General features: G+C 70.1%; 52 protein-coding genes and 1 pseudogene (2 of these 53 running past the window's edge). 23 read left to right on the top strand and 30 right to left on the bottom strand.

The genetic code is table 11. From position 1 onward, the window contains the following. The 3 genes in view from ABD743_RS41120 to ABD743_RS41110 are tightly spaced (at most 15 nt apart) and all read left to right on the top strand, a layout consistent with a single transcriptional unit that may run on beyond the window. On the top strand, nucleotides 1-230 hold the final stretch of the coding sequence (locus ABD743_RS41120) for an HpcH/HpaI aldolase/citrate lyase family protein (protein WP_344729636.1). It extends 676 nt beyond the left edge of the window; only the last 230 of its 906 coding nucleotides appear in the window; the start codon falls outside the window, past its left edge; the stop codon is at nucleotides 228-230. Between the two features lie 15 nt (nucleotides 231-245). Next, nucleotides 246-1592 carry an LLM class flavin-dependent oxidoreductase gene (locus tag ABD743_RS41115; protein WP_344729634.1) on the top strand — a complete coding sequence of 449 codons (1347 nt, stop codon included), beginning with the start codon at nucleotides 246-248 and terminating at the stop codon, nucleotides 1590-1592. After that, a complete protein-coding gene (locus ABD743_RS41110; protein ID WP_344729632.1) occupies nucleotides 1589-1990 on the top strand; it encodes an NUDIX hydrolase in 402 nt (133 codons plus the stop codon). The genes ABD743_RS41115 and ABD743_RS41110 overlap by 4 nt, the downstream gene beginning before the upstream one ends. Before the next feature lie 63 nt (nucleotides 1991-2053). Here the strand turns inward: ABD743_RS41110 and ctaD are convergent, their stop codons facing one another. Beyond that, nucleotides 2054-3808 carry an aa3-type cytochrome oxidase subunit I gene (ctaD, locus tag ABD743_RS41105; RefSeq protein ID WP_344729630.1) on the bottom strand — a complete coding sequence of 585 codons (1755 nt, stop codon included), beginning with the start codon at nucleotides 3806-3808 and terminating at the stop codon, nucleotides 2054-2056. 267 nt (nucleotides 3809-4075) lie between these two features. Further along, entirely contained in the window at nucleotides 4076-4801 is a 726-nt protein-coding gene (locus tag ABD743_RS41100; protein ID WP_344729628.1) for a TetR/AcrR family transcriptional regulator C-terminal domain-containing protein, read from the bottom strand. Between the two features lie 194 nt (nucleotides 4802-4995). On the opposite strand from ABD743_RS41100, the gene ABD743_RS41095 reads away from it, so the two are divergent. From ABD743_RS41095 to ABD743_RS41085, 3 genes are all read left to right on the top strand, one after another. Continuing rightward, nucleotides 4996-6330 (top strand): MFS transporter, encoded by a 1335-nt coding sequence (locus ABD743_RS41095; RefSeq protein WP_344729626.1) that lies wholly within the window; start codon nucleotides 4996-4998, stop codon nucleotides 6328-6330. A gap of 306 nt (nucleotides 6331-6636) precedes the next feature. After that, nucleotides 6637-8040: an FAD-binding oxidoreductase gene (locus tag ABD743_RS41090; protein WP_344729624.1), complete on the top strand. Its 1404-nt coding sequence runs from the start codon at nucleotides 6637-6639 to the stop codon at nucleotides 8038-8040. A gap of 86 nt (nucleotides 8041-8126) precedes the next feature. Further along, entirely contained in the window at nucleotides 8127-8642 is a 516-nt protein-coding gene (locus ABD743_RS41085; protein WP_344729622.1) for a lipocalin-like domain-containing protein, read from the top strand. 19 nt (nucleotides 8643-8661) lie between these two features. Here the strand turns inward: ABD743_RS41085 and ABD743_RS41080 are convergent, their stop codons facing one another. From ABD743_RS41080 to ABD743_RS41045, 8 genes are all read right to left on the bottom strand, one after another. Next, complete coding sequence (locus ABD743_RS41080; RefSeq protein ID WP_344729620.1) at nucleotides 8662-9801, bottom strand: enoyl-CoA hydratase/isomerase family protein; 1140 nt, start codon at nucleotides 9799-9801, stop codon at nucleotides 8662-8664. Beyond that, nucleotides 9798-10559 (bottom strand): FadR/GntR family transcriptional regulator, encoded by a 762-nt coding sequence (locus ABD743_RS41075; protein WP_344729619.1) that lies wholly within the window; start codon nucleotides 10557-10559, stop codon nucleotides 9798-9800. The genes ABD743_RS41080 and ABD743_RS41075 overlap by 4 nt, the downstream gene beginning before the upstream one ends. A gap of 198 nt (nucleotides 10560-10757) precedes the next feature. Then, nucleotides 10758-11339, bottom strand: coding sequence for a hypothetical protein (locus ABD743_RS41070; protein WP_344729617.1), 582 nt, complete (start codon nucleotides 11337-11339; stop codon nucleotides 10758-10760). Between the two features lie 14 nt (nucleotides 11340-11353). After that, nucleotides 11354-13042 carry an L-lactate permease gene (locus ABD743_RS41065; RefSeq protein ID WP_344729615.1) on the bottom strand — a complete coding sequence of 563 codons (1689 nt, stop codon included), beginning with the start codon at nucleotides 13040-13042 and terminating at the stop codon, nucleotides 11354-11356. A gap of 48 nt (nucleotides 13043-13090) precedes the next feature. Beyond that, nucleotides 13091-14803 carry a methylmalonyl-CoA mutase family protein gene (locus ABD743_RS41060; RefSeq protein WP_344729613.1) on the bottom strand — a complete coding sequence of 571 codons (1713 nt, stop codon included), beginning with the start codon at nucleotides 14801-14803 and terminating at the stop codon, nucleotides 13091-13093. Between the two features lie 32 nt (nucleotides 14804-14835). After that, nucleotides 14836-15777, bottom strand: coding sequence for a methylmalonyl Co-A mutase-associated GTPase MeaB (meaB, locus tag ABD743_RS41055; RefSeq protein WP_344729611.1), 942 nt, complete (start codon nucleotides 15775-15777; stop codon nucleotides 14836-14838). After that, nucleotides 15774-17195 (bottom strand): phenylacetate--CoA ligase family protein, encoded by a 1422-nt coding sequence (locus ABD743_RS41050; RefSeq protein ID WP_344729776.1) that lies wholly within the window; start codon nucleotides 17193-17195, stop codon nucleotides 15774-15776. Before ABD743_RS41050 ends, meaB begins: the two co-directional genes overlap by 4 nt. Continuing rightward, nucleotides 17195-17641 carry a cobalamin B12-binding domain-containing protein gene (locus ABD743_RS41045; protein ID WP_344729609.1) on the bottom strand — a complete coding sequence of 149 codons (447 nt, stop codon included), beginning with the start codon at nucleotides 17639-17641 and terminating at the stop codon, nucleotides 17195-17197. The genes ABD743_RS41050 and ABD743_RS41045 overlap by 1 nt, the downstream gene beginning before the upstream one ends. Nucleotides 17642-17798: 157 nt before the next feature. Between ABD743_RS41045 and ABD743_RS41040 the strand changes: the two genes are divergently transcribed. Beyond that, nucleotides 17799-18512, top strand: a complete 714-nt coding sequence (locus ABD743_RS41040; RefSeq protein WP_344729607.1) for a FadR/GntR family transcriptional regulator — start codon at nucleotides 17799-17801, stop codon at nucleotides 18510-18512. Nucleotides 18513-18518: 6 nt separating this feature from the next. Here ABD743_RS41040 and ABD743_RS41035 read toward each other — a convergent pair whose 3' ends face one another. Then, nucleotides 18519-18965: a group II truncated hemoglobin gene (locus ABD743_RS41035; RefSeq protein WP_344729605.1), complete on the bottom strand. Its 447-nt coding sequence runs from the start codon at nucleotides 18963-18965 to the stop codon at nucleotides 18519-18521. Between the two features lie 86 nt (nucleotides 18966-19051). Here ABD743_RS41035 and ABD743_RS41030 point away from each other — a divergent pair, with 86 nt between their 5' ends. Then, nucleotides 19052-20251, top strand: a complete 1200-nt coding sequence (locus tag ABD743_RS41030; RefSeq protein ID WP_344729603.1) for an L-talarate/galactarate dehydratase — start codon at nucleotides 19052-19054, stop codon at nucleotides 20249-20251. A 10-nt stretch (nucleotides 20252-20261) separates the two neighbouring features. On the opposite strand, the gene ABD743_RS41025 is transcribed toward ABD743_RS41030, so the two are convergent. Next, nucleotides 20262-21557 (bottom strand): glucarate dehydratase family protein, encoded by a 1296-nt coding sequence (locus ABD743_RS41025; protein WP_344729601.1) that lies wholly within the window; start codon nucleotides 21555-21557, stop codon nucleotides 20262-20264. Between the two features lie 271 nt (nucleotides 21558-21828). On the opposite strand from ABD743_RS41025, the gene kdgD reads away from it, so the two are divergent. Beyond that, nucleotides 21829-22752, top strand: coding sequence for a 5-dehydro-4-deoxyglucarate dehydratase (kdgD, locus tag ABD743_RS41020; protein WP_344729599.1), 924 nt, complete (start codon nucleotides 21829-21831; stop codon nucleotides 22750-22752). Beyond that, the gene (locus ABD743_RS41015) at nucleotides 22749-24080 is read left to right on the top strand and encodes an enolase C-terminal domain-like protein (protein ID WP_344729597.1); all 1332 of its coding nucleotides are present in this window, start codon (nucleotides 22749-22751) and stop codon (nucleotides 24078-24080) included. Before kdgD ends, ABD743_RS41015 begins: the two co-directional genes overlap by 4 nt. Nucleotides 24081-24092: 12 nt before the next feature. Here ABD743_RS41015 and ABD743_RS41010 read toward each other — a convergent pair whose 3' ends face one another. Both ABD743_RS41010 and ABD743_RS41005 read right to left on the bottom strand, forming a co-directional pair. Next, on the bottom strand, nucleotides 24093-26981 hold the full coding sequence (locus ABD743_RS41010) for a helix-turn-helix transcriptional regulator (RefSeq protein ID WP_344729595.1): 2889 nt from the start codon (nucleotides 26979-26981) through the stop codon (nucleotides 24093-24095). A gap of 75 nt (nucleotides 26982-27056) precedes the next feature. Then, the gene (locus ABD743_RS41005; protein WP_344729593.1) at nucleotides 27057-27638 is read right to left on the bottom strand and encodes a hypothetical protein; all 582 of its coding nucleotides are present in this window, start codon (nucleotides 27636-27638) and stop codon (nucleotides 27057-27059) included. 194 nt (nucleotides 27639-27832) lie between these two features. Here ABD743_RS41005 and ABD743_RS41000 point away from each other — a divergent pair, with 194 nt between their 5' ends. The 3 genes and pseudogenes from ABD743_RS41000 to ABD743_RS44670 all read left to right on the top strand — a co-directional run. After that, a complete protein-coding gene (locus tag ABD743_RS41000) occupies nucleotides 27833-28669 on the top strand; it encodes a prolyl oligopeptidase family serine peptidase (protein WP_344729591.1) in 837 nt (278 codons plus the stop codon). Nucleotides 28670-28759: 90 nt separating this feature from the next. Continuing rightward, the gene (locus ABD743_RS40995; RefSeq protein WP_344729589.1) at nucleotides 28760-29158 is read left to right on the top strand and encodes a hypothetical protein; all 399 of its coding nucleotides are present in this window, start codon (nucleotides 28760-28762) and stop codon (nucleotides 29156-29158) included. After that, nucleotides 29134-29514 (top strand): annotated as a pseudogene (locus tag ABD743_RS44670) (DUF222 domain-containing protein); the annotation flags it as partial. The gene ABD743_RS40995 and the pseudogene ABD743_RS44670, both read left to right, overlap by 25 nt. Here the strand turns inward: ABD743_RS44670 and ABD743_RS40990 are convergent. After that, entirely contained in the window at nucleotides 29442-29957 is a 516-nt protein-coding gene (locus ABD743_RS40990) for a hypothetical protein (RefSeq protein WP_344729588.1), read from the bottom strand. The pseudogene ABD743_RS44670 and the gene ABD743_RS40990 overlap by 73 nt on opposite strands. 535 nt (nucleotides 29958-30492) lie before the next feature. Further along, the gene (locus tag ABD743_RS40985; protein WP_344729586.1) at nucleotides 30493-31392 is read right to left on the bottom strand and encodes a hypothetical protein; all 900 of its coding nucleotides are present in this window, start codon (nucleotides 31390-31392) and stop codon (nucleotides 30493-30495) included. Between the two features lie 421 nt (nucleotides 31393-31813). Between ABD743_RS40985 and ABD743_RS40980 the strand changes: the two genes are divergently transcribed. Both ABD743_RS40980 and ABD743_RS40975 read left to right on the top strand, forming a co-directional pair. Then, on the top strand, nucleotides 31814-32947 hold the full coding sequence (locus ABD743_RS40980) for an aminotransferase class I/II-fold pyridoxal phosphate-dependent enzyme (RefSeq protein WP_344729583.1): 1134 nt from the start codon (nucleotides 31814-31816) through the stop codon (nucleotides 32945-32947). A 183-nt stretch (nucleotides 32948-33130) separates the two neighbouring features. After that, on the top strand, nucleotides 33131-33862 hold the full coding sequence (locus ABD743_RS40975) for a M24 family metallopeptidase (RefSeq protein ID WP_344729581.1): 732 nt from the start codon (nucleotides 33131-33133) through the stop codon (nucleotides 33860-33862). Between the two features lie 6 nt (nucleotides 33863-33868). On the opposite strand, the gene ABD743_RS40970 is transcribed toward ABD743_RS40975, so the two are convergent. The 6 genes from ABD743_RS40970 to ABD743_RS40945 all read right to left on the bottom strand — a co-directional run bounded on the left by ABD743_RS40970 (nucleotide 33869) and on the right by ABD743_RS40945 (nucleotide 40374). Further along, complete coding sequence (locus tag ABD743_RS40970; RefSeq protein ID WP_344729579.1) at nucleotides 33869-36070, bottom strand: xanthine dehydrogenase family protein molybdopterin-binding subunit; 2202 nt, start codon at nucleotides 36068-36070, stop codon at nucleotides 33869-33871. Next, nucleotides 36067-37071 (bottom strand): FAD binding domain-containing protein, encoded by a 1005-nt coding sequence (locus ABD743_RS40965; protein ID WP_344729577.1) that lies wholly within the window; start codon nucleotides 37069-37071, stop codon nucleotides 36067-36069. The genes ABD743_RS40970 and ABD743_RS40965 overlap by 4 nt, the downstream gene beginning before the upstream one ends. Nucleotide 37072: 1 nt before the next feature. Continuing rightward, the gene (locus ABD743_RS40960; protein WP_344729575.1) at nucleotides 37073-37579 is read right to left on the bottom strand and encodes a (2Fe-2S)-binding protein; all 507 of its coding nucleotides are present in this window, start codon (nucleotides 37577-37579) and stop codon (nucleotides 37073-37075) included. Nucleotides 37580-37875: 296 nt separating this feature from the next. Continuing rightward, complete coding sequence (locus tag ABD743_RS40955; protein ID WP_344729573.1) at nucleotides 37876-38616, bottom strand: class I SAM-dependent methyltransferase; 741 nt, start codon at nucleotides 38614-38616, stop codon at nucleotides 37876-37878. A gap of 74 nt (nucleotides 38617-38690) precedes the next feature. Beyond that, a complete protein-coding gene (locus tag ABD743_RS40950) occupies nucleotides 38691-39593 on the bottom strand; it encodes an NAD(P)H-binding protein (RefSeq protein ID WP_344729571.1) in 903 nt (300 codons plus the stop codon). A 61-nt stretch (nucleotides 39594-39654) separates the two neighbouring features. Next, nucleotides 39655-40374 carry an SDR family oxidoreductase gene (locus ABD743_RS40945; RefSeq protein WP_344729569.1) on the bottom strand — a complete coding sequence of 240 codons (720 nt, stop codon included), beginning with the start codon at nucleotides 40372-40374 and terminating at the stop codon, nucleotides 39655-39657. A 133-nt stretch (nucleotides 40375-40507) separates the two neighbouring features. On the opposite strand from ABD743_RS40945, the gene ABD743_RS40940 reads away from it, so the two are divergent. Further along, nucleotides 40508-41389 carry a LysR family transcriptional regulator gene (locus ABD743_RS40940; RefSeq protein ID WP_344729567.1) on the top strand — a complete coding sequence of 294 codons (882 nt, stop codon included), beginning with the start codon at nucleotides 40508-40510 and terminating at the stop codon, nucleotides 41387-41389. Here the strand turns inward: ABD743_RS40940 and ABD743_RS40935 are convergent. Next, nucleotides 41340-42338, bottom strand: a complete 999-nt coding sequence (locus ABD743_RS40935) for a LysR family transcriptional regulator (protein WP_344729566.1) — start codon at nucleotides 42336-42338, stop codon at nucleotides 41340-41342. The two genes, ABD743_RS40940 and ABD743_RS40935, sit on opposite strands and share 50 nt — an antisense overlap. A gap of 70 nt (nucleotides 42339-42408) precedes the next feature. On the opposite strand from ABD743_RS40935, the gene ABD743_RS40930 reads away from it, so the two are divergent. From ABD743_RS40930 to ABD743_RS40915, 4 genes are all read left to right on the top strand, one after another. After that, complete coding sequence (locus tag ABD743_RS40930) at nucleotides 42409-43296, top strand: SDR family NAD(P)-dependent oxidoreductase (RefSeq protein WP_344729564.1); 888 nt, start codon at nucleotides 42409-42411, stop codon at nucleotides 43294-43296. 83 nt (nucleotides 43297-43379) lie between these two features. Next, nucleotides 43380-43700 carry a hypothetical protein gene (locus ABD743_RS40925; protein WP_344729562.1) on the top strand — a complete coding sequence of 107 codons (321 nt, stop codon included), beginning with the start codon at nucleotides 43380-43382 and terminating at the stop codon, nucleotides 43698-43700. 344 nt (nucleotides 43701-44044) lie between these two features. Further along, the gene (locus tag ABD743_RS40920; RefSeq protein ID WP_344729560.1) at nucleotides 44045-44215 is read left to right on the top strand and encodes a hypothetical protein; all 171 of its coding nucleotides are present in this window, start codon (nucleotides 44045-44047) and stop codon (nucleotides 44213-44215) included. Continuing rightward, a complete protein-coding gene (locus ABD743_RS40915) occupies nucleotides 44212-46461 on the top strand; it encodes a heavy metal translocating P-type ATPase (RefSeq protein WP_379659035.1) in 2250 nt (749 codons plus the stop codon). The genes ABD743_RS40920 and ABD743_RS40915 overlap by 4 nt, the downstream gene beginning before the upstream one ends. 85 nt (nucleotides 46462-46546) lie before the next feature. Here the strand turns inward: ABD743_RS40915 and mmsB are convergent, their stop codons facing one another. From mmsB to ABD743_RS40890, 5 genes are all read right to left on the bottom strand, one after another. Then, the gene (mmsB, locus tag ABD743_RS40910) at nucleotides 46547-47812 is read right to left on the bottom strand and encodes a multiple monosaccharide ABC transporter permease (protein ID WP_344729558.1); all 1266 of its coding nucleotides are present in this window, start codon (nucleotides 47810-47812) and stop codon (nucleotides 46547-46549) included. 9 nt (nucleotides 47813-47821) lie between these two features. Continuing rightward, complete coding sequence (gene mmsA, locus ABD743_RS40905) at nucleotides 47822-49351, bottom strand: multiple monosaccharide ABC transporter ATP-binding protein (protein ID WP_344729556.1); 1530 nt, start codon at nucleotides 49349-49351, stop codon at nucleotides 47822-47824. Between the two features lie 5 nt (nucleotides 49352-49356). Beyond that, on the bottom strand, nucleotides 49357-50487 hold the full coding sequence (gene chvE / locus ABD743_RS40900; RefSeq protein WP_344729554.1) for a multiple monosaccharide ABC transporter substrate-binding protein: 1131 nt from the start codon (nucleotides 50485-50487) through the stop codon (nucleotides 49357-49359). Between the two features lie 471 nt (nucleotides 50488-50958). Continuing rightward, nucleotides 50959-51291 carry a branched-chain amino acid transporter permease gene (locus tag ABD743_RS40895; protein ID WP_344729552.1) on the bottom strand — a complete coding sequence of 111 codons (333 nt, stop codon included), beginning with the start codon at nucleotides 51289-51291 and terminating at the stop codon, nucleotides 50959-50961. After that, entirely contained in the window at nucleotides 51284-52027 is a 744-nt protein-coding gene (locus tag ABD743_RS40890) for an AzlC family ABC transporter permease (protein WP_344729550.1), read from the bottom strand. The genes ABD743_RS40895 and ABD743_RS40890 overlap by 8 nt, the downstream gene beginning before the upstream one ends. An 11-nt stretch (nucleotides 52028-52038) precedes the next feature. On the opposite strand from ABD743_RS40890, the gene ABD743_RS40885 reads away from it, so the two are divergent. After that, complete coding sequence (locus ABD743_RS40885; RefSeq protein ID WP_344729548.1) at nucleotides 52039-52545, top strand: Lrp/AsnC family transcriptional regulator; 507 nt, start codon at nucleotides 52039-52041, stop codon at nucleotides 52543-52545. 70 nt (nucleotides 52546-52615) lie between these two features. On the opposite strand, the gene ABD743_RS40880 is transcribed toward ABD743_RS40885, so the two are convergent. Beyond that, nucleotides 52616-53446 (bottom strand): siderophore-interacting protein, encoded by an 831-nt coding sequence (locus ABD743_RS40880; RefSeq protein WP_344729547.1) that lies wholly within the window; start codon nucleotides 53444-53446, stop codon nucleotides 52616-52618. A gap of 307 nt (nucleotides 53447-53753) precedes the next feature. On the opposite strand from ABD743_RS40880, the gene ABD743_RS40875 reads away from it, so the two are divergent. Continuing rightward, nucleotides 53754-54587: an LLM class F420-dependent oxidoreductase gene (locus ABD743_RS40875; protein WP_344729546.1), complete on the top strand. Its 834-nt coding sequence runs from the start codon at nucleotides 53754-53756 to the stop codon at nucleotides 54585-54587. 125 nt (nucleotides 54588-54712) lie between these two features. Here the strand turns inward: ABD743_RS40875 and ABD743_RS40870 are convergent, their stop codons facing one another. Then, nucleotides 54713-56125: a pyridoxal phosphate-dependent decarboxylase family protein gene (locus ABD743_RS40870; protein WP_344729544.1), complete on the bottom strand. Its 1413-nt coding sequence runs from the start codon at nucleotides 56123-56125 to the stop codon at nucleotides 54713-54715. Nucleotides 56126-56455: 330 nt separating this feature from the next. Between ABD743_RS40870 and ABD743_RS40865 the strand changes: the two genes are divergently transcribed. Next, nucleotides 56456-56676, top strand: partial view of a phytoene desaturase family protein gene (locus ABD743_RS40865; protein ID WP_344729542.1) — the start only. The gene runs 1426 nt beyond the window's last position; 221 of the gene's 1647 nt are visible here — the first part of the coding sequence; it begins with the start codon at nucleotides 56456-56458; the stop codon falls past the right edge of the window.

The raw sequence follows: 56676 nt of genomic DNA, 5'->3' as shown, positions 1-56676 counted from the left end.
TGGGATACGTCGGCAAGTGGGCCATCCACCCCAGCCAGGTCGAGCCGGCGAACGCAGCCTTCGCACCCACCCGTGACGAGATCGCACACGCCCGGACGGTCGTGGCGGCCTACCGCGAGGCGGAGGCGACCGGCCGCGGCGCCACCGGGCTCGACGGGATGCTCGTCGACGCCGCCCACCTGCGTCTGGCCGACAACATCACCCGCCGGGCCGAACTGCTCGGACTCTGACCAGGAAGGGCACACATGTCGTCAGCACCTCGACAACGCCGGATGACCCTGGTCGGCTTCATGCAGGCCGGCAACGTGACCGTCTACTCCGGGTCCTGGCGGTACCCGTCCGCGGACCTGTCCTTCCTCGACCTCGGGTATTACCAGAAGATCGCGCGCACCCTCGAGGAGGGGAAGTTCGATCTCGTGTTCTTCGACGACCGGCTCGCCATGCCCGGCGTCTACGGCGACTCGGTCGCCGAGGCGGTGCGCTACGGCGCCCGGCCGATCAAGCTCGACCTGACGGCGATCCTCGGCGGGATCATCGGTGCCACCGACCGGATCGGGATCGGGGCCACCTACTCCACCACCTACTACGACCCGTTCCATGTGGCCCGCACGTTCGCCACCCTCGACCACCTGTCCCGCGGCCGGGCGGCCTGGAACGTCGTCACGTCGGTCAACGACTCCGAGGCACAGAACTTCGGACTGGAGCAGCACCTCGGCCACGACGAGCGCTACGACCGCGCCCAGGAGTTCATCGAGACCGTGGTCGCCCTCTGGGAGTCCTGGGATGACGACGCCCTGGTCATGGACCGGGAGACGGGGATCTTCGCCGATCCCGACAAGGTTCACGAGATCAACCACCGCGGGAAGTGGTTCAACGCCCGCGGGCCGCTCACCGTGCCGCGCACCCCACAGGGCAGGCCCGCGATCCTGCAGGCCGGCCAGTCCGGTCGCGGCCGGGAGTTCGCCGCCCAGTGGGCAGACCTGATCTTCACCGGCGACCCCGGCCTCGCGGTCGCCCAGCAGCACTACCGCGACCAGCGCGACCGCATCGCCGCGGCAGGCCGCTCGCCCGACGACGTGAAGTTCCTGCCCATGGCCTACACCGTGATCGGTGAGACCGAGGCGATCGCCGCGGAGAAGGAACGGCTGTTCCTCGAGAGCTACGTGCATCCGATGGCATCGCTGACGCTGCTCTCCGAGGTGCTGAACTACGACTTCTCCCAGCACGATCTGGACGACGTCGTCACCGAGGAGATGATCAACGCTGCCTCCGGCATCCGGGGCCTGGCCGACGGCGTCCGCCAGCACCTGGGCCGTGCCGACGTCACGGTGCGCGACCTGGCCGCGCATCGCGCCACCCTGCTCCAAGGTCCCCGTTTCGTCGGCACCGCCGAACAGGTCGCCGACCAGATGGAGGAGTGGTTCCTCGGCGGGGCGTGCGACGGGTTCGTCGTCGCGGCCACCCACCTGCCAGGGGCGTTCGAGGACGTCGTGCGGATGGTGGTGCCGATCCTGCAGCGCCGGGGCCTGTTCCGCACCGAGTACGAGGGCGTGACGCTGCGCGATCACCTCGGGCTCGCCCGGCCCTCATGACACCCACGGCGTTTCCCGTGTCCGTGAAAGGTGTCGTGGTCCGGGCGAACCGGGTGCTGCTCCTGAGGAACGAGCGTGACGAGTGGGAGCTGCCGGGCGGCCGGATCGAGATCGGCGAGACGCCTGAGGAGTGCGTAGCACGCGAGATCCGCGAGGAGACCGGCTGGACGGTCAACATCGGGCCGATCCTCGACAGCTGGATGTACCACATCGGGGTCGCCCCTCGGCACGTCTTCATCGTGACCTACGGCTGCCGGCCCGACACCGACGCCGAGCCCGTGCTGTCCGGCGAACACCGAGAGCTCGGGCTGTTCGGTCTCGACGAGACGGCGCAGTTGCGCATGCCCGCCGGATATCGCCGCTCGATCGCTTCCTGGTTCGTGCGACTGGGCACCTGAACGAACTCAGCCACGGTGCCGACGCAGGCGGCGTCGGCACCGTGGCTCAGTGGGACCGATGTCCTACCTGGAGCGCGGATCCGCGTCGGGCTGCGTCTCCCCCGCCGTGCCCTGCGCCGCCACCTCGTACGGCGACGCCCGGTGCCCGACGTGTGCCTCGTTGCGGAAGCGTTCCACCAGGTGCGGGTAGTGGAGCTCGAACGCCGGACGCTCCGAACGGATCCGCGGCAGCTCGGTGAAGTTGTGCCGCGGCGGCGGGCAGCTCGTGGCCCACTCCAGCGAGTTGCCGAAGCCCCATGGGTCATCGGAGGTGACCACGCGGCCGTAGCGGTAGCTGCGGAAGACGTTCCAGATGAACGGAAGCGTCGAGGCACCCAGCACGAACGCACCGATCGACGAGATCGAGTTCAGGATCGTGAAGCCGTCGGTCGGGAGGTAGTCGGCGTATCGGCGCGGCATGCCTTCGTTACCCAGCCAGTGCTGCACCAGGAACGTCAGGTGGAAACCGATGAACGTGAGCCAGAAATGGACCTTGCCCCAGGTCTCGTCCATCATCCGGCCGGTCATCTTCGGGAACCAGAAGTAGATGCCGGCGTAGGTGGCGAACACGATCGTGCCGAACAGCACGTAGTGGAAGTGCGCCACCACGAAGTAGGTGTCCGAGACGTGGAAGTCCAGCGGCGGGGAGGCCAGCAGGATGCCCGTGAGGCCGCCGAACAGGAACGTCGCCAGGAAGCCCAGCGCGAACAGCATGGGCGGCTCGAACGTGATGTGGCCCTTCCACAGCGTGCCGATCCAGTTCACGAACTTGACGCCCGTGGGCACCGCGATCAGGAACGTGGTGAACGAGAAGAAGGCCAGCATCACGGCCCCGGTGGCGTACATGTGGTGCGCCCAGACCGCCACCGACAGCGCGGCGATGCCGAGCGTGGCGTAGATCAGGCCCTTGTAACCGAAGACCGGCTTGCGGGCGAACACCGGGAAGACCTCGGACACGATGCCGAAGAACGGCAGCGCCACGATGTAGACCTCGGGGTGGCCGAAGAACCAGAACAGGTGCTGCCACAGGATGACGCCGCCGTTGTCGGGGTCGAACACGTGGCCGCCCAGGTGGCGGTCGACCAGCAGGCCGAACAGCGCGGCGGTGAGCAGCGGGAACGCGATGATGATCAGGATGGCCGTCACCAGGATGTTCCAGGTGAAGATCGGCATCCGGAACATCGTCATGCCCGGCGCGCGCATGCACACGATCGTCGTGACGAAGTTGACGCCACCGAGGATCGTGCCCAGACCGGACAGCGCAAGACCCACGATCCACAGGTCGGCACCCGCGCCGGGCGAGAACGTCACGTCGGACAGCGGCGTGTAGGCGAACCAGCCGAAGTCGGCGGCCCCACCCGGCGTCAGGAAGCCGCTGATGACGGTGAGCCCGCCGAACAGGAAGAGCCAGTACGAGAAGGCGTTGAGCCGCGGGAACGCGACGTCCGGCGCCCCGATCTGCAGCGGCACGATGTAGTTGGCGAAGCCGAACAGGATCGGCGTCGCGTACAGCAGCAACATGATCGTGCCGTGCATGGTGAACAGCTGGTTGTACTGCTCGTTCGACAGGAACTGCAGCCCCGGTACGGCCAGCTCACCCCGGATCAGCAGCGCCATCGCGCCGCCGGCCAGGAAGAACCCGAACGACGTCACCAGGTAGAGGATGGCGATGTCCTTGGGGTCCGTGGTCCGCAGCATCTTGAGCAGCACGGACCCCTTGGGGGTGCGTCTCGCCGGGTACGGGTGTGCTGCGATCGGCTTCGGTGCGACCGCGGTCAACGTGCGACCTCCTGCGCGAGGGCTGGTGTCTGCACTGGCATTGCCTCCTGCACTGGACCTCCGCTGCACTGCCCGGCGATCGGGACATATCGGGTGATCGCAGCTTAGCTCTACCAGACGTAGAGAACCCAGCCGGGTCGGGCACGGAACACCCATCCCTCGCCGAGGCCGCAATACAACCATCCCGCCCGGGGAGGACCGGAGGGTGGTCATCCCCGACCGTGGCCACGAGCCCCGGGCGGGCGGCGCCTGCTGGGGCGAGCGGACCTACCGGCGTGCCGGGTCGAGACCGGCGAGCATGGTGTCCAGCCCTCGGGTGAACAGCTCGTCGTCGCTCCACGCTTGGTCACCGAGGTGGCCGGAGGCGACCAGCGTCGGGTAGGTCGCCGGGCTGTCCTCGATGTGCCTGCGCGCCCCGTGACGGGCGTCGGGATCGTCGGTGCGCCGCCAGGTGGTCTCGGTGAGCGCGGATCCGATCACGTAGTTGGCGAGGCCGTGAGTGGCAGCCGCGAGCTCGACACCACTGAAACCGGCCCGCGCGAGCGCAGACTGGAGGAACTCGGTTCTGGCGAGCACGTTCGGTCCGAGCATCGGCCTGCCCAGCAGGCCCGGCGCCCATGGATGACGCAACATCGCGGCACGCCAACCGTGGATCAGCCCGCACGTATCGGTCCGCCAGTCCTCACTCACCTGCGGCAGCGCCACCTCGCCGAAGATGTGGTCCAGGGCGAGGTCGAGGACGTCCTCCTTGGTCGTGACGTGCCAGTAGACGGTTGTTGCACCCACGCCGAGGTGCTCGGCGAGCCTGCGCATCGTCAGCCGGTCGGTTCCCTCCCCGTCGAGCAGCTCGACCGCACCCTCGACGATGCGATCACGAGTCAGCGGGGGCGAGTTGCGGTAGCGACGGGGCTCGCGCAGCCACACCGCACCGGGGGTCCCGCTGGTGCGCCCACCCCGGCCGCCGGCCGCTGAACGGGAATCGGTCGCGTCCACGGCGCACACCCTAGTACCGTGCACCATCTCTAGACCAATGTTCGATAACCTGTCCAACGTTCGAGGAGCGGAGATGGCGCGGACTTCCGGGCGGTGGTGGGTGCTGGTCACGGCCGGCCTGGCCCAGCTGGTCGTGGTGCTCGACTCGGACGGTCGTGACCATCGCGCTTCCGTCCGCCCAGCAGGACCTGGCGATGACCGACGCATCCCGCAGCTGGGTCGTCACCGCGTACGCCCTGCCCTTCGGGGGCCTGCTCCTCCTCGGGGGAGGACTCGTCGCCCGCCTCGGGCAGCGACGCGCCTTCGTCGCGGGTCTCGCCGGTTTCGCCGTCGCGTCGATGGTCGCCGGCTCGGCGCCCACCGCGGCGCTGCTCTTCGCCGGGCGGGCAGGACAGGGGGCGTCCGCCGCCCTCTTGGCCCCGGCAGGCCTCGCGATCATCTCGACGGTGTTCGTCGAACCCCGTCAGCGCAGCCTCGCGTTCGGAGTGTTCGGCGCCCTGACGGGAGCGGGGGCCGCGGTCGGCCTGCTGCTCGGCGGACTGCTCACCGAAGTCCTGGGCTGGCGCTGGTGCCTCTGGATCAACGTCCCGATCGTCGCGGCCGCTGTCGCCGGTGCGTGGCTGGTGGTCCCTTGGTCGGCAGGACGCGCGGTCCGGCTCGACCTGCTCGGCACGGCGACCAGTGCCATCGGCATGAGTGCGACGGTGTTCGGGCTCACGGAGGTCGCCACGCGTGGTTGGGCCGATCCGCTGGTGCGGGCAGCCCTGGCGCTCGGGGTGATCGGTCTGGTCGCGTTCGGCATCGCCCAATTCAGGGTCGGCTCACCCCTGCTGCCACCCCGCGTCGTCCTCGACCGGACGCGTGGCGGCGCCTTCCTGGCGATCGGCCTGCCACAACTGGCGATGTTCGGGTTCTTCCTGGTGCTGACGTACTGGTTCCAGGAGATCCTGGGTTACCGCCCCCTCCAGGCCGGCCTGGCGTTCCTCCCTCTCGCCGTCGCCATCGCGATCGGCTCGACCGTGATCGCGGGCGGCCTCGGCCCCCGCCTTCCCGCTCGCGTTCTCATCACCTCGGGCCTCCTGGTCATGGCGACCGGAACGGGGCTGCTGATCGGACTCGACCCCACCGACCCGGCTCTCTACCTCACGCGGTTCCTACCAGCCGAAGCCCTCATCGGCCTCGGCCTCGGCTGCGCCCTCACCCCCGCGGTCAACGCGTGTACCCACGGCCTCCGACCCGCCGACACCGCGGCGGCCGCCGCCGCCGTCAACGCCGTGCAGCAACTCGGCGGGTCCGTCGGAACCGCCCTGCTCAACACGGTGGCCGCCGTGGTCACGATGCGCGGTCTACAGCGCTCCCCGGACTCCGCGTCCTCCGATCACCTCGTCTCGGCCACCGTCGCCGGGTTCGATGCCGCGCTCGTGACCGCGACGACGATCCTGGCCGCCACCGCCATCACCGTCGGGCTGGTCATTCCCTCGTGCCAGACCGCCGATCACCACTCGGCGATCGGGCCCGACGAGAAGTGACCGAGATATCGGCTACGACCATTTTCGCCCCGGAGCAGGACGTCGGCGCAACTCGTCGAATTGCGACCGATCGCGCATTCGATGAGCGCAGTGATTGACCTTGACGCCCTCGGCCACCTCCGGCATCGTCGGAACCGGCGTCGCCCACCGGAGAATAGCGCGCCACCAACGAGTACCCATGAGCCGGCAATGCACACGTGCAATGAGGCCCTAGATCCTGTTCTTCGCGGCTCCGGCAATCTCCTGGATCGAACCGAGTGGGTGCACGCGAAATCCGTCGTCCATGGCTACTGGAGGTAGTTGTACATGGCCAGCACACTCGCCGGCGGCACCGACACCCTGCGCGCGGCTCTGACCGGACAGCTCGTCACACCGGAGTCGTCCGACTACGACGACGTCAGGCGGGTGTGGAACGCCGACGCGGACGGCCACCCGGCAGTGATCGTCCGCTGTGAGTCGGACGCCGACGTGATGGCCGCGATCGGTTTCGCCCGTGAGGCCGGCCTCGAGATCGCGGTGCGCGGCGGCGCCCACAGCCTGGCAGGGATGTCCACCGTCGAAGACGGACTGGTCATCGACGTCAGCCTGATGAACAGCGTGCAGGTCGATCCGGCAGCCCGGCGCGTCAAGGTCGGTGGTGGCGCACTGCTCAGCGACATGGACGCTGCCGCCCAGAAGCACGGCCTCGCCGCACCCGCCGGCATGATCAGCCACACCGGGGTGGGCGGGCTGACCCTCGGCGGCGGCCTGGGGTGGCTCACCAGGAGGGCCGGGCTGAGCATCGACAACCTGGAGTCGGTGCGGGTGGTCACCGTGGCCGGACGGGTCGTGCGGGCCGCCGCCGACGAGAACCCCGAGCTGTTCTGGGCCGTCCGCGGCGGTGGCGGCAACTTCGGGGTGGTCACGCAGTTCGAGTTCCGCCTCCACGAGGTCGGCCCGAACATCCGGTTCGCCATGCTGTTCTACGGCCAGGAGCAGGGCGCCGAGATGTTCCGGCTCGGCCGCGAGGTCCTGGCCGACCTGCCCCGGCAGTTCACGCTGCTGATGGGCGCCATGAACGCCCCGGTGGCTCCGTTCGTCCCCGAGCAGTTCCACGACCAGCGTGGTTACGTCCTGCTGCTGGCCGACCTCAGCCCGGAGAAGCAGGGCGCCGAGGCGCACGACCAGGTGGTCGCCCGGATCCGGCAGCAGCTGCCGCCGCTGTTCGACACGGTCGGCCCGTTGCCCTTCGTCGAGCTGCAGAAGCTCTCCGACGAGAGGACGGCCTGGGGCCACTACTGCTACGAGAAGAGCGCGAACTTCGCCGAGCTCTCCGACGAGGTCATCGAGGTCCTCGTCGCGCAGGCACCGCTGCGGTCCTCGGCGCTGTCCATGTTCCTGATGGTCCGCCTGGACGGTGCCTACAGCGACGTCCCCGACGGCGACACCGCATTCGGCGGTATGCGCACACCCCAGTTCGCGCTGTTCATGACCGGCGTGTCGCTCGAGCACGCGCAGATGGCCACCGATCGCGACTGGGTGCGCTCCTGCTGGCAGGCTCTGCAGCCCTACGCCATCGGGATCGGCAGCTACGTCAACGCGATGACCGAGTTGGAGGACGACCGGGTACGGGCCGCCTATGGTGAGAAATACCCCCGGCTGGCCCGGATCAAGGCCGAGTACGACCCGCAGAACGTCTTCCACCGGAACCAGAACATTCTGCCCGGCTGAGCGGGCCGCATCCCGTTTCGGGATTCTTGCGAAGTTTCGGTGCGGCATAGGGTGGAGGGAAACCGCCGCACGAAATGGAGCACCCGATGCCGGAGAACGACGTCGCATCCGCACGGCCGCTGCAGGAACAGCTCGTCGGTGCGTGGGAACTGGTGTCCTACGAAGCACGCGGCGACAACGATGCGCCCACGGTCCATCCCCTGGGCGACGACGCCTCGGGGTACGTCATGTACACCCCGGACGGTCACGTGTCGGTACAGATCATGCGACCCGGGCGGCCTCCCTACCAGGTTGCAGGCCCCGGTGAGGGGACGCCCGCGGAGCGTGCCGAGGCCGCGGGCGGCTACCTGGCCTACTCGGGCTCGTATCGCGTCGTCGACAACTCGGTCGTCGTGCACGAGATCGACGTGAGCCTCCTGCCCAACTGGGTCGGGGAATCCCTTCGCCGCAAGGTGACGCTCGACGGCCGGAGGCTGGAGCTGACCACGATCACGCCCATCCTGATCGACGGCAGGCCCCACACCGCTGTGCTGATCTGGGATCGGGCGGAGGCCTCCGAGGCACGCAACGGTGGTGTCGTCCGAGCGTCCGGGAAGCGCTGACCTCGTACGTCGTCGAGGATCAGGGCTTCCCGGCGCTCCGGCCCAGCACCGGGCTCAGATCGAGATCCGCTGCGCCGAGCGGCGCGAAGTGCCTGTCGACCATCGCTCGTGTCACATCGCTCAGCCGCTGTGGCGACCAGACCGGGGATCGGCTCTTGTCGATCACCGCGGCGCGAATCCCCTCGACGAGGTCGGGACCGTCGAGGAAGCGGTAGCTGACCCGGAGATCCTGGACGAGGGTCGGTCCGAGCGCGTCGGCCTTGTGGGCTTCGTCGAGCCCGCACCAGGTGACGCACAGCGCGAGCGGTGACATCCGCGTGATCGCCTCGGCCGCGGCTCGCGCGGCCGGCTCGGGGTGGGCGGCGAGCCGCTCGACCACGGCGGGCACCTCATCGGCGTCGTAGCACGTGTCGATCCAGCCGCGGTGCGCCTCGAGCTCGCCCTCACCGAGCGCCGACGGTGCAACTGCGAGCGTTGCGATCGCATCCGCCGGATCCATCCGTTGCAGCAGGGGTAGGAGTTGCCCCAGTCGTTCCGACGGCACGACGGCGTCGGCGAACCCGGCGTGCACGGCATCCACCCCGCCCATCCGGGCTGCCGTCAGCGCGAGGTGAGCGCCGAGCTTCCCCGGGGCACGCGCTAGCAGGAGCAGCCCCCCGACGTCCGGGGCGAGGCCGAGCGCGACCTCGGGCAGCGCGAGCACGGACCGCTCGGTGACGATCCGGTGCCGGATGATGTGGCAGCCGATTCCGATCCCACCGCCCATGGTGATCCCGTCGAGGACGGTCACGACCGGTTTGCGGTAGTCGGCGATGAGGGCGTCGAGCAGGTACTCGGTACGCCACAGCCGTTCGGACACACCGCGGCGGTTCTGTGCGTCCTCGTAGATGACCCGAAGGTCCCCACCCGCGCAGAATCCGCGGCGGCCGGTGCCGTCGAGCACCACGACGTCGATCTGCGGGTCGGTTTCCCAGCGTCGCAACACCGTGTCGAGGGTGACCATCATGCGCAGGGACAGCGCGTTGATCGCCTCCGGGCGATCGAGGGTCAGTCGGCCGACCCGGCCGTGGCGGCGGACCCGGACGTGCCCGGGGTCGTCGCCCTCGTCAACGAATCCATCGGATCCGCCGGACGTGTCGGAGCGCGCCGACGGGCTCAACCGGCTCCCGTTCCCGGAGCGGCGGACCGATCGCCCCGCGCGACGTGCTCCTCGTAGAAGCGCCTGATGTGTTCCTCGACGAGCCGGGAGGCGCGGACGCGGTCGCGCGCCTCGATCGCCGCGATGATCCCCTCGTGTTCGTCCACGAGTTGGTCGGCCACGGCCCGCCAGTCGTCGAGCAGGGTGAACGCCGCGGCCATCTCCGACTTCACCGCGGCGCGCAGCGCCTGCATCAGGGTGGCGGCGAGGGCGTTGCCGGAGGTCTTGGCGATGCTCACGTGGAACTCGGCGTCCAGCTCGTTGAACTGGTCGGACGGGAGGCTGCGCGCCCGCATGCCCTCGTTGAGCTCGCGGAGCCGCGCGATGTCGTCGGCCGTGCTGTGCTGGGCGGCGCCTGCGGCAGCCGGCCCTTCCAGCTGCACGCGGATCTCGATGAGCTCGCCGAGGCTGATCTCGGCCAGCGCGACGTGCAGTCGCAGAAGGTTGCCGAGAGCCTCGGACGAACGGCCGGAGACGACCGACCCCGAGTCGCGTCCGGAACCCGCCTGCGCATCGATCACACCCATGGCCTCGAGCGCCCGCAACGCTTCACGGACGCTGGTGCGGCTCACACCGAGGATCTCGACGAGCTCGCGCTCGCTGGGAAGCTTCGCCCCGATGCGCAGCTCACCGTCCAGGATCTTGTCCTGGATCTGCGCGAGCACCTGCTCGTGGTTACGCAGCCGCCGCACCCGCTCCCACCCCGTCTCGGCGGTCACGACGATCGCTCCACCGCAGGCTCGGAGCGGCTACTGGGCTGGATGAGCACGGTGGGCTCGCCTTCTGGGGCACGGGACCCGTTGCGGAGCTGTGACGGGACAGGACTCCGCAGCCCGCGATCCGACGGCAGTGGCGCGATCCGGCATTCCTGGCACCGTCGACGACTTCGGCAGCGTACATCAGGACCTCAGTGTGGTCTAACCACGCCCGGACAACCAGGCATGACTCTCGCGCCGCGGCACGATCCGGGTGAGGTCCATGAGGCCGGATCCGTCGCCGCACCACCCCACCGGGAGCTGCTGCCGTTCGAGCAGCTCGCTCTCGAAGGCCACGACGAGCAACAGCTCGGCGAGAGCGTCGAGATAGGCGCCGGCACAGCTAACGTCCGGCACCGCGCCGCCGTGCACGAGCCGACGGACGCTGCGGGCGGCCCGGCGCACCGTCATCCGCGCGAGCCGGAGGAGCCCGACGGCGCTGGTGCTGCCCCCCAGCACGGCGAAATCGGCCGGCACGGGTTCGCTGCGGTGCTCGTCGACGGCAGCGAGCACCCGCTGCACGGCCGCAGCGTCGATGGCGCGATCGGAGCCGTCCGATCCGAGGGCGGACAGGTCGGCCGCGAGAGCCAGCAGGTCGCTCTGCACATCGCGCAACAGCAGGACGTACCGTTCGGGCACCGTGCCGCTGCACAACGCCGCGCCGACCGTGGCGTTCGCCTCCTCGACCTCCCCCACCGCACCCTCGCTCATCACCACGACCGAGTGCGTGTCCGGCGCAGACATGCTCCGCTCTCCCTTCATCGCACAACCATCCACGACAGGACGTGCGTCGACTGGAGATAGACCAGCAGGCACATCGCCACCACGAAGATCGCTGTGGGAACCAGCACCCGGCGCAAGAGCTCGCCCTCGCGCCCGGCGAGCCCGACCGCGGCCGCGCCGATCGCGAGGCTCTGCGGGCTGATCATCTTGCCGAGCACACCACCGGAGGTGTTGCCCGCGGCCAGGAGGATCGGCGAGATTCCGGTGCTGTGTCCGACGCTGACCTGCAGGGCACCGAAGAGCGAGTTCGACGAGGTGTCCGAGCCGGTGACGGCTGTGCCGAACCAGCCGAGCAGCGGTGCGAAGAGCGCGTAGAGGCTACCCGCTCCGGCCAGGAACAGGCCAAGCGTCGCCGTCTGGCCGGAGAGGTTCATGACGTAGGCCAGCCCGAGGACGGCCATCACGGTCACCCCGGCGCCGCGCAGCTGGTACAGCGTGTGGCCGTACGCCCGCACGAGACGCAGCGGTGAGATCCGCAGGGCCGCCCCTGTGAGAAGCCCGGCTATGAGCAACACCGTGCCGGAGGCGATCAGCCAGTCGAACTTGAACATCGTCAACGAGACCGGCGCCCCGGTGGGCGTGCGGACGTCCAGTCCCGGCCACCCGAACGTCACGGTCGGTGCGGAGAGCACCGCGGTCAGCACGGGGACCACTGAGAGCGCGAACAGCACGATGACGATCAGGTACGGCACGAAGGCGAGAAAAACCTGCCCGCCGCTGTCGCCGCCGGTGACCGCGGGTCCCGCGGGCCGCGACGCCGCGCCCGGTCCCTCCGGTACGAGCCTGGCGCCCGCCGGCATGCGTCCGCCGTCCGACCCGTCGTCCGGGATGCCTGCCGGCTGCCACACCTGCAGCAGGAGCAGCACGGAAGCCGCTGAGACCAGCGACGCCACGATGTCGACGAGCTGCACGGGCCCGTAGCTCGCCACCAGGAACTGCGCCACGGCGAACGTCACCCCCGCGACGAGCGCCGCAGGCCAGGCCTCCCGCAGGCCTCGCCTGCCGTCGAGCACCACGAGCATGACGAGCGGGACGAACACCGCGAGTATCGGCACCTGGCGGCCGGTCATCCCGGCGAGGTCGTCCACCGGCAGGCCCGAGACCTGCGCGAGCGTGGTGATCGGCAGCCCGACGGCCCCGAACGCGACCGGCGCGGTGTCGGCGATCAGCGCCACCGCACCGGCCTTGAGCGGCTTCATCCCGATCGCCACCAGCATCACGGCGCAGATCGCGACGGGCGCACCGAACCCGGCCAGCGCTTCGAGCAACGCGCCGAACGAGAACGCGATGATGACGCCCTGCACGCGCTTGTCCGCACTGATCCGTGCGAAGGCGCGGCGCAGCACGTCGAAGTGACCGGACTCCACCGTCAGGTGGTAGATCCAGATCGCGTTGATCACGATCCACAGGATCGGGTACAGCCCGTACGCCGCACCTTCCGCGGCAGCGTCCGCCGCGGCCGGAACGGGCATGCCGTCGACCAGCACCGCGATCACGAACGCGACCAGTAGCCCTATCAGCGACGCCAACCAGGCCCTGATCCGGAAGACCCCGAGGAGCAGGAAGAGCACGAGCAACGGGATCGCGGCGGCGAGGGCCGACCACCCGAGGCTCCCTCCGAGCGGGGCGATGACCTGCTGGTACACGACGACCTCCGACATCATCGGTGGAGTGCTGTGTCGGCCGTCGGCACGGCCGGGGTTGGGGAAAGGTCAGAACACCGGCGTCTCGGTGTAGGAGCCGAAGACACCGCGCAGCGCGCCCGTGATCTCACCCATCGACAGGTGCGCGCGTACGGCCTCGATCGTCGCGGGCATGAGGTTCGCGCTGTCGTCGCGCGCGAGGGTGAGGAGCCGCTCGAGCGCCGCCTCGGCCCGCTGCTGGTCGCGGTTCTCGCGCACCTGCTTCAGGCGGCCGATCTGGCGGGCCTCCGACTCCGGGTCGAGCTTGTGCACCTCGACCTTCTGGTCGTTCTCGGCGTCGACGTACTTGTTCACGCCGATCACCGGCCGGTCGCCGCTGGCCTTGCGGCGGGCGAAGTCGTAGGCGGTGTCGGAGATCTCGCGCTGGAAGAAGCCCTGCTCGATCGCCGCGACGACACCGCCCATCTCGTCGATCCGCGCCATGTAGTCGTCGATGCCCCGCTCGAGCTCGCTGGTGAGGTTCTCGACGTAGTACGAGCCACCCAGCGGGTCGATCACCGACGTCACGCCGGTCTCGTCGGCGAGGATCTGCTGCGTGCGCAGCGCCACCTTCATCGCCAGCTCGCTCGGGATCGTGTAGGCCTCGTCCAGCCCGTTCGTGTGCAGCGACTGGGCACCGCCGAGCACGGCCGATAGAGCCTGCAGTGCGGTACGGACGATGTTGTTGAGCGGCTGGGGCTTCGTCAGCGTCGCCGCGGCGGTCTGCGCGTGGAACCGCAGCCGCATCGACTGCGGGTTCTGCGCACCGAAGCGCTCGCGCATCATCTTCGCGTAGTAGCGGCGCACCGCCCGGAACTTCGCGACCTCCTCGAAGAGGTCGGCCTGGCTCACGAAGAAGAACGACAGGCGCGAGGCGAAGCTGTCGACGTCCACGCCTGCGGCGACGACGTCCTCCACGTAGGCCCGCGTGACGGCCATGGTGAAGGCGATCTCCTGCAGCGCGTTGGCCCCGGCCTCGCTGATGTGGTAGCCGCTGATGTTGACCGGGTTGTACCGGGCCATGTGCTCCGAGCAGTAGACGACCGTGTCGCGCACGATCCGCATGCTGGGGCGGATCGGGAAGACCCACTCCTTCTGCGCGATGTACTCCTTGAGGATGTCGTTCTGGATCGTCCCGGAGAGCTTGTTCAGATCGCAGCCACGGTCCTGCGCGACGGCCACGTACATCGCCAGCAGGATCCAGGCCGACGGGTTGATCGTCATGGAGACGCTGATCTTCTCCAGGTCGATCCCGTCGAACAGCGCCTCCATGTCCGGGAGCACGTCGATCGCCACGCCCTCGCGCCCGACCTCGCCGAGGCTCATCGGGTCGTCGCTGTCCAGGCCCATCAGCGTCGGCATGTCGAAGTCGACCGACAGCCCCGTCTGCCCCTGCTCGATCAGGTACCGGAACCGCGCGTTGGTCTCCTCCGCCTGCCCGAACCCGGCGATCTGGCGCATCGTCCAGTTCCGGCCGCGGTACATCGTCGGGTAGGGCCCGCGGGTGTAGGGGTAGCGCCCGGGCAGCCCGATCTCGTCCCAGCTCTCGGGCAGGTCGGCGGGGGTGTAGACGCGCTTGACCGGCAGCCCGCTCCCGCTGCGGTACTCCTCGCGGGACTCGGGGGCGCGCGCCACGAACGCGGCGAGCTCGTCGCCCTCCCAGTCCGCCACGTCGTCGGTGACGGCCTTGATCAGCTCGTCGCCCGCCAGCCTGCGGGTGGAGTCGGATCGGCTCTCGCTCATGGTGCTCCTCACTGATGTCGCGCCGTTGGGGATCAGGGCCTGCCGACCAGCCGCCGCGCTGCGCTCACGGGGTCACACCGCCGTTCGGTGACCGCGTCCACGGCTTTGTCGAAGTCGGGTAGGCCGGGCCGGAGCCGTTCGAGTACCAGCTCCTCGGCCATCCAGCGGATACGCGTGGCAGCGTTGCGCCGCTCCCGCGCCAGCCCTTCTCCGCTGCGGTCCATCCACGCCCGGTGCTCGTCGAACCGGTCGGCCAGCTCGGGCACCCCCGCCCCGGTCGCGGCGACCGTCTGCACGATCGGCACGTTCCACTGACCGGCCTCGCGGTGGGAGAGCCGCAGCATCTCGCGCAGTTCCGAGACGACCTTGTGCGCGCCCTCGCGGTCGGACTTGTTGACGACGTGCACGTCGGCGATCTCCAGCAGGCCGGCCTTGATCGCCTGCACGTCGTCGCCCATCCCGGGCACGCTGACCACGGCCACCGACTGGGCCGCACTGATCACGTCGACCTCGGCCTGGCCCACGCCGACCGTCTCGAGGATGATCACGTCCTTCCCCGCTGCCGCGAGCACGGTGATCCCGTCCAAGGCAGCGCGCGAGAGCCCGCCCAGGGCGCCACGGGTGGCGATCGAGCGGATGAACACGCCTCGGTCGCCGGACAGCTCCGACATCCGGATCCGGTCGCCGAGGATGGCGCCGCCGGTGAACACGCTCGACGGGTCGATCGCGATGATCCCCACGGTGCGGTCGCGCCTGCGGTACTCAGCGGTCAGAGCGCTGACGAGCGTCGACTTTCCGCTGCCCGGCGGTCCCGTGACGCCGAGCACGTGAGCGCCGCGGGGGACCGCGTGGAGTTCGGCCAGCATCTCGTTCACCCCGGCCGAGCGCCGCTCGACGAGGGTCAGGGCCCGGGCGACGGCGGCCTGATCACCGTCCAGGATCCGGGCGACGAGGCTGCGCCCGTTGGTCATCATGCGGTCCCGCCGTCACCTGTCCGCAGGATCTCGCCGAGCAGGTCGCGATCGTCGATCACGCGCTGGGCCTTGAAGTCGGTGCGCGGCAGGGTGTTGTGCTGCACGGGGACGACGTTCGCCCCGACGCCGAGCACGTGCCGGAGCCGGCCGGAGAGCCGGTCGGCCCACTCCCGACAGGCGTCCGCGGCGATCCCGGGACGGTGCTCCACCTGCACGGCCAGCACGTCCATCGCCGTCCCCCGGCTGATGACGATCCGGTGCTCCCCGCCGTAACCGGGGTCGGCCATGACCACGTCGTCGATCGCGCTGGGATAGATGTTCTCCCCGCGGATGATGAACATGTCGTCGATGCGCCCGTAGATGCCGCGGGGCAGGTACGGGTAGGTCCGGCCGCGGTCGGGCGACGGGGCTTCCCAGCGCGTCAGGTCACCCGACAGCAGCCGGATCATCGGCTGGCTGGTGCGTTCGAGGGTCGTGTAGACGGGCGTGCCCTCGCTGCCGTAGGACACCCGCCGCATCGACACCGGGTCGCACACCTCGGTGTAGACGAGGTCCTGCCAGCACAGCACGCCCGGCTCGGTCGAGCCGGAGCCGAGGTGCATCCACGGGCTGACCTCGGCCATGCTGCCCGAGTCGTGGACGTCGGCGTCGAATGCCACGGCGATGCGCGAGCGGATCGACGGCACGCTCGCTCCGGGTTCACCGGAGAAGAAGAGCTTCCGCAGGCCGAGCCCGGCAGGGTCGACGCCCTCGTGCCGTGCCGTCTCCGCCAGGTGCAGGGCGTAGGACGGCGTGCCGTAGAAGACTGTCGCGCCCATCTGGCGCATCCACTGGACGGTCCGTGCGGTCTGGCCCGTCTGGCCCGCCCCGAACGGGAACACGCGCGCGCCGAGTCGCTCCGCTCCGATGTAGGCACCCCACGAGCCCCAGTACAGGCTCAGTGGCGACCCGACGATCACGGTGTCCTCCGGCCGGATCCCCATCGCCCACATCACCCGGGCATGGGCGTTGGCCACGCTGCGCCAGTCGCGCTCGCTGATCCCGAACGCCGTGGGCCGTCCCGTCGTGCCCGACGTGCCGTTGATGTGCTTGACCTCGGCCGGGTCGACGCACAGGTAGCTGCCGAAGGGCTCGTTCGCCGCCTGGTCGGCGCGCAGCTCGGCCTTGCGCACCACCGGGACCTTCTCGAAGTCCTCCAGCGAGGCGATCGACGACGGGTGGATCCCCGCCTCGTCCCACTTGCGCCGGTAGAACGGTGAGTTGTCCCAGGCGTAGCCCATCACCTCGCGGATCCGGGCCAGGATCGCCTCGTCGCGCTCGTGCGACGGCATCGTCTCGCGGCGGGGGAACCAGTGCTCCTGACCCGCCGGCGGACGGTAGGTCTCGTCGTAGCGCGGCGGCCAGGACCACTGCTCCATCACGCGTCCCTCCCCGTGGCGCTGCCGACGGCCCGATCGCGGGCGAGGCGCCGGATCGTCGTCACAATGGTGTCGGGAGTGGTGTCCTGCCCCAGTACCTCGGCCACGCCCATCTCGCGCAGCGCCGCCTCGTCCTCGTCCGGCATCACGCCGCCTGCGACGATCGAGAAGGTCGGCCGGTCGGGCATCTCGGCCAGGAGCGCGAAGATCTTCGTGAAGATCGGCATGTGGGCGCCGGACAGGAGGCTCACGCCGAGGACGTCGACGTCCTCCTGCACGGCTGCCTCGAGCACCTGCTCCGGACTCCGGTGCAGGCCTGTGTAGATGACCTCCATTCCGGCGTCGCGCAGCGTGCGGGCCACCACTTTCACCCCGCGGTCGTGCCCGTCGAGGCCGATCTTGGCCAGCATGACGCGGATGGGCTCTTCTCCGTCGTCGGAGTACACGGTGCCTCCCTATTCGGCCTGACCGCGATGTGGTTAGACCATAAGCGCGCGTTCACCTCCCCGCAACGGTGCGACGACAGTTGTGGTCAGACCACAGCGTTGCTAGCGTTCAGGCCACTCGATGGCAGCGTCCGGCCATGCCGAGGGAGGGGACGCGATGCTGCGGAATGAGCACGCGGAGGTGCGGAGGATCGCGCCGCTGTCGCAGGTCGTGTCAGAAGTCGAGACACAGCTCCTGCAGGTCGGACCGCGGGTGGGCGCAACGGTGCCCACCGAGGACGAGCTCGTGGCAGACCTGCGGGTGAGTCGCCGCAAAGCCCGCGACGCCCTCGCGGTTCTCGAACTGTTCGGCGTCGTCGACGCCGGGGGCGCGCTCGCGAGCACGTCCGGACCTGAGGACGGGATCGGACGGCTGCTGAGGCTCTCGCTCCGATGCGCGCAGATCCCGGCCGACGAACTCCTCGCCGTCCGCACGCGGCTCGAACGCACAGCATCCGCGCGTGCTGCCGTCAGCGCCGCGGACGACGACAAGGCCGAGCTGCGCCGGCTCGTGACGGAGATGGCGCACCCCCACATCCCGCCGAACAGGTTCCAGGATCTCGACACGGCGTTCCATCTCGTGATCGCCCGCGCGTCGGGAAGCCACTTGTGCGCTCAGCTCATGCTCGGGCTGCGCGACGCCATGGCCGATCAGATGGCGTCCCGCTTCGCGGCCGTCGAAAACTGGCCTGCGACCGCGAAGCGGCTCAGCCGCGAGCACCAGGGGGTGACCGTGGCGATCACCCACGGCCTCGACGATCTCGCGGCGCGGCGCATCGAAGCCCACCTGCACGGCTTCTACCGGGGATGGGGCGCGTCCCGATCGGCGTGACGGGCTCTACCCCTCGTCAGGCCAACGCCACATGGGCACCTCGCGCAACGGGTGCAACTGCTCGTCGGTCTCGGCATGGGAGTTCTGCATGGCGACGCGGGAGCCGAACTCGACGTGCGAGCGCAGCGCCTCCCGGAAGGGGGCGTCATCGGGGAGCCCGGCGAGATCCGCCGCCCGTAGGTAGAGCTCGACGAACCGCTCACGCTGCGGCTCGGCGATCTTCAAGCCGCGGTGCACGTCGATCAGGTGCGCGAACCCGCCCATCGTCGCACTGAACTCCTTGGGACCGCCGAAGGACTCGGCGTCGAACGCGGTGAGGTGATCGACGTGCTCGGGACGCCCTTCGCCGAACAAGGGCTGGAGCACGGGATCGGCCAGCACGCTGCTGTAGAAGATGTCAACGAACCGGTGCAGTGCGGCATACCCGCCAGCATGGTCGTAAAGGGACGTCACGATTACATAGTTGCACCAGGCGGCGCTCAGCGGCAGGCACAATTCGATCTCCGCGGAGTCATCGGACAGATTCTGAAGGGCCTGACATGAGCATCGACGACGACGTCATCTCGGCCGAGCAGCATCGCCGCCGGGCCGATCAACCGTCCACGCCCGCACCGGGTACGTCCGATCGCATCCACAGCCTGCGCCTGCGCAGCGTGCGGCTACCGCTGCCGACGCCGATCAGCGACGCGAAGGTCCTCACCGGGCGCCAGCGGCCCATGACCGAGGTCGCGATGCTGTTCGCCGAGGTCACCACCACCGACGGCATCACGGGTCTCGGCTTCAGCTACTCCAAGCGCGCCGGCGGGCCGGCTCAGTTCGCGCATGCCCGCGAGGTCGCGCCGGTGCTGATCGGTGAGGACCCGAACGACATCGCCCGCCTCTGGACCAAGCTCGTCTGGGCGGGCGCCTCCGTCGGTCGCAGCGGCGCGTCCACACAGGCGATCGCCGCGATCGACAACGCACTGTACGACGTGAAGGCCAAGCGGGCTGGTCTCTCGCTGGCGAAGTTGCTGGGCGCGCACCGCGAGAGCGTCCGCTGCTACAACACCTCGGGCGGCTTCCTCCACACGCCGATCGAGGGTGTGCTCGAGAACGCGAGTGCCTCGCTCGCCCGCGGGATCGGCGGCATCAAGCTGAAGGTCGGCCAGCCCGATCCGGCGATCGACCTCGCCCGCGTCGCTGCCGTACGGGAGCACGTCGGCGCCGGGGTCCCGCTCATGGTGGACGCGAACCAGCAGTGGGACCGCGCCACCGCACTGCGTGTCGGGCGCACGCTCGAGGAGTTCGACCTGGTGTGGATCGAGGAGCCTCTCGACGCCTACGACGTCACCGGCCACGCCCGGCTCGCCGCGGCGCTCGACACCCCCGTCGCCTCCGGCGAGATGCTCACCAGCGTGCGCGAGCACGTCGAGTTGATCACCGCCGGGGCCGTCGACACCATCCAGCCCGACGCACCGCGCATCGGCGGAATCACGCAGTTCATGAAGCTCCTGGTTCTCGCGGACGAGGCTGGCCTGGCGCTCGCCCCGCATTTCGCGATGGAGCTCCACGTGCATCTGGCGGCCACCTATCCCAGCGAGCCGTGGGTCGAGCACTTCGAGTGGCTGGAGCCGCTGTTCGAGGAGCGCATCGAGATCGTCGAAGGCCGCATGGTCGTGCCGAACCGGCCGGGTATCGGCCTCACGCTCAGCGACAAGGTGCCGGGGTGGACCGTCGGCGACGTCACGATCGACGAGTAGGACGCACGAGCTACCAGGAGCCGAGCCTGCGTTCGAAGTCGGGCCGGAACCGGCGCATGTAGGCGGTGTCGTCGCGGGAGTGCAGACCGGACGCGAGGTACTGCTCGTGCAGCGTGCCCAGCGCGTTCTCGTCGAGCTCGACGCCCAGCCCGGGCCCGTCCGGCACCGCGACCGCGCCGTCGGCGAACGTCAGTGCACCGGGCCGCACCACGTCCTCCGTCTTCCACGGCCAGTGGGTGTCGCAGGCGTAGGTGAGGTTCGGGGTGGCGGCTGCGAGGTGCGTCATCGCCGCGAGCGAGATACCGAGGTGGGAGTTCGAGTGCATCGACAGCCCGATGCCGAACGTGTCGCAGGTGCCGGCGAGCAGCTGCGAGCGCCGCATCCCGCCCCAGAAGTGGTGGTCACTGAGCACGACCTGTACCGCATCCGCCGCGATCGCCGTCGGCAGCTGATCGAACGCGACGACCGCCATGTTCGTGGCGAGCGGCATCGGCGCCTCCGCCGCCACGCGGGCCATGCCCTCGATCCCCGGCGACGGGTCCTCCAGGTACTCCACGAAACCGTCGAGCGCCTTCGCGACCCTGATGCCGGTCTCGACCGTCCATGCGGCGTTGGGATCCAGGCGCAGAGGCACGCCCGGGAACTCCGCGGCCAGCCCGTGAATCGTCTCGATCTCCTCGTCCGGCGGCAGCACGCCGCCCTTGAGCTTGATCGCGGTGAAGCCCCACCGGTCGATCATGAGCCGGGCCTGCTCGACGAGCTGCTCGGGCGTGAGTGCCTCGCCCCACTCGTCGGCATCGGCGCCCGGGTGCTCGGCCCACTTGAAGAAGAGGTAGGCGCTGTAGGGCACCACGTCCCGCACGCGGCCGCCCAGCAGATCGACGACAGGGCGTCCCGTCGTCTTGCCCGCCAGGTCGAGGCAGGCGACCTCGAACGGCGAGAACACCCGGTCGACGGTGCTCGCGCCGTTGATCATGGCGGCCACACCGTCGCCGCCCGAGGAGCCCGCCCGGCCGAGCACGTCGCGCACGAGCCACAGCAGGCGACTGGTCTCGAACGCGTCGACGCCAGGCAGAGCGGCCGCCACGGCGTTCAGGCGTTGGAGGTGGCCGTCGTCGGCGTAGGTCTCGCCGAGACCGACCAGCCCGTCGTCGGTGTGCACACGCACGATCGCCCGCAACGCGAACGGCTCGTGCACCCCGACCGCGTTGAGCAGCGGCGGGTCGGCGAACGCGACGGGCGTGACGTCGACCCGGCTGATCCGTGCGGTCGCCCCGACCCCCTGCGACAGGCTCGCACCGTTCATCTGCCCTCCTCATCGACCCGCCGACCGCCGCCCGGCGGCATGTCCTCCACGCACCGATGAGGATCTTGGCGAGCGGGAGGAGCACCACAAGCAACACGATCACCGCGATGATGCCATTGAGATCGTCGCGTTGCCGATGCTGCGCACGCATCGTTCGATGCCGAGAAGCACTTAGACGGGTCTCGGCACCCGACCTACAGTGACGACGCCGGAGGTTGATTTCCGGCCGCTCGGCCCCCACGACGCCGTGACATCCCGGAGGTAGGCACACGTGCCCGCACCAGCCCCTTCCGCACTGGCCGCAGCACTCGGTGCCGGGCTCCTGTCGTTCCCCGTCACGCACTTCACCACCGATCTCGAGTTCGACGAGCCCGCGTATCGCAAGCACCTCGGCTGGCTCGCGGGGTACGACGTGGCCGGCCTCTTCGCGGCCGGAGGCACGGGCGAGTTCTTCTCCCTCTCCCCCACCGAGGTCGACCGGGTCGTGCGCGCGGCCGTCTCGGAGGTCGGCGGCGCCGTGCCGGTGCTCGCGCCCGCGGGCCACGGCACCGTGCTCGCCGTCGAGCAGGCGAGGGCGGCCGAGGCCGCAGGCGCCTCCGGCATCCTGCTCTTCCCGCCCTACCTGACAGAGGCACCCCAGGACGGCATCGTCGCCCACGTCAAGGCCGTCTGTGCCGCCACCGCGCTCGGAGTCGTCTTCTACAACCGCGCGAACGCCCGGATCGGCGTCGACGCCCTCGCCGAGCTCGCCGATGCCTGCCCGAACCTCGTCGGGTTCAAGGACGGCATCGGGGACATCGAGCTGATGACCCGGGTCTATGCGCGCTTCGGCGACAGGTTCACCTACATCGGCGGCCTCCCGACGGCCGAGACGTTCGCCTTGCCCTACCTCCAGCTCGGCGTCACCACCTACTCCTCGGCGATCTTCAACTTCGTGCCGCGGTTCGCGCTCGACTTCTTCGCCGACGTACGCGCGGGCGACCGCGCCGCGGTCTACCGGAGGCTCAACGACTTCGTGCTGCCCTACCTCGACATCCGCGACCGCCGGAAGGGCTACGCGGTGTCGATCATCAAGGCCGGGCTCACCGCCGTCGGTCGGTCCGGTGGGCCCGTGCGACCGCCGCTCACCGACCTCACCGCGGAGGAGAGGTCCGCGCTCACCGAGCTCGTCGGGCGCATTGCGGCGCAGGCATGACCGGCGCCAGGCCGACGCTCGACGCGGTCGAGGTCGTGCCGGTGGCAGGCCACGACAGCATGCTCCTGAACCTCAGCGGCGCCCACGGCCCGTTCTTCACCCGGAACGTCGTGATCCTCACCGACAGCACCGGCCGTACCGGCCTCGGTGAGACGCCGGGCGGCTCCGCCATCGAGCGCACCATCGAGCAGGCCGGGACCGACCTGCTCGGCGAGCCGATCGGCGAGTACCGCTCGCTGCTGCGCCGGGTGACCGAGCGGTACGGCCACCGCGACGCGGGCGGGCGCGGCGAGCAGACCTTCGACGTGCGCACCACCGTGCACGCCGTCACCGCCCTCGAATCGGCGCTGCTCGACCTGGCCGGCCAGCACTACGGGGTGCCCGTGGCCGAACTGCTCGGCGACGGGCGGATCCGCGACCGGGTTCCTGTGCTCGGGTACCTCTTCTACGTCGGCGACCGCACCACGACCGACCTGCCCTACGTCGGGGGCGAAGAGGACGGCGACACCTGGGCCCGTATCCGCCGGGATCCCGCGCTCGATCCGGACGCCGTGGTGCGCCTCGCCGAGGCAGCGCGCGACCGCTATGGCTTCCGTGACTTCAAGCTGAAGGGCGGGGTGTTCACCGGCGACGCCGAAGCGGACGCCGCGACGGCCCTGAAGGAGTGCTTCCCCGATGCGCGGGTCACCCTCGACCCCAACGGCGCCTGGCTGCTCGACGACGCGATCCGGCTCGGCAACCGGCTCAGGGACGTGCTCGCGTACGCGGAGGATCCGTGCGGTCGCGAGGGAGTGTTCTCGGGCCGGGAGACGATGGCCGAGTTCCGGCGCGCGACCGGGCTGCCGACCGCGACGAACATGATCGCCACGAGCTGGCGGGAGCTTCACCACGCCATTAAGGCTGACGCTGTCGACATCCCCCTCGCCGACCCGCACTTCTGGACGATGGCCGGATCCGTGCGCGTCGCACAGCTCTGCGCCGGCTGGGGTCTCACGTGGGGCTCGCACTCCAACAACCACTTCGACATCTCGCTCGCGATGCTGGCCCACGTCGGCGCCGCCGCGCCCGGCACGATCACCGCCCTCGACACGCACTGGATCTGGCAGGACGGCGAGCACCTGCTCACCGACCCGCCGAAGATCATCGACTCGCACCTGGAAGTGCCCGCCGGACCCGGCCTCGGCGTCACACTCGACCGCGCGGCCCTGGCCCGGGCGCACGAACTGCACCTGGAGCACGGACTCGGTGCCCGAAACGACTCCGTGGCGATGCGGCAGCTCGTGGACGGGTGGACCTTCGACCCCAAGCGCCCGTCGTTCGTGCGCTGATCTCTCCCGGCGTCACGCCCGCCGGTCGTTCGGCGTCCGCGGGTCGAGGTTCTGCACCGCCCAGACCGCGATCTGGCTGCGCCGCGAGTACCCGAGCTTGGACAGAATGTGCTGCACATGGTTCTGCGCCGTGCGCTCGGACACGAAGAGCGCGGCCGCGATCTGCGGGTTGCTCATCCCCGTGCTCAGGCACGCGGCGACCTCGCGTTCCCGGGCGGTCAACAGGGACGGCGACGGCGGCACCGGTCCGAGCGACGTACCGATTGCAGCCAACCGGGCGGCGAACGCCGGCATGCCGAGACCCCGCGCGGCCGCCGTGCCCGCGGTGACGAGCGCCCGGGCCTCGTCGAGATCATCGGGCCTGCCCCGCCGCGCCAGCACACCGACCAGTTCGACCTGCGCCTCGACGGCGTACCCGGCGGCACCGTTCTCCCGGCAGCTCGCCAGCGCGAGCCGGAGATCGTCGACAGCCGCGTCGAGATCACCGAGGTGGGCAGCGGCGATGCCCAGGTGCAGCGCGACGGGGCCGCCGTAATGGGCGGCACCCGCACCGGACCCGACGTGCCGGTGCCGGTAGGGCGACAACAGCTCACGGAGAACCGCGACATCCGCATCAGCGTTCTGGCCGACGGCCACCGCGATCCCCGCCGCGTAGGACGCCAGCAGGAAGAAGGGCGGCGGCCGCCAGCGCCGGGGCGGCCCGAGAGACCGGTAGAGCGCACCCGCCTCGTCATGCTTTCGGGCATCGGTCAGGATGACCGCTGGGCCCAGCGTGTAGGTGATGCGGTAACCGGAACCCGCCGCCACGGCTCCACCGGCCGCATCGAGCGCCACCATCGCGGTCGTACCCCCGTGATCGGTGCCCGCGTGGTGGTCCAGCGCCGTCAGCAGTGCCATTCGGGCGCCGACGGCACCCGCGTGCCCGCTCGCCGGAGCGACCGCGAAGGCCTGGTCCGCGAGCACGCGGGCGTCGTCGAAGCGCCCATGTGCCTGCGCCAGCGCTGCTCGCGCCTTCAGCACGTGCCAGCGGCCCGTCGGGCCCCCCACCCGGCCCGCATACCACTCGAGCCGGTCGATGACGGCCGCAGCGTCGTAGAGGTCGCCGCGTTCGACGTGGGTGTCGATCTGCCAGAGGTGGGCCCACATGCGATCCGACGGATTGTCGGCGTCGGAACCGACGGCGAACAGGCGCGCGGTGAGGGTGGCGCGTTCCTCGATGCCGTCGGGCCCGCTGCGCGCCATCTGGCGGGCGCGTAGTGCGGCCACCAGAGCGGCCGGCTCCGCGCAGGATTCCGCCACGGCCAGCGCCTCACGGCTCGCAAGATCCGCCGGGCCGACGTCCTCGAGGTACATGTGGGTCTCGGCGAGCAGCGACAGCAGCCGGGCGCGACGCGAGGACGGCTGCGGGTCCAGCTCGGCCAGCGCTTCCTCGCAGAGCGCGCGCAGCCGCCGGTCCGCTCCCTGCTCGTTGACGCACCCCAGCACGAGCACCGCGTCCCCCAGCAGGTCCGGACGACCCAGCTGACGTGCCACATCCGCTGCAGCGAGGCAGGCCTCCGCGCTGCCGGCGCCGTCCGCTGACCGGTGCCGGGCATCGGCCAGCGCAACCAGCAGCCGGTGCCGCGCCGGCCCGTCGAGCTCGGGATCGCCGGTGTCGAGCGCGAGCCGGTACAACCGGGCGCCTTCCTCGAAGGCGAGCCTGCGCATCGCCTCGTCACCCGCCCGCTCGATCCAGCCGGCAGCGCGCGCCCGCTCCCCCGCCATCGCGGCCGCCGCCCAGTGCCGGGCCAGGTCGGAAAGGTGCGGGTCCAGCCGCTCTGAGTAGAGCCGCTCGATCGCCTCCACCGCCGCCCGATGCAGCCGTACCCGCTCGCCGGTCGGGAGACCTGCCTCGACCGCGTCGCGCACGAGTGCGTGGACGAAGCGGTACTCGTCGCCGGCCGTCGCAGTGGGCTCGACCAGGCCGGCGGCCACTGCCTCGTCCAGCGGATCGAGGCAGTCCAGCACCGGACGCCCGATCGTGGCGGCGACCACGGCGACGGAGAACTGTCTGCCGACGATCGATGCGGCCCGTAGCTGGCTGCGACAGCATGGCGACAGCCGCTCCATCCGCCGCTCGATCGCCTCCCGCACCGTCGGAGGGATCCCCGCCGCTCGGCCGGCGCTCAGGTGCCGGGCGAGCTCACCGACGAAGAAGGGATTGCCTCCGGTCAGCTCGTGCACCCGTCCGACCAGCTCGGCCGTCACGGGTTCGCCGATCTCCGCCGCGAGGCGGGCGGCCACGGCATTGCGCGACAGGCCCGTCAGCGGAAGGCGTTCGGTCACCGGCTCCCGGACCAGCTCGGCGAGGAGAGGCGCGTCCCCCGGCGGAAGGTCGTGGTGGGTGGCCAGCACCAGCAACCTGCTTCCGCGGAGTTCGCGGGTGAGATGCCGCAGCAGGAGCAGCGAAGGCCGGTCAGCCCAGTGCACGTCGTCGAGGACGACCACCAGCCCCCTCGCGTCGGCGATGTCACGCAGCACCCCGACCACCGCGTCGAAGAGGCGGAAGCGGGCTTCGTCCCCCAGTACGTCCGATCGGCCGCCGTCGAGTTCCGGCACCAACGGTGCGAGCTCCTCGGCAACGCCCAGCTCGCCCGCGGGCCGGGCGACCCCGGTTGCCTCGCGCAGCACCTGGCGCCACAACCAGTACGGCGGGGCGCCCTCAGCTTCCGCGGCGCGCCCCCACAGCGTGGGCACCTCACGCGCGGCCGCCCTGGCCACCAGCTCCTCGGCCAGCCGTGTCTTGCCGGCGCCGGGCTCCCCGTGGCACAGCACCAGTCGCGGCCGGCCGCCGAGCGCGCTCACCAGCCACCCGTCCAGCGCGCCGATCTCCCGGTCGCGACCCACCAGTTCGGACCGCACCCGCCAACCCCCCGTTCGCGCCGGGGGCGCGATCGGGAGAAGTGTCCACAAGCGGCGGTCCGGACCGCAAGCAGATCACGCCGAAGCGCGCGCCTCCTTGATCCGGGCAGTGGCACCCGTCCCCGTCAACACCGCGACGCCGAGCAGCAGCCAGGTGAGCTCCCAGCCCGCGATCGCCCACAGTGCGGCAGGCGCCGGTGGTCCTCCGGAGATGATGATCGCCGGGGTCAGGACGACGATCGACCAGAGACCGACGAGCAGCGGCGCGGTGCGTCGCCATCCGGTCCAGTGCCCGGCGCGCAGCACCGCGACACCGGCGAGCACCATTCCGACGGCCGACAGGAGCGGTGCGACGGCGAACAGCTGGTCACCGACGTCGGGGCTACCGGGGTAGATCAGCTCGGCCGCGACCAACAGTACCTGGCCGAGCCCGGCGCCCCCGAGGCCGATCCGGCCCAGCAGGCCGGCCCCGGCCGCTCCCGACAGCGCCAGCCCGATCAGACCCGCGAGCTCGGCGCAGTGGATCAGTGCCTGCACCACGAAGCCGTATGACGGGACCCACGCGGTCACGGCAGCGGTTGCCGCGTACAGAGCGGCCAGCGCCGTGCCCACGACGCAGACCAGCGCGACAGCGCGGATCGAGCGGACGGTTTCCATGGAGTTCTCCCAGCGGATCGGCGCGGCATGACCCGCCGAAGCTATGAAAGTGATCGGCGGGGCGCGTCCGCCGAACTACTCCCCCACTTACTCAGATCCGATCTCGCAGCGACGGATGATCTGCCTGCCCCGGACGGTTTCGCCGTTGGCGGAAAGGAGATCCGAGGCTCGTCGAGCTCTCTACGGTGGCCTGCATGGAAACGATCACCGGAACCGCAGCGGGCGTACCGTTCACGGCGCTCCCACCGACCGGCACCACCGACGGCCCCGCGCCGTTGATCGTGACCTGGCACATGCTGGACGCGCCCCGCACCGACGCGGCCTTCGCGGCCGCGTTGCCCATGACCGGAGTGCCTGCCTGGCGAGTGCATCTGGGCCTGCCGATGTGTGGCGCACGGATGGTCGACGGTCGCGTAGACGCCATCCTCGAACTCGCTCGCAAGGACGCCTTGATGGCTTTCCTGGCCCCGTTCGTCCACCAGGCCGCCGAGGAGTTCCCGGCCGCGCTGAACGCGCTGCGCGATCAGCTTCCGGTCGACGACGAGCCGATCGGCATCTTGGGCGGTTCGCTCGGCGGTGCCGTGGCCCTGGAGGTGCTGACCACGCGGCGGGCTCCGATCAAGGCGGTCGCGCTGGTCAATCCGGCAGTGCGGATTCGGTCCGTCATCGGGCTCGTCCGTCGCACCATGGCCGGCTCCGAGCAGGCATATCCGTGGACCGCCGAATCCCGCACGACCGCCGACGAACTGGACTTCGTCGCCCGCGCCGGAGACATCACGGCACAACCGCCGCTGCTGCTCGTCAGCGGCGAGCTGGACCACCCGGCGCTGCGGACGGACGCGGCTGCCCTGGTCGACGCGCTACGCGAGCGGTACGCAGATCCGGATGAGGTCGAGCTGCAGACCGTGCCGGGCCTGCCGCACCCGCTGGCCGACGAGCCCGGCCTGGAACCGGCTCCGCAACTGCCCACCGCCAAGGCGGTCGACGAAATCGTGACGCAGTGGTTCGTCCGGCAGCTCACGGCGAACTGAGCGACGTCGCGCGAACTCGGATCTGACGTACGGCAGTCACGGGCGGCACAGCAGCCGGAATTGTCGGCGCCCAAGGTTAGACTCGAACACATGTTCGAGAGCGATGTGGAGACTGCGCCCTACCCGCAGACCGCACCGCTGTCCTGGTCCGGGTACGCCCCTGACTGGATCATGACGATGCTCCTGGCCGAGGCCGGGCCGACCTCGGATCGGTTCGAGCTGTTGGAGCGGATCGGGGGTTGGGAGAAGATCATCGCCTGGGCTCAGGCGCGCCAGTACGAGGACATCGCCCAGTTCGTGGCATCCGCCGAGGCCAGTCCTGCGGCGGGGTTGAACTCGGCGCAGGCGGTGGAGTCCGCGCAGGCCGAGGTCGCGTTGATGCTGCGACTCTCCCCGGGTGGCGCGACGTGGCGGGTCGGTGAGGCAAGGCAGTTGGTGGAGGAGTTCCGGCCACGTTCGCCGCCCTGCATGCCGGGGCGATCACGCTGACCAAGGCGCGGATCATCACCGAGGGCTGCGCGGATCTGGACGCGGCTGGTGCGGCGGTGGTGGAGCAGAAGGTATTGCCGCGGGCGCCGGGGCAGACCAACGGCCAACTGCGTGCCGCGGTCCGGCGGGCGGAGCTACGGGTGGACGGGGAGGCTGCGCTGCGGCGGCGGGAGCGCAGACGCCGCGAACGCGGGGTGGTGCTCTACCCGGAACGCGACGGCATGGCGACTTTGTCGGCGACGTTGCCCGCGGCCGAGGCGGTCGGCACGTTCGCGGTGTTGGATCAACACGCCCGCGGCTGCGGCAGCACCGATGAGCGGCCGATGGCCGCCCGACGGGCCGACGCGCTAGTGGATCTGGTGTTGCGCGAGACCGGGTTCTGCAGCAACGCCAGCCAACAGGCGGCAGAGAACAGAGCCGTCACCCCGCGCCGGTCGGGCCCGCCGAGCGGGGTAGAGCGCAGCCCAACATCGGCGATCACCGCCGCCGCCAGCGCTGTCCCGCAGCCCGCCGCCGCGACGAGTACCGCGTCGGCCGCTCCCGCATCTGCCCTTGAGTCCACCGAACCCAAGCAGAATGGCGTCGGGTCTGCTGGCACCCAGAATGCTGCCGCCCGCACCACGACCGGCACACCGACCGACACCACCCCGACCGCAAATCCGGCCGGCTTCCTGAACGACGGCTTCCCGATCTCCCGGCCGGGATCGCCGACACCGGGGTCGGACCGGCTTCCCGGGGTCGCACCCGCGGGAGGCGTGCCCGCGGTGACCAACAAGGTGTCGGTCCAGATCCGGGTCACCGTCTCGCTCGACACCCTGCGCGGAACAAGCAACGAACCCGGCGAACTCACCGGCTACGGCCCCATCCCCGCCGAACAAGCACGAGAACTGGCCGCCGACCCCGACAGCATCTGGCGGCGGCTGGTCACCGACCCCTTCAGCGGCGCCCTGCTCGACTACGGCACCACCCGCTACCGCCCACCCACACCTGGCCGAACACCTCATCGCACGGCACCAGTACTGCCAACACCCCGGCTGCCGCGTCCCCGCACACCTGTGCGATCTGGACCACAACCAGCCCTACGACCCCGCCAACGGCGAAGGCCCCACCTCGGCGGCCAACCTCGGGCCGAAGTGCCGACCGCACCATCGGTTGAAGGGTTACCCGGGGATGGAGCGTCACGCAGTACGTGGACGGGTCGATCGTCTGGACCACACCCAGCGGACACACCTACCGGGTCGACCCATCACCACTCACCGAACCCCGCACCAACACGGCAACCGACGATGAACCACCACCGTTCTGAGCACGCGGTGAACCGTGATGGGTCAGCGTCAGGCGTCGATGTCGATCGTGAACGGTCTCTCGAGGTGGTGGCCGCCCGTCCACCTGTCCTCGAGCGCGTGCAACGCCTGTTCCTCGGTCATCTCGCCGAGCACGGGGCTGCTGCCCCGGGCCGGGAGCCGGGGCGCCTGCCCGTGCACGACCTCCCGGATCAAGGACCGGTACTCATCGGTCGAACCTGCGCCCGAGCCCCAGCCCGGGCGCGGTACGCCCCGCGCACCGGTCATCCGGTCGTTGTCCGCGGCGCTGTCGTACCTGCCGCGCATCGCGTAGTTCGTCAGGGCCGACTGCACCATGACATCGACGAGCAGCCGGCTGTTCTTCCCCGCCCGAGCCCCGAAGTCGTACGCACGGAACAACCGCCCGTTCTGCTCGAGGAGGGCACGCGAGGGGGCGCCCACGTCGGGCTTGACCCAGATCCCCAGCTCGTTCTCGGAGATCAGGAGTGCGTTGAAGGTCCCCTCCAACCACAGCATCCGTTGCTTGATCACCTCGCGACGAAGCGGCCGCACGATCCAGAACCCCATCACCGGCGAGGTGAGCCCTTCCACGATGCGCGCGTACTCGCCCGGCGTCTCGGAGATCAGAGGCAGGACATGAGTGGCGGAGACGCATGTCGTCGTGTCGAGCTGGCCTCCCGTGAACTCGACGTTCACGATCTGCGTGTTGCTCGCCGGGCGGTGGATCCGCTCGAGCACGCCCCAATAGACATGGCGCCGGTCCATTCCCCGGGCTCGGGGCTCGACCAGGCACTTCAGCAGCAGCTCGGCCAGCGGCTGGCCGGACTCCGCGGTGATCGGATGCAGAATGCCCCGGCGCTGGAGGACGTCGATCACCGGGCGGGACGCGGGTTCCAGACGCCGCAGTTCGCCGCAGAACTCGCGGCACATCAGTCCGCGCCCCGGGCGAGTGCCGCCGTTTCTCCCCGTCCCACGCTCATGAGGAGCCGGATGGGCGAGATCGGACCGGAGACGAGGCTGATGAGGTCACGGGCACTGCGCTCCTGGTCCACGGCGGTGCACTCGACCGCTGACCACGGTCCGTTACAGGTTTTCCACGCTCCGAACAAGCCACGAGCACGAAGCTATCGCGAATCGGACAAATCGGGTGTCACTTCACGTCTTCTTTTTCACACCCGTCACGCCCGTATCCAGCAGATAGCCGCCGTCCGTCGGCGACCACGAGCGGGTCGTCGTCCTCGGCCGCAGCCCGGAGGAGAAGGATGGGCGCTCATCACAACTGATGAGGGGTCGGGACGATCGGTCCCGGCGCTGATCATGCCCACAGCTCGATTCCGAAGGACCCGATGTCGTGACCCCCTTGCCCGACTTCCAACTCGAGACCTACTTCTCGCACTGGGAGTTCACGGCGCGGTACCACCTCACCGCGTCCGACGCGCAGACGATGACGATGACCGAACTGCTCGCGCTGGCGGATGACCACGACCGCGCGGCGTGGGAGACGCTGTCGCTCGGGTACACCGAGACGTTCGGCGACCCCGCACTCCGAGAGGCCATCGCCGAGATGTACCCGGAGGCCGAAGCCCACGACGTCCTCTGCTTCGCCGGCGCCGAGGAGGGCCTCTACCTTGCGATGCAGGTGCTGCTCGGTCCCGATGACCACGCCGTCGTCGTCACGCCCAACTACCAGGCAGCGGAGACGGTGCCGCTCGCCTTGTGTTCCGTCACGGGTGTCGCCCTCAGACCGGAGAACGACTGGAGCCTCGACGTCGACGAGGTCAAGGCGGCGCTACGGCCCAACACCCGGGTGGTCTCGGTCAACTTCCCGCACAATCCCACCGGCAAGGTCATGAACGCCGCGGAGTTCGCCCGGCTCGCGCAGCTGTGCGACGAGCGCGAAATCCATCTGTTCAGCGACGAGGTGTATCGCGGCCTCGAACTCGACCAGCGCCGCACCCTCCCCAACGCGGCGGACCTCTCGGATCGGGCCCTCTCGCTGAACGTCATGTCGAAGTCGCTCGGGCTGCCCGGGCTGCGCATCGGGTGGATCGTCTGCCGCGACCGGGAGCTGCTCTCCCGCCTGGAGCGCGCCAAGCACTACACGACCATCTGCAACTCGGCGCCGTCCGAGATCCTCGCCCGTATCGCCGTGAAGGCCCGGGAGACGATCCTGGAGCGCAACCGCGCGATCATCGCCGCCAACCTGCCGGTCTTCGAGAGCTTCTTCACCGAGTTCGACTCGCTGTTCGACTGGCACGCACCGGACGGCGGGTGCGTCACGTACCTGCGTTACAAGGGCGCGGACGGGGTCGAGCAGTTCTGCACCGACCTCGTGAACGAAGCCGGTGTTCTCCTGCTCCCGGCGAGCATCTACCGCTCACAGCTCACCGCGACCCCGCCCGACCATTTCCGGGTCGGCGTCGGACGGAGTGATCCCGAGCCGGGGCTGGACGCCTTCCGCGCCTGGCTGCGGGCACGGGCCTGATCGCGACAATCCACTGGTGGGGCTGGAATCCCGCGGTGCGGGGGTGGTGCCCCGCCGAGCGCATTCTCCGAATTCGATGATCCCCTCCGGCGGTTGCGCCGGGTCCCGCAACTCGTCAGGCTTCTCCGTGGACGCGGGAGACTTTCGCAGGATATTCCGCAGGAACGGAGCGACGGAAAGCCGATGGCACCCACAACGGATCGCAGCGCGAACGAAGCGGAGCGGGCTCGGCAACTGGTCGAGGCCGAGGAGAAGGCGGAGGCGCTGTTCGCCGAGGTCGCGCGGCGCGGGATCATCGCGCCCGGCCGCAGCGAGGCCCAGGTGAGCGACGACGTGCGGGATCTGGCCGCCGACCTGTTCGGCGTCAGCCGCCACTGGCACAAGCGAATCGTCCGTTCCGGCCCGAACACGCTGCAGCCCTACCGGGAGAACCCACCGGACCGCGCCATCGACGGCGACGACATCGTCTTCCTCGACTTCGGGCCCATCTTCGCGGAATGGGAGGCCGACTTCGGCCGGACGTTCGTCCTCGGGGACGACCCGCGGAAGCTGCAGCTACAGGCTGACCTGCCACGGATTTTCGACGCCGGCCGCGCCTTCTTCGAGACGAACGAGGAGATCAGCGGAGCTGAGCTGTACCAGTACGTCGTCGGGGCGTCCGAGGAAGCCGGGTGGCGTTTCGGCGGCGTGCACAGCGGCCACCTCGTCGGCGAGTTCCCCCACGAGACGATCGACGGGGAACGGATCGACAGCTACATCGCACCGGGTAGCGACGGGCCGATGCGCAGGACCGACCGCGTCGGCCGGGAGTGCCACTGGATCCTCGAGGTGCACCTGGTGGATCCGGACCGTGGGTACGGCGGGTTCTACGAGCAGCTGCTCACCCTCCGGCGCCCGGCCGCGGCGGCAGGCTGACGGCCGTCAGAGCAGGTCCTCCAGGCGGATGGGCAGGCGCCTCATCCTGCGCCCTGTCGCGTGGAACACCGCGTTCGCCACGGCGGGTGCCACCCCCACCATCGAAACCTCGCCGAGGCCCTTCACGCCGAGCCCGTTGAGCAGCGGATCCGGCTCGTCGATGAACTCCACGTGGATGTCGGTCAGCAGGTCGGCGTTCACGGGGACCGGGTACTCCTCGAGCGAGGTGTTGAGGAAGCCGCCGTAGCGTGGGTCGACCTCGGTGGCCTCGCGCAACGTGGCGCCGATACCCCAGACCACACCCCCACGCACCTGGCTCTCCGCGGTACGCGGGCTGGCGACGCGACCGCAGTCGGCGACGCTGACCACGCGCGACACGCGCACCCGGCGCGTGGTGAGCTCGATCCGGACCTCCACGAAGTGAGCGATCCAGCTGTAGGAGCTGAACTGCGGGTACTCGGGTCCGGCGAGCGCCACCAGGCCACGACGCAGCTGGTCGAGGCTCTCGGGTGGCTGTCCCGGCGCGGTGCGGGTGATCTCCACCTCGACCGGGGCACCGCCGAGCGTGGCCACCGCGGCGGCGAGGTCGACGGGTCCCTCCGCCGGCACACCCAGCTTGCGCCGCAGCTCGGTGAGAGCGTCGACGATCGCGGGCAGTGCGCTGGCGGTGCCCCACGATCCGGCAGTGAGGTGCTGCGGCACCGAGCGGGTGTCACCGACGACGACGGTGATGACGTCGGTCGGGATTCCGAGCTCGGCCGCGACGGTCCGCACGATCGCCGTCCGGATGCCCTGGCCCATCTCGTGGCCGCCGGTCTCGACGCGCACCGTGCCGTCCGCCTCGACGCGGGCCCTCGCCACGGCGGCGACGATGTGGGCGGGATAGGCGCCAGCGGCGACTCCCCACCCGATCTCGGTGCCGTCGTCCGCGCGCATCGATCCGGGCTCCGCGCTGCGGCGGGACCAGCCGAAGCGGTCAGCGCCGCGCTGCAGGCACTCCGCGAGGTAGCGCGAGGAGAACGGGCTACCGGTGACCGGATCGATGTCGGTGTCGTTGGCCAGCCGCAGCGCGACGGGATCGACACCTGCGGCGTAGGCGATCTCGTCCACAGCAGACTCGAACGCGAACGCGGCCGGGTGCTCGTGCGGGGCGCGCATGTACCCCGGCGTCTGTACGTCGGTGCGCACGAGCCGCTGCCGGCCCCGGAAGTTGGGGATTCCGTAGAGCCGGGACGCGATGTCCGTGTAGACGGCCGGGAACAGGTCGTGACGCGAGGTCTGCTGGTCGATCTCGTACACGGCCGCTCGCAGCACGCCCGTCGCGTCGGCGCCGAGTCGCACCCGATGCCTGCTCAACGGGCGGAAGCTCGCTGCGTGGAAGCACTGCTCCCTGGTCAGCACCAGCTTCACCGGGAGGCCGAGCCTGCGGGCGGCGACCGCGGCGAGACAGGTGTGCGGCTGAAGCGAGTTCTTCTGCCCGAACCCTCCCCCGGCCGACGGCGAGATCACCTCGATCTGCTCGGGGTCGATGCCCAACTGCATGGCGAGCCCGTTGCGGATGGCGCCGCTGTTCTGGGTGCCCTCGTGGACCACCAGTGTGTCGCCGCGCCACTCCACGACGGTGTGCAGCAGCTCCATCGGGTTCTGGTGCTGCGTGGGCAGGTCGAACTCGGAGTCCACCTGCACAGCGCACTCCCCGAGCACCGTGTCGGCGTCGCCGACCACCACGTCGGCGAGGAAGGGCAGCGGGATCGCCTCGGCCTGCACCAGCGTCTCGGCGCCCGGGGCGTCGAGGTCGAGGCTGCTGTCCTCGGTCTCGTACACCGCCTCGACCAGCGCCGCAGCCTCGTTCGCCGCGACGAGCGTGTCGGCCACCACGAGGGCGACCGGCTGACCCCAGTAGGCGATCCGGTCGTCGGTCATCGGCTGCCAGCTCTGGAACCCGTACCCACCGCCCATGATGAAGCCACCGGACTTCACGCCGGGGTCGCTCTCGTGCGTGAGCACGAGACGCACTCCGGGCACGGCCTCGGCGTGCGTTACGTCGAGATGCGTGATCCGGCCCTTCGGCACCCGTGCGATCGCGAACGCGGCATACAGCACCCCGGGCGGGTTGCGGTCCGCGCCGTACCGCAGTGCACCCGTCACCTTGGCGTGGGCGTCCACCCGCTCGGTGGGAACAGCCGCGCCGGTTGTCGTGGTGGTCATCGGGTCGCCCGCTCTCCGGCGATCCGCAGCGCGTCGGCGACGGTTCGGATCCCGAGTTCGATCTTGAAGCTGTTCTCCCGGCCCGGCCTGGCCGCTGCGAATGCCGCTTCGCCCGCGTGCCGGGCGGTCTCGGCGGTGAGTGGCTGTCCGATGAGGACCTGCTCGGCTTCGGCTGCACGCCACGGCCTCGTGGCCACACCACCCAGCCCGAGCCGCACGTCCGCCACCGTTCCGTCGGCGTGCAGCGCCACTGCCGCCGCAGCGGATGCCAGCGCGAACGCGTAGGACTCCCGGTCGCGGATCTTGTGATAGGTCGAGCCACGCCCGGTCGGGGTGGCGGGCACCCGGATGCGCAGCAGCAGCTCCTGCGGTTGGAGGGTGGTCTCCAGGTCCGGACGTTGACCTGGCGCCCGGTACAGGTCGGCCAACGCGACCGTCCGGGCACCGTCGGGCCCGAGCACGTCGACCTGTGCGTCGAACGCCAGCAGCGCCACCGGCCAGTCGCCGGGGAAGGTCGCGATGCACGCGTCGCTCGTGCCCAGCACCGCATGGGCGCGGTCGAGCCCGCCGATCGCCGCGCAGCCGCTGCCCGGCTCGCGCTTGTTACACGCGAACGGCTCGCCGTGGCGGAAGTAGGTGCACCGCGTGCGCTGCAGCAGGTTGCCGCCGACCGTGGCCATCTCGCGCAGCTGCTGCGACGCCGCCTTGGCCAGCGACTCCGCCAGCGCCGGATAGTCCCGCGTGACGACCGGATCCTCGGCGACGTCGGCCATCCGAGCCCCGGCGCCGAAGACGAGCTCGTCCTTGCCGGTGCTGTCGATCTGCGACAGTTCCGGGAGGCGATGCACGTCGACCACGGCCGGCGGCGCCTCCACTCCCAGCTTCATCAGGTCGTAGAGGGTGGTGCCGCCGGCGAGGAACTTGGCACCCGGCCCGGCGGCGGCGAGGGCATCGAGCGCGTCGGCGACGGTGTCCGGCGCTTCGTAGGTGAACGGCCGCACGTCAGGCCTCTGTTTCGTCGGCGACGGAGCGGATCGCGGCGACGATCGAGGTGTACGCGCTGCAGCGGCAGAGGTTGCCGCTCATGTACTCGCGTACCGACGAGTCGTCCCTTGCATGCCCTTCGGCGATGCACGCCAGCCCGGACATCACCTGTCCCGGGGTGCAGTAGCCACACTGCAGCGCGTCGTGGTCGACGAAGGCCTGCTGCAACGGGTGCAGTTCGCCGTCCGGCCCGGCCACGCCCTCGATCGTCGTGACGGAGCATCCGTTCACCTGCACGGCGGGAGTCAGGCAGGACACGACCCGACGGCCGTCGAGATGCACGGTGCACGCGCCGCACTGGCCGTGATCGCATCCCTTCTTGGTGCCGGTCAGCTCCAGCCGTTCGCGCAGCACATCCAGCAGAGACTCCCGGGTGTCGATCTCGACCTCGACATCGTGCTCGTTCACGCGGAACGAGGCGCGCACCGTAGTGGCCGGCGGGCCGGTCCGGGTCGGAGTAGCCATGCTGGAGAAGGTAAACGAACTCTCCCCGCCGCGCATTTGCCGTATTGCTGCTGACCGTCGCCGAATTGCGATCAGAAGTGAGGTGGCACACACCCGCTGACCCGCATCGAGTACCTGGTCGAGAGCGGTGTGCTGATGCAGACGGGCCTGCGGCGTCCGCCATTCGCCACAGTTGTGGAAGATTTACCGATCCATCACACACGGCCGCGAAGGGACCGACGGAGCGAATCGGACGAATTCGTGTCCAGTGCCGCGGTAACGGAGGTCGGGAACGAATCGCGATCGCACGGCCTGATTTACCCGGGTGGAGCACTCCTGCGGCGAGCGACGAACACGAACTCGCGCCCGGGCCGGTCGGGTGCGTCGCGCACCTCGTCCACGACGTAGCCGTGCCGGATCAGGTCGGATTCGATCTCGGCACGGTCGCGGAAGCGCAAGGTGGAGTCCGAGGTCAGTACGGCGCCGTCGGAGCCGAAGACCCACGTGGTGCGGAAGCTGACCAGCGGCAGGGTCACGTCCGTCAGTTCCACCCAGCACTCGACCCGGCCGACGCCGGCGATCTCGGCGACCCGGTAGGTGCCAGCGCGGTTCCACGTGAGCCACTGGCGTCGCGCCGGATCCCGGCTCTCGACGACGAGACGTCCACCCGGCCGAAGCGCGTGGTGCACGCCGCGGAGAGTGGCGTCCCAGCCGAGCGGATCGGTGATCGCCTGCGCGACGTTCCCGGTCATCGTGGCGAGATCGACCGCCATCCCGGGAAGGGCTGTGGCGTCCCCGTGGATCCAGGTGACCCGGTCCGCACCGGCCCTCCTGCGGGCGTACGCGAGCGAGCCCGCGGCGGGGTCGACACCCGTCACCTCCACGCCACGGCCTGCGAGGAGCAGCGCGAACGTGCTGGTGCCACAGCCCACGTCGAGCACGCTGCGAGCGCCGAACTCCTGCACGATCGCGGCGTACACGTCGAGGTCGCGGCGGTCGGGTTCGAGCGCGTCGTAGACCGCCACCAGGCGCGGGTGCTCGAAGATCGCGTCGACCATCGACCTCTCCCTCGCGCCGGCAGGTACTTCCCGGCCATGATCGTCACCCGCCCTTGCGGTGACGGTCAAAGCGATTAGCGCCGGAAGAACTCCGGGTTCATCGAGACGTAGTCCGCGACGCCCGACGCGGGGCGCCCGAGGATCTTCTCGACGTCGTGCGTGGCGCGGTCGTAGCGGTTGGCCCGGTGCAGCCGGGCCATCGTGCGGATGTGGTCGAGAACGTGGTCGGGCAGTTTGGCGGCTGCGAGTTCCTCGGCGAAGTCATCGAACGGCACGTCCTCGTACACGACGGGCCGGCCGAGCGCCGCGGAGAACTCCTCGGCCATGACGCCCAGGTCCCGCGACACGGGCCCGGTGAGCTCGTAGGTCCGGCCGACGTGGCCTGCCGGCTCCGCGAGGATCGTCGCGACGACATCGGCCACGTCCTGGGCGCTCACCGGTGACGTGCGGCCCGCGCCGAACGGCAGCCTGATCTTTCCCGTCCTCACGATCGAGGGGTAGGCGAAAATCGTCAGGAGCGGGTTCTCCATGAAGATCGTGGGCCGCACGTGCGTGACCGGAAGGCCGGACCAGTCGAGCACCTGCTCGGCGAGCCAATGCAACCGCTGGTGGCGCGACTCCTCGGTGCTGGTCAGATCCATCTGCGAGACGGTCATCTGGGACATGCTCACGACGACCTCGAGATTCCCGGCCGCCCGGCCGGCGCTTGCCAGGGTGGCCGTCGCCTCCAGGTACTCCGGCGACACCGACATCCCGAAGTACACGCGGCGGCACCCGTCGAGTGCCCGCACGACGTCAGGGGCGCGCGTGAGGTCCGCGACGACGACCTCGACCCCCCGTGCGCGAAGCGCGTCAGCGCGGTCGTCGTCGCGGCGAACGAGGGCGCGCACCGGAAGACCGCGCTCCTGGAGCCGTTCGACCACCCTGCCGCCGATGCCGCCGACACTTCCGCCGGCCCCGGTCACGAGAATCGGCATTCTGCCTCCCTGCCAATAGTGAGGCCCACCAGCTGAGTCTCATAAGCAGACTAACCAATTGTCAGACGAGGACGGTCCCGCCGTCGACGGTCAGAACCGTGCCGGTGGTGAAAGCCTGCGTCATGCAGTACAGGTACGCCTGCGCGGCGTCGCCGACCTCACCGATGCGGCCGACCGGAATCGCCTCCGCGATGTCCCCGTACATCTGCTCGCGCTCAGCCTCGCCCATCCCCGCCCACAAGGGCGAGCGAAGTACGCCCGGGCTCACGGCGTTCACCCGGACAGGCGCGAGCTCCACCGCCAGTGCCTTGGTCAGCGCCTCCACCGCGCCGCAGATGCTCGCCGGCACGGCCCAGCCGGCGTCCGGACGGTCCTTGGCGATGCCCGTGGTCAACGTGATCGACCCGCCCGGTCGCACCAGCGGCGCCGCAGCGGAGACCGCCGCCAGAGCACCGAAGAAGCGCAGACCGAAGAACCGGCGCGCCTGCTCCACGTCGAGTTCGATCACCGACATCAGGGCCAGCGGCTCGCCTGCGGTGTAGACGAGATGATCGAGCTCACCCAGCTCCTCGAGCACGGCACGGACGGTGGCCGGGTCGCTCAGATCCGCGACCCGGCCCACAGCCCCGTCGGGAAGCGCCGAGAGCGCCTTGTCGACACTGGAACGACGGCTGGAGACGACGACGACCTCGGCCCCGGCAGACCCCGCACCGGCCGCGACCGCGAGCCCGACGCCCGACGTCCCGCCCAGAACCACGACGCGCTGCCCGTACAGATCCATGGGGAACCTCCTGGTGAAGTGCTGGTCAGACCCCTTCACGATGTGCCCATGGACGCCGCGACGTCCAAGACTCCTTTCCGCGCCTGCAATACCCTGGGGGCATCCGGCCTCGTCGCGGACGGGAGGCGCGAGCATGGATGTGGACCTGCGCAAGCTGCGCTACTTCGTCGCGGTCGCCGAGCACCTGCACTTCGGCCGCGCCGCGGCGGCGCTGCACATCGCCCAGCCCGTGCTCTCCCGCCAGATCCGCGCGCTGGAACACGAGTTGAAGAGCCAGCTGTTCGACCGCACCAAACGCGCCACCGCACTCACCCGCGCCGGCGAACAGCTCCTTGTCGACGCCCGGCCACTGCTCGCCGGCGCCGACGCCCTGCAACGACGGGTCCAACGTGCCGCGCGCGGCTCCGCCCACTTCACCGTCGGGTTCATGCCCGGACTGATCGTCACCCCCGCCACGCGCGTGCTGGCCGCCCGCCACCCGGACCTCACCGTCGACGTGCTGCGCACCAGCTGGGACGACCAGACCGAGGTCGTGCTCGACGGCCGTGTCGACGTCAGCTACGTCCGCCTGCCCGTCGACCAGCAGGGCCTACAGTTCCGACCGCTGCTCACCGAACCGCGCGTCGCCGCGCTCCCCCTCGACCACCCGCTCGCGGCGAAGGACGGCATCAGCATCGGCGACCTCGCCCACGAGCACCTCCTGCAGAACCCCGACGCCGTGCCCGAATGGCGCGACATCGCCGCGGAGCTGCGTAGCGGCCGAGGAGAACCGCCTCGACCCATCCGGACGGTGGAGGAGAAACTCGAACACGTCGCGGCGGGGCACGGGCTGGTGGTCCTCCCGCTCTCCACCGCCACCTTCTACACCCGCCCCGACATCACCTGGGTCCCCATCGACGACATCGGGCCCAACCGCGTGTGCCTGGCCTGGGACGACGCCCGCACCGACCCCCTCATCCACGAGTTCATCGAGATCGCCGAGGCCCAAGCGGAACAGCCCTCGTCCCCCGCCTGAGCGGTAGAGGCTCCGGCCATGGGGCCCCGGCAGGCGCGCCGACGTCGTGCACCGCGGCGCGCAGGGCGTCCGCGAGGCGGACGGCCGGCTCGGCAGGCGGCTGCGGGAGTCGCGCCAGGAGGATGCGCCGCTGCTCGTGGGGGCCGCCGCGCACCGCGAGGACCCGCACTCCAGGCGGCACGGCGGGTACGAGTGATGCGGGAAGAGTGGTCAGCCCGCATCCGGCCGCGACCAGGCTCAGCTTGGCCAGCCAGTCGGTAGCGGTGTGCGCGATCTCCGGCCGTTCGTCGAGTCCGGGCCAGACACCCAGCCGCTCCTGCTCTCGGGTGGACGGGCTCGCGATCCAGCGCTGACCACGCAGGTCGGCGACGTCCACGGAGTCCGCCCCGGCGAGCGGGTGGATGGCAGGCACTGCGAGGCGCAGGCTGCGTTCGGCGAGCACCTCGAACTCCAGGCGTGGCGACTCGGCGTCGGGCGGCCGGAACGGCGGCAGGGATGCCACCACCGCGAGATCGATGCGGCCGGCGCGCAGGGCACGGATCAGTGCAGGCGTGCTGCCCTCCTGCGTGGTGACGGTGATGGCGGGGTGGGTGCGGCGCAGCGCGGCGAGGGCGCGCGGCACCAGGAGAGCGCCGGCGCTGCTGTACCAGCCGAGCCGGACCGTTCCCGCCTCGGCCGGCATGCCTGCGAGCTCCCGCGACGCGGCGTCGATCTCGTCGAGCACCGTGGCGGCCCGGCGCAGCACGACGTGCCCGGCGGCGGTCAGCCGTACGCCGTCGTGGCGCCGCTCCAGCAAGCGGGTGCGCGCCGCGCGCTCGAGCGAGGCGATCTGCCGGGAGACCCCGGACTGGGTGAAGCCGAGCGCCTCCGCGGCCGCGGTGAGCGTGCGGCGCTCGGCCACCTCGCGAAAGACTCGCAGCGCGACCAGCGAGACATCGCCGAGGTCCATGAGCTTTACGCATACCAGGTCTGCGTAACTCTCGCTGGCCGCATGCCCCTCACCTTCCTAGCCTGGGCGCGTGGTAGATACGCACATCGCCCTGGTCACCGGCGCGAACCAAGGCATCGGCTTCGCGCTCGTCGAGGGGCTGGCCGCCCGGATGGAACCCGACGACCTGGTCCTGCTCACCGGACGCAACGCGCAACGGGTCGCGGACGCCACGGCGATCGTCACAGCCGCGCCCGGCACGAGGAGCCGGGTGGAAGGCCGCCTGCTCGACGTCACCGACGCGGACGCCGTGGCGCGGCTGGCCACCGAACTCCAGGAGCGCCACGGTGGGGTGGACATCGTCCTGTCCAACGCGGTCGCCCGGATCACGCCGGACCGGCCCCAGTCCGAGCAGGCCGACGAGTTCATCGACGTCGCGAACGGAGGCACGCACGCGATGCTGCGCTCGTTCGGCCCGGTACTGCGCCCCGGCGGACGGCTGATCGTCGTGGCCAGCTCGCTGGGAACGCTCGGTCGCCTCGACCCGCGGCTCCATCCCCTGTTCGACGGCGCCTCGCTCGACGAGGTCGAGCGCGCCGTCGAGTCCTGGCGTGCCGCCGTCCACGCCGGAACGGCCGAGGAGATGGGCTGGCCGCGGTGGATCAACGTTCCGTCCAAGGTGGCTCAGGTCGCCGCGGTTCGAGCGGTCGCAGCGCAGCGCCGGGAGACCGATCTGCCCGCAGACACCCTGGTCGCGGCAGTCTGCCCCGGGCTCGTGGACACACCGACCTCCCGGCCGTGGTTCGACGACTTCAGCCGGGCACTCACCCCGGCACAGGCCGCACAGGCCGTGCTCGACCTGGTGCTCGCGGACCACGTCGACCCGGCCGCCTACGGAGAGCTCGTCCGCTTCGGCCGGGTGCTGCCCTGGCACAGCGGAACGCCCACCCGGGACCAGGACGTGCTGCTGACCAGGTAGGAAGTTGATCAAGCGGGCGTTGATCGACCACGGGGAGCGACCGGCAGGACACGCGGGTGATAGACGTGCGAGCATTCACCGCCGTGACCAGACCCGTGATCTTCGTCGGCGGCCCCCTCAACGGACAGGTCGCCGAGCGCATCGGCGAACAATGGGACCAGTACCGCGACGACTCCGGCGACCCCCTGTCCCGCGAGATCGGCGAGAAGATGAGGTACAAGCAGCCGGCCAACGAGCGGCAGCACTACTACCTGGCGTTCATCGCCGGGCAGACCGACGTCCTCGGCGACTGGGTGTACGTGCACCTGCCGCTCGTGGGCTACTACAACGCCGCCGGGACGTGGAAGGCCAGCCTCCACGCAGCGGTGGAAGCGATGCAGTCGGAACAGGTGAAGGCCGAGTAGGCGGTTGCGGGCGTAACACGCTGGGCGCCGCCGGGCCGATCAGGTGCCCGGTGGGGCCAGGCGGGCTCGACGCGCTCGGCGTGCTGGGCGACCGGCCGGCGCAGCGTTCGCCGAACCCGCCTCCCCGACCGGTCAATCGAGCGCGTCTGCAGGTCCTCCTGGTGCGCCGAGATGACGAGACCGGACGAACATCGCCGAACCTGAAGATCATCTCTCGCGAACGGACCAGTTCATTAGACCGAACAGAGCAGTGGCAAACCACTCATCGCGGCCAAAAGAGCACACACCGCCGACCGAACTCAGCTTGGCAACCCAGGCGTCCCCTACCTCCCTAGATTGCCGCCGTGGCCGCAACTCCCTCCGTCCAGGATCCGCCTCTCACCCTGGCCAATGCCGGGCGCGTCGCCGCCTTCCTCGTGGTGCTCGCTCTCACCGTGGCGGGTGGTTGGCAGGCAGGCCGCATCCTCGACCCGCCGCCCCCGCCCGCCCCCGAGTCCACGCACGGCCACCCGTGACCGCGGTTCTGTCCGCGCCGACCGCGGACACCGAACTGCTCGTCGATGGCATGACGTGCGGAGCGTGCGCGGCGCGCGTCGAGCGAACGCTGCGCAAGCTCGGCGACGTGCAGGCGAGCGTCAACTACGCGACGGGCCGGGCGGCGGTCACGCACGGCGACACCGTGAGCGTCGACGATCTCGTGGCCGCGATCGAACGCGCCGGCTACACGGCCCGGCAGCCGGAACCGGCCACACGCGACGACGAGGCCGAGCTGGCCCAGGACCTCGAGCTGGACGGACGGCGGCTGCAGCTCGTCGCGTGCGCAGGGCTCGCCGTGCCGGTGATCCTGCTGTCGATGGTTCCCGCCATCCAGTTCCCGTACTGGCAGTGGACCGCGCTCGGCCTCACCGCACCTGTCGTGCTGTGGGGCGCGCTGCCGTTCCATCGCGCGGCGCTCACGAACCTGCGACACGGGGCCGCGACCATGGACACCCTGGTCTCGGTCGGGACGCTCGCCGCGTTCCTCTGGTCGGTCTACGCCATGGTCTTCGGCACGGCGGGCAGGCCGGGCCTCACGCACGCCTTCGACCTCACGCTCTCCCCGAGCCGCGCGCCAGGACAGATCTACCTGGAGGTCGCCGCAGGGGTCACGACGTTCGTGCTCGCCGGTCGCTACCTGGAAGCACGGGCCCGCCGGCGCTCGGGAGCGGCACTCCGCGGCCTGCTCGCGCTCGCTGCGACGGACGCCCGGCTGCTGGTCGACGGGCGGGAACACCTCGTGCCGGCCGAGCGGCTGGCCGTCGGCGACACCTTCGTGGTGCGTCCTGGCGAGAAGGTCGCCACCGACGGCGTGGTGGTCGAGGGCTCCTGCGCGGTCGACACCGCGGCGATCACCGGGGAACCGGCGCCCGTCGACGTCGCACCGGGCGATGACGTGATCGGCGGGTGCGTCGTGCTCGGCGGACGCCTCGTCGTGCGGGCCACCCGCGTCGGGGCCGACACCCAGCTCGCGCGCACGGCCGCCCTCGTCGAGCGCGCGCAGACCGGGAAGGCCGCCGTGCAGCGGCTCGCCGACCGCGTCTGCGGCGAGTTCGTGCCGGTCGTGTTCATGCTCGCCGCCGCAACCTGGGGGTTCTGGGCCGGCTCCACCGCGGGGGCGGGCACGGCTTTCGCCGCCGCCACGGCGGTCCTGATCGTCGCCTGCCCGTGCGCCCTCGGGCTCGCCACACCCACCGCGCTCCTGGTCGGCACCGGCCGCGCCGCACAGCTCGGCGTGCTCGTCACCGGGCCGGCGGTGCTCGAGTCCACCCGGCGGGTCGACACCATCGTGCTCGACAAGACCGGCACGGTCACGACCGGCGAGATGAACGTGACGGACGTGGTGCCCGTCGACGGCGAGGATCGCGACGAGGTGCTCGCCCTGGCCGGGGCGTTGGCCGCAACGTCGACGCACCCGGTGGCCCAGGCGGTCGCCCGCTACGCCGCCGAGCAGGCGGTGGACACCACCGCTGAGGTGCGCGAGGTCGTCTCGCTGGACGGGCTCGGCATGCAGGGCGACATCAGCGGCGGCGAGGCGCTGCTCGGGCGGCCCCGCCTGCTGCGGGAGCGCGGAATCGCGCTTCCCGGCGCCCTGGAAGGGCCGCTCGCGGACGCCGCGGCGTCTGGACGCACCACCGTGGCCCTGGCCTGGGCCGGTCGCGCCCGTGCGGTGCTCGTCCTGTCCGACACGATCAGACCGACCAGCGCCGAGGCGATCGCCGAGCTGCGCCGGCTCGGGCTCGAACCGGTGCTCCTCACCGGTGACGGCGAGGGCGCCGCACGCGCGGTCGCCGAAACGGTCGGAATCACCACCGTCGTCGCCGACGCGCTCCCGACCGACAAGGTCGAACTCGTCGCGCGGTTGCAGTCGCAGGGCCGGGTCGTCGCGATGGTGGGCGACGGCATCAACGACGCCGCCGCGCTGGCCCAGGCCGACCTCGGCATCGCCATGGGCACCGGCACCGACATCGCGATGTCCGCCGCCGACATCACGCTCGTCCGGGCCGATCTCACGGCGGCCGTCGATGCCATCCGGATCTCCCGCCGCACCCTCACCGTGATCAAGGCGAACCTCGCCTGGGCCTTCGGCTACAACGTCCTCGCCCTGCCCATCGCGGCCGCGGGGATGTTGCATCCCATGCTCGCGGGGGCCGCCATGGCGGCCAGCTCCGTCCTCGTCGTCACCAACAGCCTCCGGCTCGCCGGGTGGCGGCGCAGGGCCTGACGACGGATCTCCCGACAGCACGATGGGCGGCTCCCCGAGTGGGGAACCGCCCATCGGCAGCCCTACCGTGCCTGGCGCGCGGTGTTCACCGTGTGGCCGAGGCTGCCCTGCGCTTCGTCCAGATGTCGTAGGCGACCGCGGCGAGCAGCACGAGGCCCTTCACCAGCATGACCCGCTCGCTCGGAGCGCCGATGAGCGACATGCCGTTGTTGATCACGGCCATGATCAGGCCACCCGTGATCGCCCCGACCACCTTGCCGACACCGCCCTGCACCGCCGCACCGCCGATGAACGCGGCGGCGATGGCGTCGAGCTCGAAGTTGGTGCCGGCCGTCGGGCCGGCCTGGTTGAGGCGGCCGGCGAAGATGACGCCGGCCAGCGCCGCCAGCACTCCCATGTTCACGAAGATCCAGAAGGTCACCGACTTGACCTTCACCCCGGACAGGGTGGCCGCCGAGAGGTTGCCGCCGATGGCGTAGATGTGCCTGCCGAAGACGGAACGGGTGGTCAGCAGCGTGTACCCGAGCACGAGCACCGCGAGCAGCACCAGCACCCACGGCAGGTTCCGGAACCGCGCCAGCTGCACCACCACGGCCATCACGATGACGGCCGCCGCGACGATCTTGAGCACGAAGATGGGCACCGGGTCGACGATCTGCCCGTACCCGAGCCTCCCCGCGCGCTGCCGCCATTGGGTGATGGCGTAACCGGCCACCACCGCGAGACCCACCAGCAGGCTCAGCAGGTCGGCGCCGCCGAGCGGACCGAGCCCGATGTTGCCCAGGTAGCCCTCGGTGAAGCCGTTGGACAGCGTGCGGATCGGGTCCGGGAACGGCCCGATGCCCTGGTTGCCGAGCACGGTGAGGGTGAGCGCCCGGAAGAGCAGCATCCCGGCGAGCGTCACGATGAACGCCGGGATCCCGAAGTACGCGACCCAGAATCCCTGCCAGGCCCCGACGAGGGCGCCCGCCACGAGCGTGATGAGCACCGCCAGGGGCCACGGCACCTCGAGGTTGACCATCAGCACCGCGGACAGTGCTCCCGTGACCGCCACGACCGATCCGGCCGAGAGGTCGATGTGGCCCGCGATGATGATCAAGATCATCCCGATCGCGAGGACCAGGATGTAGGAGTTCTGGACGATGATGTTGGAGATGTTCTGCGGTGTCAGCAGCGCGCCGTCGGTGAGCACCGAGAACAGCACGACGATCAGCACGAACGCGACGTAGATGCCGCTCTGCCGGGGGTTGATCGAGAACCGGCGCAATGCGGGTGACGACGGCGGGGCCGGAGGCAGGGCCGCCCCGCCCGGAGCGGCGGCCCCGATGTCTGCGGAGGTGGTGCTGGACATGGGGTTCGCCTACTCCTGTTCCGTGGTCATGTACTGCATCAGCCGTTCCTGGGTGGCGTCCTCCCGGCTCACCTCACCGGTGATCCGCCCGCTCGAGAGCGTGTAGATCCGGTCGCACAGGCCGAGCAGCTCGGGCAGCTCCGAGGAGATGACCAGCACCGCTTTGCCCTCGGCAGCCAGACCGTTGATGATCGTGTAGATCTCGTACTTGGCCCCGACGTCGATGCCACGGGTCGGCTCGTCGAGGATCAGCACGTCCGGGTCGGTGAAGATCCACTTCGCCAGCACGACCTTCTGCTGGTTACCGCCGCTGAGCTTCCCGGTCACGCTCTGGACGTTGCGGGCCTTGATGTTCAGGCTGCGCCGGAACCCCTCGGCCACGCGGTACTCCTCGTTGTCGTCCACCCAGCCGCGGCGGGCGAGCTTGCCCAGCCGGGCTGCGGAGACGTTGCGCTTGATGTCCTCGATGAGGTTGAGGCCGTAGCGCTTGCGGTCCTCGGTGACGTAGGCGATGCGATGACGGATCGCGTCCTGCACCGTGCGCACCTGGATCTCCTGGCCGTCCTTGATGAGGCGCCCGGAGATGTTGGTTCCGTAGGACCGGCCGAACACGCTCATCGCCAGCTCGGTACGGCCTGCGCCCATCAAGCCCGCGAGCCCCACGATCTCGCCGCGGCGCAGGGTCAGGTTCGCGCCCGAGACCACGACCCGGTCGGGCTGGCTCGAGCTGTGCACCGTCCAGTCCTCGATCCGCAGCACCTCCTCCCCCACGTTCGACTCGTGGGGTGGGAAGCGATTCTCGAGGGCCCGGCCGACCATCAGCGAGATGATCCGGTCCTCGGTCACCTCGTCGGCCTTCATGTCCAGCGTCTCGATCGACCGCCCGTCCCGGATGATCGTGATCGAGTCGGCGACGGCGGCGATCTCGTTGAGCTTGTGGGAGATGATCACCGAGGTGATGCCCTCGTCCCGCAGCCCGCGGAGCAGGTCGAGCAGGTGCTCCGAGTCGTCGTCGTTGAGGGCCGCGGTCGGCTCGTCGAGGATGAGCAGCCGCACCTCCTTCGACAACGCCTTGGCGATCTCCACGAGCTGCTGCTTGCCCACACCGAGGTCGAGCACCGGGGTCACCGGGTTCTCCGGGAGACCCACCCGGGCCAGCAGGGCCGCCGCCTGGTGGTTGGTGCGGTTCCAGTCGATCAGGCCGCGGGTCGCCTGCTCGTTGCCCAGGAAGACGTTCTCGGCGATGGAGAGCTGCGGACACAACGCCAGCTCCTGATGGATGATCACGATCCCGCGCTGCTCGCTGTCGCGGATGCTCGAGAACGTGCACAGCTCGCCGTCGAAGTGGATCTCGCCCTCGTAGTCGCCGTGCGGGTACACGCCGGAGAGCACCTTCATGAGCGTCGACTTCCCGGCGCCGTTCTCCCCGCAGATGGCGTGGATCTCCCCGCGGCGCACCGACAGGTTGACGTCCTCCAGCGCGGTCACGCCGGGGAACCTCTTGGTGATCCCCCGCATCCGCAGGATCTCGTCGGCCATAACCCCTACCTCAGCTGGTCGGCGGTGTAGTAACCGGAGTCGACCAGCACCTTCTGGTAGTTGTCCTTGTCGACCACCACCGGCTGCAGCAGCTCCGAGGGCACGACCTTGTTGCCGTTGTCGTAGTCGGTGGTGTTGTTGACCTCGGGCTTACCGCCCTTGATCACGGTGTCGGCCATCTTCACGGTCACGTCGGCGAGCTGCCGGGTGTCCTTGTACACGGTGGAGTACTGCTCACCGGCGATGATCGACTTCACCGACGCGACCTCGGCGTCCTGGCCGGTCACCACGGGGTACGGGTGGTCCTGGGTGCCGTAGCCGTTGCTCTTAAGGGCCGAGAGGATGCCGATGGACAGGCCGTCGTAGGGCGAGAGCACGCCCTGGACGGTGGCGCCGCCGCTGTAGGTCGAGGTGAGCAGGTCCTCCATGCGCCGCTGCGCCGTGGCAGGGTCCCACCGCAGGATCGCCACCGTGTTGAAGTCGGTCTGCCCGCTCTTCACGACCAGCGTGCCCTTGTCGATGTAGGGCTTCAGCACCCCCATCGCGCCGTTGAAGAAGAACGTGGCGTTGTTGTCGTCGGGCGAGCCGCCGAACAGCTCGATGTTGAACGGGCCGGTGGCCGTGCCGTCGGTGCCGTCGGCGTTCTTGAGCCCCAGGCCGGTGAGCAGCGACGTCGCCTGCTGCACCCCGACCGTCGCGTTGTCGAACGTGGCGTAGTAGTCGACGTTCGGGCTGTTGCGGATCAAGCGGTCGTAGGAGATCACCGGGATCTTGGCGTCGGCCGCCTCCTGCAGCTGGGTCGTGAGGGCCGTGCCGTCGATCGAGGCGATCACCAGCAGCTTGGCGCCCTTGCTGATCTGGTTCTCGATCTGGTTGACCTGCGTCGGGATGTCGTTCTCCGCGTACTGCAGGTCGACGCTGTACCCGAGCTTCTCCAGTGAGCTCTTGATGTTGTCGCCGTCGTGGATCCAGCGCTCGGACGCCTTCGTCGGCATCGTGACGCCCACCAGGCCTCCGGCGGTGGAGGTGGCCCCGCCGCTCTGCTGATCGATCGTCTTCTCGCTCGATCCACAGGCCGCAAGCGCCGTGGCAAGCACGATGCCTGCGGCCGCCGTGGCCAGCCGTGCCAGCTTCATTTTCTCTCCCGTGACTAGATGGATCATCCGTGAACCGGAACCGGGCGCACGCCGGGGAACTCTTGGGATCGGGTGTGCGGTGCCGGCCCGGATCACGTCGGCGGACGGCCGCCGGACGCAGGGCGGCGCGAGCCGCGGTGCGACCGGGATAGCCGCCGCCGGAGGGGAACTGCCGTGCCCAGCGGAACGGGAGCGCGCAGCAGATGGTCGTCCACTTGCGGTCGATCAGGCCGTGGGCGTGGCCGGAAACGCTGTACTCCGCCATGCCGGCCGTGTCCGGGCGTCCGAGGCCCACACCCGCGGTGAGCGCGATGTGCGGGGTGGATCGATGCCAATGGGACACCCTCGTCCGGGGAGCAGGCGGAGCCGTGAAGGATCACGCGGGGGGAGATGTTAGCGCTCACAACTTCGCGCGGGCAACCCTCCCGCCACGGCGGGCATGCCCTGGTCGCGGAGCGCCATCGGACGCGCTCAGCCCGTGAACACCGCGCTCACGAGGATCACGTTGACGACAGTTCCCCCGACGATGCTGATGATCACGTTCCGGAGCAGGAGGTGCAGAGCCACGGTGGCGATCAGGGCGAGGCAGACCGGCACGCCGAACGGGTACGCCGACAACGGTACGTGGCGGAGCGTGTGGCCGACGAGGATCACCATCACACCCACCGGCATGGTGGCGCCGAGGTACGGGACGATCTTGCTCCCGCGCAGCGGCGCGAGAAGGGCGAAGGGCACCGCGCGCAGCGTCCATGTGATCGCCGCGCACACGAGGACTGCTGCGATCAGATAGTCGGTCTCAGGCACGGCGTCCGACCTTTCCCGCGATCACGTACCTGGCGACCAGGAATGCGGTGAACATGCCCATCGCGGCGAGGACCATCTGCTCGCCGAGCACCAGATGCCCGGTCAGGGCACACGCGACGGCAACGATCACAGCCGGGACGTCGCGGCGGGCGCGGAACGAATCGATGCCCAGCACCACGAACAGGGCGGTCACCGCGAAGTCCAGCCCCACCAGACCGCCCGGGATCAGGGTGCCGCCGAGCGCCCCGACGGTCACGCTGCCCACCCAGAAGATCTGGACGAACGCCTGCCCCCACACGATGCGCGCCCGGCTCCAGTTCCGGGCATCCGGCCTCGCCGTCAGGGCGAACGCCTCGTCCGTCAGCGCGAAAGTGCTGTAGGCCTTCCCCGCCACGCCGTGCACCCGGTGCAACGGGAACGACAGCGCGTAGAACACGTGCCGGACGTTCACCACGAAGGCGGTCGCGGCGATCTGCCCGAGCGGGGCGAGCGTCATGACCAGGCCGAGCAGCAGGAACTCGAGCGACCCGGCGAAGATCACCGCGGAGAAGATCGTCGACCACCACCAGGGCAGGCCGGACTGAGAAACCAGCACGCCGAACGCCAAGCCCATCGCGGCGGCCGCAACAGCCACCCCGAATGAGTCCCTCAGCGCGAGCAGTACGGCGGGTCGAGGGACCGTTCCCGGGTCCTCGTCAGGGGCATGAACAGCGTCGTCGCTCTCCACCTCGGGCACTCGGTAACTTTATGTCGCATCGCGCGACATTGGATTTCCAGTTGTGCCGATATCATTGCCGGATGCGCAACAACCGCCGTCTCGATGCGATTGACCGAGACATATTGTTTCACCTACAGAAGGACGGGCGGCTGAGCAACGTCGAGCTGGCCAGGCGCGTGGGCCTGACCCCACCGCCGTGTCTGCGACGGGTCAAGCGACTCGAGGAAGACGGGATCATCACCGGCTACCGCGCGGTGGTCGATCCGGCGGCCGTCGGGCGAGGCTTCGAGGTGACGGTCTCGGTCGAGATCAGGGTGACCGATCTCGAGACGCTGCGCGCCTTCGAGGACACCGTCGCCACGTTCGACGAGGTGGTCGAACTGCGCCGCGTCTTCGGCACGCCCGACTACTTCCTGCGGGTGATGGTGGCGGACCAGACCGAGTACGAGACGCACCACATGAGGCTGCTCGGCCTGCCGGCTGTGTCCCGGGTCGTGTCGCACCAGACCATGAAACGCATCAAATCGCAGGACTGAGCCTCGCCGGGCCGCGGAGCTCAGGCGCGGCACCATCTCCCCGAACGCCGCCGGGACACGGCCGGCGCGATCACAGCAGCCCCACTTCCGCGAGCTTCGCCTCGTAGATGTCGAGCACCTCCTCCTCGTCGCCGCCCGCCGCCTCGGCCTGTTCCCAGATGCGGTCGAACACCGGCTCCGACTTCTCGTACTGCTGCCTCCACCGCTCCGCGTCGCGCCGCCAGTAACCGATCACGCCGTAGCTGCCGACGGGCATCCCGCGTTCGTGCCGCAGGTACTTACGCACCGCCCTGGTCGCGGCTGCCTCCCCCGCGACGTAGACGTAACCGGGGCCGGCCGGCAGCCCGATCCCGCGCGCCATCTCCTCGAGGATGCTGTTCGACGCGAGATCGGTGTTGTGCACCCAGGTGGTCATGGCTCCGGGCAGTGGGATCTCGTCCCCGGGATCGGGGATCTCGATCGCCGCGACCGTGCGCACACCGAGGGGTGCCGTCTCGGCGATGCGGGAGAGCGCCGGCAACGCCGCCACGTCACCGAGCAGCACCTGCCACACCGCGTCAGCGGGACGGCGGAACCAGCTGTTGCGGACGGACATGCTCACCCTGTCACCGGGCTCGGCACGTCGGGCCCAGCTCGCTCCGATCCCGCCCTCGTGCGTGACCACGTCGAAGGTCAGCCGCGCCGACGCCGGATCGAAGGCGCGAATCGTGTACCACCGGCCGTGGTCGTCGATCCCTCCGCCGGGCAGCGGCAGATGCAGGAGGCACGCCTCGTCGGGCACTCCCGACACCGCGAAGTCCGCGAGCCCCGGCCCCTCGAACACCACCCTGATCAGACTCGACGACATGCGCCGTACGTCGACGGCTTCCATCTCGATGGTCTCGAGCTGCTGGCTTGCCATCCCACCCCCGCTATCCACTCATTGAGTTAGCGCAGCCTAAGCTAAGGTCCGGTGTGGAGGCCAGAGTCCGGTTCGATCTCGTAGCCCACACTCGGCGCCGAGATCGCACACAGCCGCTCGAACCCGCAATTCCCATGAATGCGGCATACATTCCGGGCTCGGCCGAGATCCGGGGCTGCCGGGGCCACCTTCGCGCCCCCCGAACCCGTGCGGCCTACGCTCGGCGAGAGGCCTACCAGCAGCACACCGCCGCGCTCGCCCCGGCCGGGCCGTCGACGCCTGACCACATCCGACAAGAAGGACCACTATGGAGTTCGGGATCAATGCATTCGTCACCGACGAGGGCCTCAGGCCAGGCCCCCTCGGGAAAGCGGTCGAGGAGCGCGGGTTCGACGCCCTGTTCGTCGCGGAGCACAGCCACATCCCCGTCTCGCGCCGCACGCCCTACCCCGGAGGAGGCGACCTTCCGAACCAGTACTACCGGGCCCTCGACGTGTTCGTCTCGCTGACCGCCGCCGCCATGGCCACCACCCGGCTCCGGCTCGGCACCGGCGTGGCCCTCGTGGCCCAACGCGACCCCATCAGCACCGCGAAGGAGGTCGCCTCCCTCGACCTGGTCTCCGACGGCCGCGTCATCTTCGGCGTCGGCGTCGGCTGGAACCGCGAGGAGATGGAGAACCACGGCACCGACCCGACCACCCGCGGACGCCTCGCCAACGAGCGACTCGAGGCCATGCGCCAGATCTGGACCAACGACCAGGCCGAATATCACGGCGAGTTCGTCGACTTCGACCCCATCTACTCCTGGCCCAAACCCGTGCAGCAACCCCATCCGCCGATCTACGTGGGCGGCGGAACGGCGGCCTTCCCCCGCATCGCACAGCTCGACGCCGGCTGGTTCCCCAACGCCTCGTCGCCCGAGCAGCTTGCGCCGCAGATCGCCCAGCTGCGCGAGACGGTCGGCGCCCACGTCCCGATCACGGTGGGACACATCGCACCGGTGCGGCCCGAGCTCATCGAGGGCTACCGCGAGCTCGGCGTCGAACGCGTGGTGTTCCACGTGCCCGCCTCACCCGGGCAAGCGACACTCGAACGCCTCGACAAGCTGACCCAGACAATCGCGCAGGCGACTCCGGCGTAAGAACCATGAACAGGTGAGTTCCTGGCGCCGGAGCATGCATCGATCACACGGCGGCCGACGCGGAGCAGAACTCACTGCTGCACCCCGGCCGCCGTGTCGAACGGAAACCGATCACATCGCGGAGATCAACCGATCTCTGCGATGTGGTCGAGGAGCGCTGTCAGCGTCCGCTCGTCGGTGGCCGGCGCGATCACGGTGATCCGGAGGTAGCGGTTCCCGCCGAGGTCCGTGGAGGACAGGTGGAAGCTCCCCTCGTCCATCATGCGCTCACGGATCACGGCCTGGTCCGCGGTGCCGTACCGGAAGCAGACGATGTTGCTCTCCGGCTCGTACGGACACTCGAAGCCGGGGCGCTTTCTCGCCAGCTCCCAGAAGCGGTGCGCGGTGGCGTACTGCCGGGCCACGTAGTCACCCAGCCCGCGCTCGCCGCGCCAGGCGAGATTGAGGAAGAGCTTCAGCCCCTGCTCCGCCTTGGTGCCCTCGACGGTCCGTCCGATGAGGTCGAAACGCTGGTCGCCGTAGAACAGGTACGAGCCCTCCTGTTGGAAGGCGGCGTCGAGATCGGCATGACGTCGCGTGAGGACAGCTGCCGCGAGACTCGACGTCCGCAACATCTTGTGCGCATCCCAGATGACCGAGTCGGCGAGCTCGATCCCGTCGAGCAGCCGCCGGTGCTCGTCCGACAGGAGCGCCGACGCGCCGTGAGCACCGTCGACATGGAACCAGATCCCGTGATCGCGACAGAACTCGCCGACGCCGCGCAGGTCGTCGTAGAGACCAGTGCCGGTGGCGCACGCATTGGCGACGAGCGCGATCGGGCGTCGATCGTGCTCGAGGGACTCGGGGAGCCGGGCCACGTCGATCCGGCCCAGATCGTCCACCGCGAGCGGGACGACGCAGTTCGTCCCGAGGCCGAGGATGCCGGTGGCGCGGGTCAGGGAGTAGTGAGCCGAGGGCGGTGCGAACAGCGCGAGGTCGGCCGGGTTGCCGTCGGCCCACGCGTCGGGCGCCACGGCGGCCCGCGCGGCCAAGAGCGCCGTGAGATTGGCGAGCGAGCCCCCGTGGGTGAGCACGCCGCCGCCGTCGGCACCGAAACCGACCCTTTCCAGCATCCACTCGAGCACCGCGAACTCGACGGTGGTGCCCGCTGCCCCCATCTCGTAGATCGCCGTCGGATTGTTGGTGGCTCCATGGATGAAATCGGCGAGAGCGGCGGGGAAATCGGGCGACGCGTCTTGATGCGCCAGATAGGCCGGATGATGCAACCGGGTGCCTTCGGCGAGATAGGTGCGGAGGAAGTCCCGGTAGCTGTCCGCGGTCATGCCGCCTTCGCGGATGTACCGCCGAAGATCCATCCTCACCTCGAGCTCCTTCGGCGGCCGGCGCCGGAGAACGGGGACGAGGCCCCGCTGGCTGTCGTCGACGTAGGCGGCCAGTTGCTCGGTTGTGACCTCGGCGACCTTGGTGAACTCCTCGATGTCCCAGCGTCCGACGGGGCCGTGACGCTCCTCCCCGTGGCTCCGGAAGTTGTGCGGCATGCGTCAAGCCTTGCACCAGCGAGCGCAAAAGACGCTGGTCTTGACGATATGACTACCCCTCACCGGGCTCGCGAGAAGCGGAGAAAAGTCCGTTCTCACGCCCGTCCGATCCGCAGATCGAACGAGACCGGTCGTCCGGACAACCGGTACCACCGACACCCGGCCTCGGACCACTGCCGCTACTAGGCTCCGGCGGGAAGAGCCACGCCCATCGACGTCGTGGATCCGTGCCGCATCGCACAGCGAGGAAGACATCGTGCCCGTGCTCTGCCCTCTGCACGCCGCCCAGACCTCCGGTCCCGCCCTGTCCGCCGGCCCGGCGGTCACGGCATGACCGCCCCCGACGGGTTCGACGCGATCGTCGTCGGCGCCGGGATCAACGGGATGACCGCGGCCGCGTTGCTCGCGCGAGAGGGCTGGTCGGTGGCGCTGCTCGACAGTGCCGACGAGATCGGTGGGTTCATCGGGTCCGCCGAGCTGATCCGGCCCGGCTACGTCCACGACATCTGGTCGTCCTGGCATCCCCTCTTCGTCACGGGCCCGGCCTACGC

Source organism: Pseudonocardia yunnanensis (assembly GCF_039534065.1).
GTDB classification, from domain to species: Bacteria; Actinomycetota; Actinomycetes; order Mycobacteriales; family Pseudonocardiaceae; genus Pseudonocardia; species Pseudonocardia yunnanensis.
The sequence above is the reverse complement of the archived record's forward strand: the minus strand, read 5'-3'. Positions and strand labels throughout refer to the sequence as shown.

What these genes read in the sequence shown, in the direction of transcription:
- ABD743_RS40950 (WP_344729571.1), bottom strand. Translation starts at nt 39,593, where the DNA reads ATGCCGATTCTCGTGACCGGGGCCGGCGGAAGTGTCGGCGGCATCGGC.
- ABD743_RS41030 (WP_344729603.1), top strand. Translation starts at nt 19,052, where the DNA reads ATGAGCATCGACGACGACGTCATCTCGGCCGAGCAGCATCGCCGCCGG.
- ABD743_RS40885 (WP_344729548.1), top strand. Translation starts at nt 52,039, where the DNA reads ATGTCGCATCGCGCGACATTGGATTTCCAGTTGTGCCGATATCATTGC.
- ABD743_RS40870 (WP_344729544.1), bottom strand. Translation starts at nt 56,125, where the DNA reads ATGCCGCACAACTTCCGGAGCCACGGGGAGGAGCGTCACGGCCCCGTC.
- meaB (WP_344729611.1), bottom strand. Translation starts at nt 15,777, where the DNA reads ATGATGACCAACGGGCGCAGCCTCGTCGCCCGGATCCTGGACGGTGAT.
- mmsB (WP_344729558.1), bottom strand. Translation starts at nt 47,812, where the DNA reads ATGTCCAGCACCACCTCCGCAGACATCGGGGCCGCCGCTCCGGGCGGG.
- ABD743_RS41085 (WP_344729622.1), top strand. Translation starts at nt 8,127, where the DNA reads ATGCCGGAGAACGACGTCGCATCCGCACGGCCGCTGCAGGAACAGCTC.
- ABD743_RS41070 (WP_344729617.1), bottom strand. Translation starts at nt 11,339, where the DNA reads ATGTCTGCGCCGGACACGCACTCGGTCGTGGTGATGAGCGAGGGTGCG.
- ABD743_RS40995 (WP_344729589.1), top strand. Translation starts at nt 28,760, where the DNA reads ATGTTCGAGAGCGATGTGGAGACTGCGCCCTACCCGCAGACCGCACCG.
- ABD743_RS41090 (WP_344729624.1), top strand. Translation starts at nt 6,637, where the DNA reads ATGGCCAGCACACTCGCCGGCGGCACCGACACCCTGCGCGCGGCTCTG.
- ABD743_RS40975 (WP_344729581.1), top strand. Translation starts at nt 33,131, where the DNA reads ATGGCACCCACAACGGATCGCAGCGCGAACGAAGCGGAGCGGGCTCGG.
- ABD743_RS40875 (WP_344729546.1), top strand. Translation starts at nt 53,754, where the DNA reads ATGGAGTTCGGGATCAATGCATTCGTCACCGACGAGGGCCTCAGGCCA.
- ABD743_RS41000 (WP_344729591.1), top strand. Translation starts at nt 27,833, where the DNA reads ATGGAAACGATCACCGGAACCGCAGCGGGCGTACCGTTCACGGCGCTC.
- ABD743_RS40945 (WP_344729569.1), bottom strand. Translation starts at nt 40,374, where the DNA reads ATGGATCTGTACGGGCAGCGCGTCGTGGTTCTGGGCGGGACGTCGGGC.
- ABD743_RS40935 (WP_344729566.1), bottom strand. Translation starts at nt 42,338, where the DNA reads ATGGACCTCGGCGATGTCTCGCTGGTCGCGCTGCGAGTCTTTCGCGAG.
- ABD743_RS40880 (WP_344729547.1), bottom strand. Translation starts at nt 53,446, where the DNA reads ATGGCAAGCCAGCAGCTCGAGACCATCGAGATGGAAGCCGTCGACGTA.
- ABD743_RS41115 (WP_344729634.1), top strand. Translation starts at nt 246, where the DNA reads ATGTCGTCAGCACCTCGACAACGCCGGATGACCCTGGTCGGCTTCATG.
- ABD743_RS41065 (WP_344729615.1), bottom strand. Translation starts at nt 13,042, where the DNA reads ATGATGTCGGAGGTCGTCGTGTACCAGCAGGTCATCGCCCCGCTCGGA.
- chvE (WP_344729554.1), bottom strand. Translation starts at nt 50,487, where the DNA reads ATGAAGCTGGCACGGCTGGCCACGGCGGCCGCAGGCATCGTGCTTGCC.
- mmsA (WP_344729556.1), bottom strand. Translation starts at nt 49,351, where the DNA reads ATGGCCGACGAGATCCTGCGGATGCGGGGGATCACCAAGAGGTTCCCC.
- ABD743_RS41005 (WP_344729593.1), bottom strand. Translation starts at nt 27,638, where the DNA reads ATGGAAACCGTCCGCTCGATCCGCGCTGTCGCGCTGGTCTGCGTCGTG.
- ABD743_RS41015 (WP_344729597.1), top strand. Translation starts at nt 22,749, where the DNA reads ATGACCGGCGCCAGGCCGACGCTCGACGCGGTCGAGGTCGTGCCGGTG.
- ABD743_RS41040 (WP_344729607.1), top strand. Translation starts at nt 17,799, where the DNA reads ATGCTGCGGAATGAGCACGCGGAGGTGCGGAGGATCGCGCCGCTGTCG.
- ABD743_RS41025 (WP_344729601.1), bottom strand. Translation starts at nt 21,557, where the DNA reads ATGAACGGTGCGAGCCTGTCGCAGGGGGTCGGGGCGACCGCACGGATC.
- ABD743_RS41050 (WP_344729776.1), bottom strand. Translation starts at nt 17,195, where the DNA reads ATGGAGCAGTGGTCCTGGCCGCCGCGCTACGACGAGACCTACCGTCCG.
- ABD743_RS41110 (WP_344729632.1), top strand. Translation starts at nt 1,589, where the DNA reads ATGACACCCACGGCGTTTCCCGTGTCCGTGAAAGGTGTCGTGGTCCGG.
- ABD743_RS40955 (WP_344729573.1), bottom strand. Translation starts at nt 38,616, where the DNA reads ATGGTCGACGCGATCTTCGAGCACCCGCGCCTGGTGGCGGTCTACGAC.
- ABD743_RS40940 (WP_344729567.1), top strand. Translation starts at nt 40,508, where the DNA reads ATGGATGTGGACCTGCGCAAGCTGCGCTACTTCGTCGCGGTCGCCGAG.
- ABD743_RS40960 (WP_344729575.1), bottom strand. Translation starts at nt 37,579, where the DNA reads ATGGCTACTCCGACCCGGACCGGCCCGCCGGCCACTACGGTGCGCGCC.
- ABD743_RS41095 (WP_344729626.1), top strand. Translation starts at nt 4,996, where the DNA reads ATGACCGACGCATCCCGCAGCTGGGTCGTCACCGCGTACGCCCTGCCC.
- ABD743_RS40970 (WP_344729579.1), bottom strand. Translation starts at nt 36,070, where the DNA reads ATGACCACCACGACAACCGGCGCGGCTGTTCCCACCGAGCGGGTGGAC.
- ABD743_RS41060 (WP_344729613.1), bottom strand. Translation starts at nt 14,803, where the DNA reads ATGAGCGAGAGCCGATCCGACTCCACCCGCAGGCTGGCGGGCGACGAG.
- ABD743_RS40985 (WP_344729586.1), bottom strand. Translation starts at nt 31,392, where the DNA reads ATGTGCCGCGAGTTCTGCGGCGAACTGCGGCGTCTGGAACCCGCGTCC.